The following is a 53343-nucleotide window of genomic DNA, read 5'->3' as shown; positions in this document are numbered from 1 at the left end:
CGGCCTGGGCGGTGGCGGCGGCCTGTTCATGGGCCGCCTGGTCGCGGCGCGCCTGTTCGGCGGCGGCGGTCTCGGCACGCTGGGCCTGGGCCTGGGTCGCCAGTTCGATGGCGCGGCGGTGAGCGCGCCTATTCCGACCGGCCCGCTCCGGCCCGTCCGGCGGGTCCCGCCGGTCGTCCGGCCGAGCCCGTCCGCTATTCGGCCCTGACCCCGCGCCCCGCGCCCGGCGCCGCCCGTCCGGGCCCGCGCACCGGCCCCGGGGGTCGCCCGACCCCGAACGCGCCACCGGCCGAGGCTAATGTCCTGCGCCCGGCTCGTGCGCCCGGCGGCGGCTTCGCCAAGCCGCTGAAGCCCGAGGACGATCGCGACAAGCGTTTCTCGGACGCCGGCAAGGCCGTCAGCCGCACGCGCGGCGAACCCAAGCGCCGCGAAGGCCGCCTGACCATCCAGTCGGTCGCCGGCGACGGCGACACCGCCGAGCGGATGCGCTCGCTGGCCTCGGTCCGCCGTGCCCGCGAACGCGAGAAGGAAAAGCGCAAGGGCGGCTCGACCGACGCGCCCAAGACCGCGCGTGAAGTCGTCATTCCCGACATCATCACCGTGCAGGAACTGTCCAACCGGATGGCCGTGCGCGGCGTCGACATCGTCAAATTCCTGATGCGTCAGGGCCTGATGATGAAGATCACCGACGTGATCGACACCGACACCGCCGAACTGGTGGCCGATGAATTCGGCATGACCGTTCGCCGCGTCTCGGAATCCGACGTCGAGACGGGCTTCCTGTCCGACGCGATCGACGACGAGGCGACCACGCCCCGCGCGCCGGTCGTGGCCATCATGGGCCACGTCGACCACGGCAAGACCAGCCTGCTGGACGCCCTGCGCACCACCGACGTCGCTTCGGGCGAGGCCGGCGGTATCACCCAGCATATCGGCGCCTATCAGGTCCGCCTGCCGAACGATGCCCGCGTCACCTTCCTCGACACGCCCGGCCACGCCGCCTTCTCGGCGATGCGGGCGCGCGGCGCCAATGTGACGGACATCGTGGTTCTGGTCGTGGCCGCCGACGACGGCGTCATGCCCCAGACGGTCGAGGCTATCCAGCACGCCAAGGCGGCCGGGGCCCCGATCATCGTGGCGGTGAACAAGGTCGACAAGCCCGGCGCCAACCCGCTGAAGGTCGTCAATGAACTGCTGCAGTACGAGGTCATCGCCGAAAGCCTGGGTGGCGACACCCAGATCATCGAGGTGTCGGCCAAGGAGCGGACCAACCTGAACGGTCTGATCGACGCCATTCTGGTGCAGGCCGAGGTCATGGACCTGAAGGCTGATCCCGAACGCTCCTCGGAAGGCGTGGTCATCGAGGCCAAGCTGGACAAGGGCCGCGGCCCGGTCGCGACCGTCCTGGTCAAGCGCGGCACGCTGAAGCGCGGCGACATCGTCGTGGCCGGTTCGGCCTGGGGCAAGGTTCGCGCCCTGCTGAACGAACGCAACGAACAGCTGACCGAAGCCGGTCCGTCGGTGCCGGTCGAGATTCTGGGTCTGGACGAAGCGCCCAGCCCCGGGGATCCGTTCGCCGTGGTCGAGAACGAGGCCCGCGCCCGCGAGCTGACCGAATACCGTGACCGCATCAAGCGCGAGAAGGCCACGGGCGGCATCAACCAGGTCAGCCTGGTCGACATGATGTCCAAGCTGCAGTCCAAGAAGGTCTCGGAACTGCCGGTCATCATCAAGGCCGACGTGCAGGGCTCCGCCGAGGCCATCGTCGGCTCGCTCGACAAGATGGGCAACGAGGAGGTCCGCGCGCGCACCGTCATGTCGGGCGCCGGCGGTATCACCGAGAGCGACGTCCAGCTGGCCAAGTCGGCCGGCGCGCCGATCCTGGGCTTCAACGTCCGTGCCTCGAAACAGGCCCGCGACCTGGCCGAGCGCGAGGGTGTCGAGATCCGCTACTATGCGATCATCTACGACCTGCTGGACGACATGAAGGGCGTGCTGTCCGGCATGCTGGCCCCGCTGCAACGCGAAACCTTCCTCGGCAACGCCGCCGTGCTGCAGGTCTTCGACATCTCCAAGACCGGCAAGATCGCCGGTTGCCGGGTGTCCGAGGGCGTCGTCCGCAAGGGTGCCAAGGTCCGGATCATCCGCGACGATGTGGTGGTTCTGGAACTGGGCACGCTCACGACGCTCAAACGCTTCAAGGACGAGGTCAACGAGGTCCCGTCGGGCCAGGAGTGCGGCATGCATTTCCAGGGCTTCCAGGACATCAAGGCCGGCGACTACATCGAGTGCTTCACGGTCGAAGAGATCAAGCGCACGCTCGACTAGGGCGCGTCGGATCGATGAAACCAAAGCGAAGGCGGCGCGTGAGCGCCGCCTTTTCGCCTTAACTGTCGGAGATCAGATCGCATGCGCCGTTTCCTGATCGCCGTCCTGACCCTGTCCGCCCTCACCCAGTTTGTCTGGGCCGGTCCGGCCTCGGCCGAGACGCGCTATCTCGCCTACAACGCCTCCGACCGGATCACCCAGGCCCTGACCCGGAGCATCACCCTGGAGGCAGAACGCGGGTTGTTCGGTGCCATCAGCGTGCGCCGGATCCTGTCTTTTTCCCGGGGTGGTTCGGCCGAGGTTCGTCGCGGCGGCCCTGACGCCGTAAGGCGCGCCCTTCCGGCCGGGTCTCCGGAAACGGCCGTCTATGCGATCGCGCCCGAGGGCGGTGGCCGGGCGCTGGGGCGCGCCCTCTGCCCCGGCTCGGACGAGACCTGGATGGTTCTGGGGCGCGTCAGGCTGGCCCGGCCGCTGACCGTCCACGCCGTGGGACGATGGCCGGACGGGACCTATCGGCACTGTGTGGAGCTGTCCTACGACTGGCGCGGCGAATGGACGGTTCCGCCGGCCGGCGGCGTCGCGGACGAACCGAACGCGCCTGTCGCGCGATAGCCGTTCACCTCTTCGTCCGGCCTCGCTAAGGTTGCGGCGATGCCTGCCGCCACCCTGCCTCGACAGACCGGACTGAAACGCCTCGCAGGCGGGCTGGCCTTCGTCTGTCTGGTGCTGTTCCTGCTGGCCATCGACAATCGCCAGGCCGTCGGGGCCTGGCGTGCCATCCGGGACGACGCTGCCCCCGCCGCCGGTCAGATGGCCGCCCAGGTCGCGGACTGGGCGGGGCGTCTGCCTGCCGGCACATCCGAGGGCCTGTCCGGTCTGAAGGCGGCGGTCCAGACCGAGCCCCGGACAGCGACGGCGGCCCCGACGGATGTGATCCTGACCGGTGAGTTCCAGCCTGCCGACGATGCAACACGAGAAGCCACGGGCAGCGTCGCCTTTGTCGGTGCCGAGGTCCGGTTCGAGACCGGCGAGGTCTTCCGCACCCGGCCGCTCAGGATCGCGGCCGCGCGCGAGGCTTTTGTCGCAGGGCAGACCTTTGCCGACAGGCTGGATGCGCCCGGTGATGCCCAGATCGAACTGCGCCGGATCGTGCCGACGGGGCGGCGGCCGGTTCCGGTTTCGACGCTCTGCGGAGGCGTGCAGCCCGGCGTGGTCGCCCTGCTGTATCGGGGCGACCGGGTCGATCTGATGGTGTTTCGGGTTCGGACGGTCGTGGGACCGGATGCGCCCGTCACGGCCCTGTGCGGCGTCTGGCGCTTCCGCGGGCGATGAAGCGCCGCCGGGACTCGTGGGGCCTGAAGCGTTTTGCGGCCGTCGCCATCCTCGCGACGATCGCGGCCCTGTGGACATGGACGGCGCCGGGGGACCCTGGGCGCTGGCCTGCCCGCGTCGACGCGGGCGGTGTCGAGGCCAGTGTCGAGGTCCATCTGCTGGACAACGGGTTCCACACCGACCTCGCGGTTCCCCGTCGGGCGCTTGAGGCGCGGCCCGGTCTACTGGCGGACGCCGTGCGCGGTCTGGCCCCGGGAGGCTGGGTCCTGATCGGTTGGGGCGACGCAAAATTCTACGTGGATCAGCGCCCGATGGAGAGCCGCCTTGCGGACGGACTCCGCGCCTTCTTCATGCCCGGCAACGCCTCGGTGATCATGCTGGACCCGGTCCGGAACGATCCGCGCACCGCCTACGCCCTCGAGAGCCGCCGCACTGTTCGACTTTCGGCGGCGGGCTTCGACGCCATGGCCGACCATATCGAGGGCTCGCTGGCGCTGAATGGCGGGAAGGCGCGGCTGGTGGTCGCGCGTCCCGGCGACGATGCGCGTTTCTTCGCCAGCCACGAACATTTCTGGATCGGGCATCTGTGCAATCACTGGAGCGCGGGGGTGCTGAACGCCGCGGGCCTGCCGGTGCGGCCGCTTCGGTCGGTGACATCGGCCGAGGTGATGGCCACGATTGACCGCGCCGAATTGGACACCGCGCGCTCACGGGACTAGACCCCGCCCTCTTTCAATTTCGCCGCGCCCGGAAGGTTTCGCTTTCCGAGCCGCTGCGACATCGCTTCCAGGCCGGGTCCGATCCCCGGCGGGCGACGAGGACAAGACGATGAGCAACCGCAAACCCAAAAAGCCCGCCGCCAAGGCCGGAACCGTCAGCCAGCGTCAGCTGCGCGCCTCGGAAATGATCCGCCACGCCCTGGTGGAGGTCATGCGCGAGAACGAAATCCGCGACGACGCCCTGACCGGCGTGTCGGTGACCGTCACCGAGGTGAGGCTGTCGCCGGACCTGAAGCACGCCACCTGTTTCGTCGAGCCGCTGGGTGCCGGCGTCGACACGGCGCCGGTCGCGGGCCATATCAACGCGATCGTCAAGGCGCTGAACGTCCACGCCAAATTCCTGCGCGGGGCCCTGGGGCGGCATATCGAGATGCGCTTCACCCCCGACCTGCGCTTCCGCCACGACGAAAGCTTCGCCGCCGCCGAACGCCTGAACCGGCTGCTGGACGACCCCCGCGTGCGCGCCGATGTCTATGTCTCGCCCTTTGAGGATGACGACGCGGACGACAGCGACAGGCCGGACGGCCCTCAGGCAGCGCAACACGCGACAGGGCCAAAGGACGAGTCCTGATGGGTCGCCGCAAGAAGGGCGAGATCGTCAACGGCTGGATCTGTCTCGACAAGCCGTTCAGCATGGGCTCGACCGAGGCGGTCTCCAAGGTGCGCCGGCTGTTCGACGCGCAGAAGGCGGGGCACGCCGGGACGCTGGATCCGCTGGCCAGCGGGATCCTGCCGATCGCGCTGGGCGAGGCGACCAAGACGGTGCCCTTCATGATGGAGGCGCAGAAGGTCTATCGCTTCACCATCAACTGGGGCGTTTCGACCGACAGCCTCGACCGCGAGGGCGAGATCACCGCCCGCTCGGACGTGCGGCCCGACGTCGAGGCCGTGCGCGCGGCGCTGCCGGCCTTTGTCGGCGAGATCGATCAGGTGCCGCCGCAGTTCAGCGCCATCAAGGTCGACGGCCAGCGGGCCTATGATCTGGCCCGCGAGGGTGCCGAGTTCGAGCTGGCCAGCCGCCGGGTGATGATCCACGAGGCGGCCGTCACCGATGCGCCGGACGCGGACCATGTCGAGATTACCATGCGGACCGGCAAGGGGGTCTATGTGCGCTCGCTGGCGCGCGACCTTGCGGCGCTGCTGGGGGCCGAGGGGCATGTTTCCGCCTTGCGACGCGAGCGGGTCGGGCCGTTCTCGACGGAAAACGCCGTCACGCTGGATTTCCTGACCGATCTGGTGCATAGGGACGCCGCCTCGGAAGGCTTGCTTCCCGTCGCGACCGCCCTGGACGACATCCCGGAGCTGGCCGTGACGGATCAGGACGCCTTCTCGCTTCGTCAGGGACGACCGATCGTTCTGCTCCCCCGACAGGTCGAAACGCTCAAAGGCCGCCTTCGGGACGGCTCCAGAACCGTTTCAGCCTTCCAGGGACAGACCCTCGTCGCTCTCGGTCAGTTGCGGGCCGGCCGGCTAGAACCCGACCGCGTTTTTAACCTCCTTTAGGAGCTCCCCCGATGTCGATTACTGCTGAACGCAAGAACGAAGTCATCGCCGATAACGCCCGCACCGCCGGCGACACCGGCTCGGCCGAGGTTCAGGTCGCGATCCTGTCGGAACGCATCGCCAACCTCACCGAACACTTCAAGACCCACAAGAAGGACAACCACTCGCGCCGCGGCCTGCTCAAGATGGTCTCGCAGCGTCGTCGCCTTCTGGACCACCTGTCGAAGGTCGATCGCGAGCGTTACACCGCCCTGATCGGCAAGCTGAACCTGCGCCGCTAAGCGCAGGGGTTGTGGAGGGGCCCGTTCGCGGGCCCTTTTTCTATTCCGCTCATCCCGGCAAATGCCGGGACCCAGATCACAGACTCGATCTTCCGAGGCTGGCGATCTCCATCTGGATCCCGGCCTTCGCCGGGATGCACGGTGAATACAAGGATGCGGAAGCATCCGCATGACGCGAGGGCCATACCGGTCCTCTTCTTCCCGGGCGGTTCGCGATGGCGCGGACGCCCATGGACCGAAGGACTGAACGCCCGACGCTCCACCCACTGATGGGACCCCGCGCGGAATCCGCCCGCGGGATACGAAAGACGAAACATGTTCGATATCAAACGCAAGACGATCGACTGGGCCGGCCGCCCGCTGACGCTGGAAACGGGCCGTATCGCCCGTCAGGCCGACGGCGCCGTTCTGGCCACCTACGGCGAGACCGTCGTCCTCGCCACCGTCGTCTACGGTCGCGCGCCCAAGCCGGGCCTGGATTTCTTCCCGCTGACCGTCAACTACCAGGAAAAGACCTTCGCCGCGGGCAAGATCCCCGGTGGCTATTTCAAGCGTGAAGGCCGTCCGACCGAGAAGGAGACGCTGGTCTCCCGCCTGATCGACCGCCCGATCCGCCCGCTGTTCGTCAAGGGTTTCAAGAACGAGACCCAGGTCGTCGTCACCGTGCTGCAGCACGACATGGAGAACGACCCCGACATCGTCGGCCTGGTCGCCGCCTCGGCCGCCCTGACGATCTCGGGCGTGCCCTTCATGGGCCCGATCGGCGCCGCGCGCGTCGGCTATATCGACGGCGAATACGTTCTGAACCCGACCCTGGACCAGCTGCCCGAGAGCCAGCTCGACCTCGTCGTCGCCGGCACCCAGGACGCCCTGATGATGGTCGAATCCGAAGCCAAGGAGCTGTCGGAAGAGATCATGCTGAACGCCCTGATGTTCGCGCATCGCGGCATGCAGCCGGTGATCGAGGCCATCATCGAAATGGCCGAACACGCCGCCAAGGAGCCGTTCGACTTCCAGGCCGAGGATCACTCGGCGGTCGTCACCGCGATCCAGAAGCTGGTCGGCAAGGACATCAAGTCGGCCTATACCCACGCCGGCAAATACGAGCGCCGCAACGGCGTCGACGTGGCCAAGAAGGCCGCCGCCGCCAAGCTGGTGAAGACCGACGAGAACCCGGACGGCGTCGATTCCGCCAAGTTCGGCGCGGCCTTCAAGGAATGCGAAGCCCACGTCCTGCGTCGCGACATCATCGACAACGGCCACCGCGTCGACGGTCGTGCGCTCGACAAGGTCCGCGACATCGTCTCGGAAGTCGGCGTCTTCCCGCGCACCCACGGTTCGGCCCTGTTCACCCGCGGTGAAACCCAGGCCATCGTGGTCGCCACCCTGGGCACCGGCGAGGACGAGCAGTACGTCGACGCCCTGTCGGGGACCTACAAGGAGAAATTCCTTCTCCACTATAACTTCCCTCCCTATTCGGTCGGCGAGACCGGACGTATGGGCGGCGCGGGCCGTCGGGAAATCGGTCACGGCAAGCTGGCCTGGCGGGCGATCCGCCCGATGCTGCCGAGCTCGGAAGACTTCCCCTACACCATCCGCATCGTGTCCGAGATCACCGAGTCCAACGGCTCGTCCTCGATGGCGTCGGTCTGCGGCGCCTCGCTGGCGCTGATGGACGCGGGCGTGCCGCTGAAGCGTCCCGTCTCGGGCATCGCCATGGGCCTGATCCTCGAGCCGTCGGGCGAGTTCGCCATCCTGTCCGACATCCTGGGTGACGAGGATCACCTCGGCGACATGGACTTCAAGGTGGCCGGCACGCGCGAGGGCATTACGTCCCTGCAGATGGACATCAAGGTCGCGGGCATCACCGAAGAGATCATGCGCAAGGCGATCGCCCAGGCTTCGGCCGGCCGTCTGCACATCCTCGACGAGATGGACAAGGCCATCGACGGCGCCCGCACCGAACTGGGTGAGTACGCGCCGAAGATCGAATCCATCAAGGTTCCGACCGACAAGATCCGCGACATCATCGGCACCGGCGGCAAGATCATCCGCGAGATCGTCGAAAAGACCGGCGCCAAGATCAACATCGACGACGACGGCACGGTCAAGATCGCCGCCTCGGACCAGGAAAAGATCGACGCCGCCAAGGCCTGGATCATGTCGATCGTGTCCGAGCCCGAGCCCGGCACCATCTACTCCGGCAAGGTCGTCAAGGTCGTCGACTTCGGCGCCTTCGTGAACTTCTTCGGGGCCAAGGACGGCCTGGTCCACGTGTCCCAGATCAGCCTGGAACGCGTCGCCAACCCGGCCGACGTCCTGAGCGAAGGCCAGGAGGTCAAGGTCAAATTCCTGGGCATGGACGATCGCGGCAAGACCAAGCTGTCGATGAAGGTCGTCGATCAGGAAACCGGTGAGGACATCACCGACAGGATCAACGCCGAGCGCGCCGAACGCGGTGAACCGGCCCTGTCGGACGACACCGGCGGCCGTCCCAAGCGTGAAGGCAGCGGTGGCGGCGATCGCGATCGCGGTCGCAGCCGTCGCTAGAACGCGGCGACAACGCTGAATGAAGGGGGCCCCGGTGGAAACACCGGGGCCTTTTTCAGACTCCGCCTGGACTGAAAATGGGGTCTGAATCGTCTGAATCGTCTGAAATCCTGCCCGGGGTTGCCCGTCACCGTGAGGGGGTGGGGCAGTCTGGCACGGCCGCCAGGTGCGGCGGGTTCAGGACGCTGGTGATGGGGGGAGGGTGTGCGGGATCAAGGGGTTGGGCGGGCGGAATAGTCTGGCTGGGGGTGGATGAAGCGGCGAATTGCCCCCGGAAAGTCGGCCCTCAGCCTTTCGCGCGAGGACGACGGCTGACGCCGCCGTGCGCTCAAGCCCTCTCTCAACGGGAGAGGGGCGTGACAGGGGCGCGAACCCTCGCCATTCTAGGGGTCCGGGAAGAGGGGGGCGTCATGGCGATCGAGGGTCGACGGGACTGGTTCTTTCCTGCGCTGGCGCTGGCGATTTCGCTGACGGCGTTCGCCGGGTTCGCCTTCACCTATCTGGGCCCGCTGGCCACGGGGACCTATGCCCCGGTGTCCTGGGCGGTTCATGCGCACGGGATCGTCTATCTGGTCTGGTGTGCCCTGCTGCCGGTGCAGGCGACGCTGGCCCGGCGGGCCTTCGCCGTGCACCGGGCGCTGGGGGCGGGCAGCCTGCTGCTGGTCGCGGCCATGGGCTTCACCGGCTTTCTGGTGGTCGGGGTCAAAGTGCAGCAAGCGCTGCTGGGCCAGGGCGCGCCCTTCTGGAAATCGTTCGGGGTGCCGATCGCGGCGGGTCTGGTGCTGTTCCTCGGCTTCTATATCGCGGCGCTGCTGAATCGCGGGCGGCCGGAGTGGCACAAACGGCTGATGATCAGCGCGGCCGCGACGGTGATCGCGGCGGGGACCTAACGGCTGTGGGTCGGGGCCTTCGGCTTCAACGACTGGGCCATGCCCGCCGCCATCGTCACGACCAAGCTGTTCATCGTGGCGGGGATGATCCACGATTTCGCGACCCGGCGTTCGGTGCATCCGGCCTGGTGGGTCGGGCTCGGGGTGTCGGTTACGGTCGAAGTCGCCAGCCTGATGGTTCCGGGCACACTGTTCGAACCGCCCATTGCCCGCGCCATTGCCAGCTTCGCCGACGTGTTCGGCTGGATGTACTGATTTCAGGACCCTTCTCCCATTGGGTGGAGGAGGCTCGCATGCGAGCCGACGACGGGTGGCCCGGAGGGCCGGATGAGGGTCGGGCGGTTGAAGCGGCGAAGCCGCCTCCGGACAGTCGACCCTCACCCTTTCGCGCCAGAACGACGGCTATGCCGCCGTGCGCTCAAGCCCTCTCAGATCGGGCGAGTGCGCGGCTGTTCGAGGGACACACGCACTGCACGATCTTTCCGTGCGAGGCGTGGAGGTGATGCCGCGGTTGGGGGTTAGGAGGCGTAAGCCTCAAGCCGCCATCAGAGGCAAATCCTTCCACTCCGCACTAGCAGGACGGACGTGAGAGGTGACTTGCGACAGGAGAGCAAGCGACTCCGAGGGCCAATCACTGAGGTTCTCGACAACCGCCTCTCGGGGCCACTCAGGCTGCGCCCGCTGGACGTCCGAAAACTTGGTATGCGCAAAGGCCACCGACGGCGGGGCGGGACTAATGATCTCAAACAGTGCGATCCGACCGTCACTGAGCTTCACACCAAAATCGAAGTCATACTGGCTGCTGCTTGCTCCGAGCACCGCGACTTTCGATTGGACCATCGGCGAGGAATAGGCACGTTCCAGCTTGTCTTTGACCACCTCGAACAGCGCTCGCTCACGGAGCCTCACCGACCGATCCAACATCTGGGTGGCCCAAGCACGTGAGGCCTCGGCAACCAACGCCATAGCGGTGACGAGATTCTGCGCGCCGACGTCGTCAGCGACGAAAGCATCGCCTTCAAAACGAATGCCGGACTGTTCTGCGATCGCCTCAGCCCGTCGGCGGTCACCGGGACGCATGTGGTGAACACCCTCATCCAGCACGGCTGAACGGCCCAAACCATCATCCGAGACGCGGAAGCCGCCGCTTCGATTAGGGGCTATCGCGAGGTTGATAACCTCACCACTCGGAAACAGTGTGGTTGTGGGTACGCGAATGAGGCCGTCGGCGAACCAAGGTTGCTGGCTACCAGTGATCGCGTCTCTCAGGACTTCGTATTGGTCTGACACTAGAAAAGTTCCGGCCGATGAGGCGGGGGCGGAATGCTCCCTACAATATTGCATCTCTCGAGGAAGAACATCATCGCTGCGTCGAAATCGGTCATAGCCGGTTCCACGCGATGTCCATCGTACCGCTCGCGAGGCTGCCGTTGGCGGGGCCAACGTCGGTTTAACTCCCAAGGATAGAAGCGTGTCACATCGGCAGGCAGTCGGCTCCCGCGGAGATCGCGGGGCAAATCGGTTCTCAGCGAGTTAATGTGCTCCGCCTTAGGCCTAAAGCTCAGTCTCTGAATTGGATCGCCAGCAGCCACCAGCACCAAGCTCGCGGATTGGCGCTGTGTTCGGATTGTAGCGTTGCCTCGAACTTCCAGCCCGCTGACGGCGACTTCGTCGAGCAATAGCGGCACTACCAACAGGGCGCGACCGCTGCTCGTCGGATCCTCACGCCAACTGGGCTGACCCCCAACAACTTTGGTTGAAGCGAGGAGGCGATCGATTTCATCGAGCGAAAGCATCTCCCAACATCACGTGGATTTTCGAGTCGCGTAAGCCCTAGATTGTTTGCCGCTCCCTAATGCACCCGCGCCTTCCCGATCTCCAGCCCCTCTGCCCCCGCTGACACCGCGATCACGCTCCCGTCCTCGATCTCGCCGGCCAGCAGTTTGCGGGCGATCGGGTCGACGAGGTCCTTCTGGATGACGCGCTTGAGGGGCCGCGCGCCGTAGACCGGGTCGTAGCCCTTGTCGGCCAGCCAGGCGGCGGCGCTGTCGTCCAGCGACAGGGTCAGGCGGCGGTCGGCGAGCAGCTTTTCGAAGCGGGAAAGCTGTATACGGACGATCCCCGACATCTGGTCGCGGCCGAGCCGGCGGAACAGGATGATCTCGTCGATGCGGTTGAGGAATTCGGGACGGAAATGGCCGCGGACCTGTTCCATGACATAGGGGCGGACGCTCTCGACGTCGTCGCCCTCACCCTGACCGGCCAGGGCTTCGGAGCCGAGGTTGCTGGTCATGATGATCAGGGTGTTCTTGAAGTCGATGACGCGGCCCTGGCCGTCGGTCAGGCGGCCGTCGTCCAGCACCTGGAGCAGGACGTTGAAGACGTCGGGGTGGGCCTTTTCGACCTCGTCGAACAGGATCACCTGATAAGGCCGTCTACGGACGGCTTCGGTCAGGGCCCCGCCCTCGTCATAGCCGACATAGCCGGGAGGGGCGCCGATCAGGCGGGAGACGCTGTGCTTCTCCATATATTCGGACATGTCCATGCGGGTGATGGCGGCCTCGTCGTCGAACAGGAAGGCGGCCAAGGCCTTGGTCAGTTCGGTCTTGCCGACGCCCGTGGGGCCGAGGAAGAGGAAGCTGCCCAGCGGACGGTTGGGGTCATTGAGGCCGGCGCGGGCGCGGCGCACGGCATCGGAGACGGCCTCGAGCGCGGCGTCCTGACCGACCACGCGACCGCGCAGGGCATCCTCCATCTTGAGCAGTTTCTCGCGCTCGCCCTCCAGCATCTTGTCGACCGGGACGCCGGTCCAGCGGCTGACGACCTGGGCGATCTGTTCGGCGTCGACGACCTCGGGCGTAAGAGGCCCCTTGCCGTCGGATTCGGCGGCCTCGGCCTCGGCCAGCTGTTTCTCGATCTGGGGGATCTGGCCATAGGCGATCTCTGACGCGCGGCCGAGGTCGCCGGCGCGCTGGACGGCGGCCAGTTCGGCGCGCAGGCGGTCGAGGGTTTCGCGCAGCTGCGCCCCCTGGCCGACCTTTTCCTTTTCCGACTTCCAGCGGGCGGTCAGGTCTTCGGACTGGCCCTCGAGATCGGCGATCTCGTCCTCAAGTTTCTCAAGACGCGCCACTGAAGCCTTGTCGGTCTCCTTCTTCAGGGCCTCGCGTTCTATCTTGAGCTGGACCGTGCGGCGGTCGATCTCGTCCAGGGCCTCGGGCTTGGAATCGACGGCCATGCGGACGCGGGAGCCCGCCTCGTCGATCAGGTCGATGGCCTTGTCGGGCAGGAAGCGGTCGGTGATGTAGCGGTTCGACAGGGTGGCGGCGGCGACGATGGCGCTGTCGGAAATCCGCACCCCGTGGTGGACCTCGTATTTTTCCTTCAGTCCACGGAGGATCGACACCGTGTCCTCGACCGAGGGCTCGTCGATGAAGACCGATTGGAAGCGCCGGGCCAGGGCCGCGTCCTTCTCGATGTATTTGCGGTACTCGTCGAGGGTGGTGGCGCCGACGCAGTGCAGCTCGCCGCGCGCGAGGGCGGGCTTGAGCAGGTTGGAGGCGTCCATGGCCCCGTCGCCCTTGCCGGCCCCGACCAGGGTGTGCATCTCGTCGATGAACAGGATGATGCCGCCCTCGGCCGCGGTGACCTCGGCCAGCACGGCCTTGAGCCGCTCCTCGAACTCGCCGCGGTATTTGGCGCCGGCGATCAGCGAGCCCATGTCGAGCGCCATGACGACCTTGTCGCGCAGGCTCTCGGGCACGTCGCCGTTGACGATGCGCAGGGCCAGACCCTCGACGATGGCGGTCTTGCCGACGCCGGGCTCGCCGATCAGGACGGGGTTGTTCTTGGTCCGGCGGGCGAGGACCTGGATGGTGCGGCGGATCTCCTCGTCGCGGCCGATGACCGGATCGATCTTGCCGTCGCGGGCGGCGAGGGTCAGGTCGCGGGCATAGCGTTTGAGGGCGTCATAGGCATCCTCGGCCCCGGCGCTGTCGGCGGTCTTGCCCTTGCGGACATCGGCGATGGCGGCGTCCAGCTTGTCGGGCGTGGCGCCGACGGATTTCAGCACTTCCGCGGCCACACCGCCTTCACGCGCGATGGCGGAGAGGATGCGTTCGGTGGTGACGAAGGCGTCGCCGGCCTTTTTCGAGGCGGCCTCGGCGGTCGAGAAGACGCGGGCGGTGTCGCCGTCCAGATAGAGCTGGCCCGAGCCGCCCGAGACCTGGGCGCGCTTCTTGAGGGCGGTCTCGGTGGCGGTCTCGGCGCGCGCGGCGTCGCCGCCGGCGGCGGTGATCAGGTTGCGGGCCAGGCCGTCGCGCTCTTCCAGCAGCACCTTGAGCAGGTGTTCGGGGGCGAACTGCTGGTGCCGCCGGGCGAGGGCCAGCGACTGGGCGGACTGGACGGCCTGTTTGGCGCGGTCGGAGTAGAGGTCGAGATTCACGGTGCATCCCCTGATGGCGGATCATGCCGACGCGCCCTCTGATGCAAGCAACGCGCCGTGCGGCTGCAGCTCAGGTGGGTGTGACCGAAACGCCACGCAAGGGGGCGGCTGGGGGGCCGACCGAAGCCGGCGGAATCATCCGCCGGTGGTCGGGGCCGTGAAGTCGAACTGCTCCGGCCGTCGCTGGCCACCCCCGAAATTCCAGGTCAGGCCGATGAAGGCCGCCCGACCGCCGAACACCTGGTCCGTGGTGTCGGTGAAGGTGGGGGTGGCGATGGTGGTCCTCGACCCGAAATCATCGAAGGCGTCGCGGACCGTCACATTGAGCGACCAGGAGGCGCTGAGCTTGCGGCGATAGCCGAGGTTGACCAGGGTCGACTGCTCCCGCGAGCCCTGGGCCAGAAGTTGCTCGCCGCCCCAGATGCCCGCCACCTGAAAGAAATCCTTCTGCGTCGGGGTCCAGTTCAGCGTCAGCCGGCCCGAGACGCTCTGGCCGGAGCTGTCGACGGTGCCGACCAGACCGGCGGCGTCGATCTCCTGCCGGAAGACGTTCAGACTGGCGTTGTAGCGCAGGGTCGGATGCAGGGCCCCGCTGGCCACCAGTTCCAGCCCCGTCGAGGTGTTGGCCCCGAGGTTTTCGGGCCGCGTCAGGAAGACGCCGCCGCCCAGATCGCTGGTGACCGGGGTAAAGGCGTCGCGCGTGTCTCGGTAATAGAGGGTGGCCTGGTAGAAGGTCTGCTGCTGGCGATAACCCCAGATCAGCTCCAGCGCGTCGGTCTCCTGCGGCAGCAGGGTGGCGTTGCCGGAGCGAAGGTTGAGGTTGTCCTGATAGGTCAGGAAGGGGTTCAGATCTCCGGGGCCGGGGCGCTGGATACGACGGCCATAGCTGGCGCGCAGGGTCTGGGCCTCGCTCAGTTGGTACGAGACGTTCAGGGTCGGATAGGCGCGGAAATAGTCCTGCGACGACTGGATGTTGGTGGTGACTTGGTCGAGCTCGAGATCCGCCTGTTCGAGGCGCAGGCCGAACTGGGCCGTGACCTTCGCGCCGAAGGGCCGCTCATAGGTGGCGTAGAGGGCGTGGACCGTCTGATCGACGTGAAACTCGTTGGACACCGTGGGGTCGGGGACCAGGGTCGTCGGCGAGGGGCCGCGCGCGAAGGCGTTGTCCAGTTCCAGTCCGATGGTCTGAAGCTCATAGCCGAGGCGCAGCCTGGCCCCGTTGGCCATCGGCCGCACATAGGCGCTGGTGAAGCCGATCTGGTCCTGGCGGGTCCGGTTGTCGACCAGTTCGTTGAACGGGGCGGCCACGGGGATCAGCTGGTCGGCGAAGGTCGCGAAGCCGAAGCTGAAGCGGTTGCGGTCGTAGCGAAGCTCGTTGGACCATTCATGGCCCTGGGTGTCGAAGCGGCGCAGGACGCGGGCCGTGGCTCCGGAGAACTGGCCCTGGAAGCCGCCGCCCGAGGCACGACGATAGGCCGAGGCGATCCCGCCCCCGGCCGCGTCGGCCGCGTACAGGTCGATGGCGTCGGCAAAGCTGTCGACATCGGTGTGGCGGGCCTCGCCGACCAGCTGGGTTTTGGCGTCCAGATTATGCTCGACCGCCAGGCGGACGAAGGCGCTGTCGGAATCGCCCTCGACATCTTGGGTCTGGCGGGCCTCGAGAAACTGGCCGGAGCCGGCGTCGAACCGCGTCCGCAGACGGGTGAGTTCCTGCAGGAAGGCGTCGTGGCGCAGGCCGACGTCGGCCGAGACGGTGGTGGGGCCGTTCACATGGGCGACGCTGCCGCCGAAATTATAGCGGCCGCTGTCGCCGATATTGGCGCGCAGCGAGCCGGTCGTGGTCTGTCCGGGACGAACGGTCGTCGGTTTGGAGATCAGGTTGATCACCCCGCCCGAGCCCTCGGGGCTGTAGGCGGCGGACGGGTTGGTCAGGATTTCGATACGGGCGTACTGGGAGGCGGGAATCTGCTGCACCAGCTGGCCCCGGCTGGGACCGTTGAACTGGCTGGCGGGCCGGCCGTCGACCAGGATGGTGACGTTGGAATCGCCGCGCAGGCTGACATTGCCGTCGGGATCGACTTCGACCGAGGGGATGTTGCGCAGGGCCTCGGCCAGGGTGCCGGTCGCAGCCTGCAGGTCATTGGCGAGGCTGTAGCTGGTGCCCTCGCTGGAGGTGCGGACATCATTGGGCCGGGCGGTGACGACCACGTCGCCGAGCGTGCTGGCCTCGGCGGGCTTTTCGGCACCCTCGGCCGGGGTCTGTTGCTGCGGGGCGGCCGTGGCCGGAGCCGGAGCCGGCGTCCTCGACTGCGGCGGGGCGGCAGGGGCGGGGGTTTGGGCGAAGGCTGCGCCCGACGAGGTCGCGAGGGCCGTGCCGACCAGCAGCAGGAAGCGGATGGAAGTCATGAGGTGCGCCCCCTGCGCGTGGTCGGGCGGTTCAGCCCGTCAAGTTTCCTTTCCATACCGGTCGCCCGGAGCCGGAGCGAGTTACATCTTCTTCATTACGCCGCCTTCAGAATCGGTCACGTTTCCGCCGCCAACTGGCGGTCGTCCCGCACGGGGACGACGGTGGGTGGCCGGGGGCCGTCTCTGGTCTTCCCGCCGGGCAGGCGATAGGTCGGGAGACTGACCTTCGTGGTCCCTGGAGCGCCCGCTTGATTCCCCACACAGCCTGGCCCGTCGATCCCGCCGTCATCGCCCCCTTTCTGCTGGCCGTGGCCCTGATCGAGCTGACGCCCGGGCCGAACATGGGCTGGCTGGCTCTGGTGTCGCTGGCGCGCGGGCGGCCGGCCGGATTTGCCGCGGTGGCGGGGGTGACGGTCGGGCTGGCGGCATGGATGCTGGCGGCCGCGTTCGGTCTGACGCAGGTGCTGCTGATCTGGCCGCCGCTGTTCCAGCTGATCCGCTGGGCGGGGGTGATCTTTCTGCTGTGGCTGGCGTGGGAGGCCTGGCGCGGCGACGGCGACCCGGCCGCCGCGGAGCGGGACGAGAGGCAGACGTTGCGGGGCCTGTTCCTGCGCGGAATGACGGGCAATCTGCTGAACCCCAAGGCGGCGGTCTTCTATGTCGCCCTGCTGCCGACCTTCATGCGCCCGGATCATGGATCGGTCCTGAAGCAGGCCCTGACCCTGGGTGGACTGCATCTGGGTGTGGCAGTGGCGGTTCACGCCCTGATCGTGCTGGGCGCGGCGAGGGTCAGCGGCGCGGTTCTGGCGCACGCCCGTGGGCGCGTCCTGCGCGGCATCATGGCCGGGGGCATTGTGGCGGTGGCCCTGTGGATGGCCTGGGAAACGCGGGCCTGAGTCGAGGGGTGAGGCGGCGATGGACAGGGTCCGCGCGGGCGGGCTAGCGTTCGCGCCCAACCCTGTCCGGAGTGCCTGCCATGTCCATCCGTCTGACCCGCCGATCGGCCCTGTTCGCCTCCGCAGGTCTGGGCGGCACCGCGGCGCTGCTGCCTTCGGTCGGCTGGGCGCAGGCGGCCAATGACAGCGCGACGCTGGCGGATCAGGTCGACGCCTATGTGAAACGGGTCATGGCGGGCTTCCCCGACCAGCCGGCGGTGTCGGTGGCACTGGTCAAGGACGGGCAGGCCGTGCTGACGCGCGGCTATGGGGTGCGGTCGGTCGGCGGGGCGGCCGTGGACGAACACACCCTGTTCGCCATCGCCTCGAACACCAAGGCGGTGACCTGCGCGGCGCTGGCCATCCTGATCGACGAGGGCAGGGTGAAGTGGGACGCGCCCGTGCGGACCTATCTGCCCGGCTTCTCGCTGTCCAAGCCCGAGCTGAACGACATGGTCACGGTGCGCGATCTGGTCAGCCACCGGATCGGCTTCGGCCTCGGCGCCGGCGACCTTCTGTTCTGGCCCAACAGCGACCGGACGCGGGCCGAGATCATGGCCGCCGTGCCGCATGTGCCGATCGAGGACACGTTCCGGACCACCTACCACTACTGCAATCTGATGTTTGTGGTGGCGGGCGAGGTGGTGGCGGCGGCCTCAGGGATGGCGTGGGAGGATTTCGTCCAGACACGGATTCTGGACCGGCTGGGCATGACCGAAACCCTGCCGCTGATGACCGGGGCCGACCCCGCGAAGTCGGCCCTGCCGCACGGCCGCGTCGGACCGCCGCTGCGGTATCAGGGGGCGATGCAGACCATCGGCCAGTCGATCCAGGAGGTCTGGAACTGGTCGTCGGCGGGGGCGGCCGGCGGTTTCGTCACCACGCCGGTCGACTGGGCCAAATGGATCGCGGTGCAGCTGGCGCGGGGCGAACTGCCGGACGGGTCACGGCTGTATTCAGAAGCCCGTGCCAACGAGATGTGGCGGCCCAACATCCTGATCTCCAACTCGGCCGGGCCGACGGCGGAACTGCCGGGGCGGGCCATCGCCTCGACCTATGCCACCGGCTGGCAGGTTCAGGACTATCGGGGCGAGCGGATGATCACCCACGGCGGCGGGGCTCCCGGCTATGTCTCCGGCACGGTGCTGATCCCCGGGCGCAATGCGGGTTTCTCCTATTTCACCAATGCCGAAGAGAGCTTCCTGACCCGGGCCCTGCGCAGTGGCATTACCGACATCGTCATGGGCAAGGCCGGATTCGACTGGGTCGCGGACGGGGTGCGGCTGAAGGCCGTGGGGGATGCGAAATCGATCGAGGCGGCGGCGGAGATCGATGCGAAACAGGCCGCGGGCGCGCCGCCGTCCCTGCCGCTGGCGGCCTATGCCGGGACATGGCGCGATCCCTGGTATGGTGACATCGTCATCGAAAGCCGCACGACCGGGCGGGGCCGCAACCGCAAGACCGGCCTGTGGCTGGCCTTCAGCCGCACCCCGGCGCTGGACGGGCCGGTCGAGGCCTATGACGGCGAGACGATGCGGACGCGGTTCACCGACAGGCGGGAAGAGGACCTGTTGATCACCTTCACCCTGGCGGCCGGGGCGCCGGTCTCGGCGACGATGAAGGCGCTGAGTCCGGACGCAGACTTCTCGTACGACTATCAGGACCTGAGGCTGACCAGGGTCTGAGACGTCAGCGCGCTCTCGGGTCCAGCAAGATGCCAGACACCGTCGCCGCCAGCAGGCGGGGGGCCAGCGGCAGGCGCGCGACCTTGCCGAGCGCATGGTCGCGGACCCAGGGCAGCAGGCGGCCGTCGGCCTGGTAGAAGGGCGTGAAGCCGAGCGACAGCGCCTGATACAGCCGGACATGCCAGCGCCGCGCGCGGGCATAGGCCGCAAGCGCATCGCCGAGGTCGCGATGCTGCGTCAGGGCGTTGGCGAGGGCCTGGGCGTCCAGAAGGCCCATGTTCACCCCCTGACCCAGCTGGGGGCTGGTCGAATGGGCGGCATCGCCCAGAACGGCCAGCCGGTCGTCGACCGGACGGGCCAGGGTGTGGTGGCCGTAGGCGGCCAGGGTCATCTGCTCGCGGTCGGTGATGGCGTCCATGACCGGTGCCAGTTCGGGCCACAGGCGCAGGCAGTGATCCTTCCAGGTGCCCAGACCCAGGGCGTACCAGTCGGGCCAGATCTCGGTCTTCAGGCTCCAGAAGAAGGTCGCCATGGGCGCAGCCGGCGCGCCGGGGAGGGTGCCGCAGGGCAGGACCCCCAGCATCCGCGTCGCCCCCAGATAGACCTGTTGCAGGGCGGTCGGATCGAACGGCGCGCCGGGCCAGGGAACGGTGGTCCAGAGCGCGCCCCAGGCGAGGTCGCGGCGTTCGGCCCCCAGACTCGTGGCGATGGGCGAGCGCGCGCCCGAGGCGTCGATGACGAGGTTGAAGGCGGCGCTGCGGCGACCGGCGCTGTCGACCAGATGGCCCGCGTCGGCGGCGACAATCTCACGCCCCGTTTCGAAGTCGACGCCGGCCTCGATACAGGCGTCGTGAAGGATGGCGAACATGGCGGCGCGGTGGATGCCGATGGCCTGCCGCGGCTGTTTGAGGTCGCTGTAGCGGACGTCCAGAACCACGCGGCCCCGACGCGCCTCGCGGCCGAAGATGTGATCGATGGGTTGGCCGCAGGCCTCGACGGCGAGCGTCAGGCCCAGCCGGTCGAGGACGTGCAGGCCGGTGGGCTGGAGCATGAAGCCGGCCCCGACGGGGCGGGGCGTCTCGAACCGCTCGTGGATCATGACGCGGCGACCCTGCCGGGCCAGCATCAGGGCGACCGCGAGGCCGGTGGGTCCGGCCCCGATCACGGCGATGTCGGTGGCGCGGGCGCGACGCGGCGGGGATGGAATGTCGAGCGACTGCTCCCGGGCGCGCCGTGTTTTCCGGACGTTCGGGACCTCCCGATCCGACGGAAGGTCTTTCTTGAGAGGCCGCGGTCGTCGGCCCTTCGGGACCTCCCGATCCGACGCGGCCTCTTCTTTCAGGAGCCGCGGTCGTCGGCCTTTCGGGATTTCTTGATCCATAGCCTGACCGCGGGCTGACCGAAGGTCCGACCGGGGACCGGTCGGGGTAACGGCCTTCTTCGCCCGGGGTTTGCGGGGTTTCGGAGGCGGCTTGTCCGTCACGCGGGGATGAGTTCGATCACGTCGAGATTGGACTCGGCCTGGGGCCAGGGCAGGACGAGGCGCCAGCGGCGGTCACCGATCCGCTCCAGCACGGCGATCAGGTCGCGGTCGGGGCGCTGGCCATAGGAGTTGGCGGCGGGCTCCTCGGCGAGGGCCAGTGAGCCGAGCATGACCATCTGGCGGTCATTCTCGGGGAACAGCAGGCCCGACGGGCGCTGACTGCCGGTCAGTTTGGAGAATTTCAGGCCGCGCGGGGTCTGTTCGATCCGGCAGCCGAACCAGCCGTAGACGACATAGCCGAGACCCTCTTCGCCGCCCTGGGAGCCGAGTTTGACGGTGCGGCAGCGATAGTCGCCCGGTGGCGGAGTCACCGGCGCGCGGCGGATGGCGGGGTCGATCAGGTCGCCGACGGCGCGCAGGTCGCCCGAGCCGGTCTGGCGGCGCGCCTGCTGCAGGGCCAGTGACCAGGCGGCATCGCGGCGGGCGTAGCGGTCACGGTCGGTCGAGGTGACGATGCCGCGCCAGTCGCGCAGGGTCGCGCTTGATACCGACGGCGGGGGCGGGGGCGGCGGGGCACTGGCGCAGGCGGTCAGGGTCAGCGCCGCAAGGGCAAGCAGGGCCGGGGATCGCGACAGGCGGGACATGGGCGCTCCGGTTCGGGTCGGGCGCTCTTTGGGCCAGTCCGCGAAGGCGGCGTCAAGCGCGCCTTCGCGGCTGGGGCGGATCAGTCCTCGGCGGGGGCCTCGACCTTGCGACGCGGGGCGCGGCGCTTGGGAGCCGGCGTTTCTTCGGCGGCAGCTTCGGCCAGTGCCGGGGCCGGAGTTGTCGGGGCCGGAGCCGTTGAACGGGTCAGGAAGCCGGGCAGGGCCGAGGGACCGTCTTCGGTCGCCACGCCGGCGTCGCGACGCGGGCGGCGCTCGGCGCGTTCGGCGCGCTCCGGGCGCTCGGCGCGGGCGGGACGTTCCGTGCGTTCGGTCGGTTCGACGCGGGCCTCGGCCGGCTCGTCGGCGGCCGGGACCGGTGCATCGCCGTCGGCCTGGGACTCGCTCCCTTCGCGGTCGAAGCGGGCCCCGCGCTCAAGCTGGCGGCGCTCCCAACGTTCGCGGCGGGTTTCGCGGCGGCTGCCGTCGGCATTGGTCGTGGCCTCGCCTTCGGGACGGGGCTCGCGAGGTTCGCGCGGTTCGCGGTCGGGGCGGGGCTGGTCGTCGCGGTCGCGCCATTCGCGGCGCGGCTGTTCCGACTGGCGGTCGTTGGGGCGGTCGCTCGGACGGTCGTTGAAGCGATCGTTCTGGCGCTCTTCGTTTTCGCGCTGGCGGGCCTCGATCAGGGCAACACGGTCGGCCTCGACCTTTTCGGCGGCCATGATGGCGGCGGCCTGGGCCCCGGTCTCGTCCTCGAAATCGATGTCGAAGCCCTGGCCGGCCAGCTCGCGCTGGGCGATCTCGCTGACCGGGCGCGAGGGCTGCAAGGCGCGCAGGACGCGGAAATAGTGTTCGGCGTGCTGGGTGTAGTTTTCGGCCAGGACGCGGTCGCCGGCGGCCGAGGCGTCGCGCGCCAGCTGCATGTAGCGCTCATAGACGGTCTGGGCGTTGCCGCGGACCTTGATGTTCTCGGGGCCCTGGGAGTCCCAGGACCGGTTCGGATTGGTGGCGTTGGCGTTGTTATTGCCCTGGCCGCCGCTCCCGGGCTTCCTGTTGCGTCCGCGCTGACGCTTCATGCCCTTGAAATCTCTCATCGGACGCTACCGTGCTTTGTTTGAGGGACGATCCCGGGCGGAGGGCCTCGGGTGCTGTCCGTTGGGTCGTTCCGCTTCGTTCCGGGGCCAATCCCCGCTGACGATGTGATCGGAAATACGTATCTCCCCGTGGTCCGCCCGGCCGATCTGGCCAGACCTTCACATGCCCTGAGCGCGCGTGGATGGGCCAGACGCGGACCAACGCGTGCGTTTTGGGTCGGAGACAGACGAAGACTTAGCGCGGGCCGGGCCGGTTTCCAAGGGGATTGTTTGGCGCACCTACATCTTCGGAATGGGGTTGGTCCGGGGGTCCGGGCCGTTGGTGACCACGCGGTCGCGGTCGGACAGGTCCTTGACGACGATGACGCCCTCGAAGCCCGCCGCCTCGAACAGGGCCTTGACCTGCGGGCCCTGGTCCCAGCCGATCTCGACGGCGAAGATCCCGTCGGGGCGCAGGATGCGGCGGATCTCGGGGGCCAGTTCGCGGTAGGCGGTCAGGCCGTCGGGGCCGCCGTCCAGCGCCAGATGCGGGTCATGCTCGCGGACCTCGGGGTCGAGGCCCGGGATGTCACCGGAGGGGATGTAGGGCGGGTTGGACACCACCAGGTCGAAGCTGTGGTCGCCGAAGCCGGCGGCCCATTCGGTACGCAGGAAGGTCGCGCGATTGTCGAGTTCGAGGTTGGTCGCATTTTCTTTCGCCACCGCCAGGGCCTCGAACGAGATGTCGGTGCCGACGCCGCGCGCCCCGGCCCGTTCGGCCAGGGTGGCCAGCAGGATGGCACCGGAGCCGGTGCCGAGGTCGATCATCTCGAAGACCTTGTGCGGCGGATAGGCCAGCATGACGACGTCGAGGATGGCCTCGGTGTCCGGGCGGGGGCTGAGGACGTCGGGGGTGACGTTCAGCATGATCTTCCAGAAGCCCTTCTTCCCCAGGATGCGTGACACGGGCTCGCGGCGCAGGCGGCGCGCGACAAAGCCGTCCAGCTGGACCTGCTGATCGTCGGTGAGGATGCGATAGGGGTCGGTCAGGATGTCGGTGCGGGACGCGCCGGTCGCCACCTCGAGCAGCAGGCGGGCGTCGATCGAGGGGCTGTCGATCCGGCCGGCCTTGAGGGTGGCGGTGGCGGCCTTCCAGGCGGCGACGAGTGTCGGGGCGGGGGTCTGTTCGGTCATGTCATCTCCAGGCGGTCGCCGACGCGGACGCGTCCGCCGGAAGCGATCGTTGCATACAGGCCGCACCAGCGGTGGCCATACTGTTCGAACAGCGCCGGGACCAGATCGAAATCGCGCGTGGCGGTGTGCGGATCGACGTGGGTGGCGGCACAGCGGACGATGGGTTTCACCCCGGTCAGACGCGCGGAACCGAGGGTCAGTTCGCGGTCGGTGCCGTCGTTCTCGATCCAGGCGGGCCAGCCCTCGATCCAGACGTTGGCGCGGAACCGCAGGGGATCGACCGGCCGCCCGACGCGGGCCTCGAAATCGCGCACGCTGGCGAGGTTGAGGATCGAGAGCCGGCCGAGCGGGTGATCCATGAACCGGTGGTCCAGCCCCTCGGCCGAGACCAGTTTCAGCGGGCCGGAAACCGCATCGCCCAGAACGCCGGCCAGCCAGGCCTCGAACGTGGCGCGGTCGGCGGGGTCGTCGACGGCGATCGCCAGCGCGGGGTGATGCCCGGCGGCAACGTGCAGGACGCGGGCGGCCTCGTCCCAGCGGGTGCGTACGCCGGCCACCTCGGCGGTCCGCATCAGGACCGTGAATTTCTGCTTGGGCAGGTGTTCCGGCGTGGCGCGGTCGAATCCGGAGGGGCCGTCCTCGACGGCGAACATCCGGTCGCCGGGGAACCAGCCGCCGGCCGGCAGGTCGACGGCCTCGAGGGGTTCGGGTGTGAAGCCCTTGACCGGATGTCGCCACAGGGCGGTGACGACGCCGGTCGGGGTTTGAATCGCGGGGGCGGGCATGGTCCAGTCCTGCCGGAGCGGTGATATCGGCGCAAGCCGCCGGAACGCCCGTACCGTGGAGCCGTTGACGCGACGATGCAGAAGCGATCGGGACAGACAGGCAGGCTCGGCCTGTGGGGGGCGCTGGGGGCCCTGGCGGGCGGACTGGCCGCCGGAGCCGGGGCGGCCCACCTGCTATACTCGCGCGGACACAAATTCGGGCTGGAGCTGCGCAAGGAGCGGCCCGAGCCCGCGCCCCCGCTTGCACCGACGCCGGAGGATTTCGAGGCGAAGGAGCCCGGACGCGGTCGTCTGGCGGAGCGGCCCGAACATATTCCGCACAAGGGATGGGTCGACATCTTCTGGCGGCTGGGGATGTCCTATTTCGGCGACCGGGTCGGCTTCGTGGCCGGCGGGGTGACCTTCTTCGTCATGCTGTCGCTGTTTCCGACGCTGGCGGCCTTCGTGACCGTCTATGGCCTGTTCGCCGATCCGGCGGACGCCTCGTCGCGACTGTATTTCCTGTACTCGGTCATGCCCTTAGACGTGGCGCAGTTCCTGTCAGGAGAACTGCAGCGGCTGGCCGAGAATTCGAACACGGCCCTGACCTTCACCCTGGTCTGGACCCTGGCCCTGTCGCTGTGGAGCGCCAACGGGGCGGTGAAGACGCTCTTCTACGGGCTGAACATCGCCTATCACGAGGTCGAGAAGCGCAATATCGTCACCTACAACCTGATGTGCATGGCCTTCACCGTGGCGGGGCTGGCCTCGATCCTGATGACCGCCGTGCTGGTGGTGGGTGTGCCGCTGGTGCTGGGGGTCTTCGGCTGGGCCGCCGAGTGGAGCCATCTGGCGCCGTTGCGCTGGCCGGTGCTGCTGCTGGTCTATGTCGCGGCCCTGACGATCATCTACCGGATGGGACCCTGCCGGCAGAAGGCGCGGTGGCGGTGGCTGACGCCGGGGGCGATCTTCGCGGCCGTGCTGAGCCTGATCCTGTCGCTGATCTTCAGCTGGTATCTGCAGACCTTTGTGCGGACGGCGTCCTACGGGCCGCTGGCGGCGATGATGGGTTTCCTGCTTTGGACCTGGCTGTCTGTGCAGATCATCATCATGGGGGCCGAGCTGAACGCGGAGATCGAGCACCAGACGGCGGTGGACACCACCACGGGCCATCCGGCGGCGATCGGCGAGCGCGGGGCGGTGGTGGCGGATACGGTGGGTCCCAAGCGCGGCTCGCCGGCGGCGCTGGCCTTCACGCTGAAGCACGCGGAGGCGTTGTCGGACCGGTTGCTGAAGCGGCGGATCAGGAAGCCCTGATCAGCCGAACTCGGCTTCCAGATCGGCGAGGCGCGCGGCCTGGTCCTCGGCGATCAGGGCGTTGAGCAGGGGGTCGATGTCGCCCTCGAGGATCTGCGGCAGGCTGTGCAGGGTCAGGCCGATGCGGTGGTCGGTCACGCGGCCTTGCGGGAAGTTGTAGGTGCGGATGCGTTCCGAGCGGTCGCCCGAGCCGACCTGTGACTTTCGCGCGTCCGAGCGGGCGTTGTCCTTCATCTGGCGCTGCATGTCGTAGAGGCGGACACGCAGGTTCTTCATCGCCTTGTCGCGGTTCACGTGCTGCGACTTTTCCGAGGATGTGACCACGATCCCCGAGGGGAAGTGGGTGATGCGAACGGCGGAATCGGTCTTGTTGACGTGCTGGCCGCCCGAGCCGGAGGCGCGGAAGGTGTCGATGCGGATGTCCTTGTCCTGGATGTCGATCTCGACGTCCTCGACCTCGGGCAGGACCGCGACCGTGGCCGCCGAGGTGTGGATGCGGCCCTGCGCCTCGGTCGAGGGCACGCGCTGGACGCGGTGGACGCCGCTCTCGAACTTCAGCCGGCCGAAGACGCCGTCGCCCGTCACCGTGGCGATGATTTCCTTGTAGCCGCCGGCGTCACCCTCGGTGGCCGAGTCCAGCTCGACCCGCCAGCCGCGCGTCGAGGCATAGCGGGAGTACATGCGGAACAGGTCGCCCGCGAAAAGGGCCGCCTCGTCGCCGCCGGTGCCGGCGCGGACTTCCAGCACGGCCGAGGCGTTCTCGTCGGCGTCGCGCGGGGCCAGCAGCAGGGCGACGTCGCGCTCCATGTCCGGCAGGGTGTCCTTGAGGGTCTGAAGCTCGTCGGCGGCCATGTCGGCCATTTCCGGATCGGCGGCCATGGCTTCAAGGTCGGCCATCTCGGCCCGGGTCTTCGCCAGGGCCATGACGGCGTCGGCGACCGGCTTCATCTCGGCGTGCTCTTTCGACAGGCGCACGATCTCCTGACCGTCGCTGGCCGCGCCCATGCGCGCCTCCACCTGGTGGAAGCGGTCGACTACCTGATCGAGCCGGGCCTGGGGCAGTCGCAAGGGCGGGAGTTCCTGAAGGCGGGGAAAGGGCCGCGAGGCTTACCCCAAGGCCGGGCCGCCTGTCGATGCGGGCGTGACGGGCTTGATCACGAACGGATGAATAGATCGTCAGGTCGCGGGGCCGGGCGCAACCTTGGCCGTCGCGCCACATTGCCCTTACGGGGCCGCGCGGTGGCGGCGGCGGATTTCGGGACCGAATGGAAACCTTCCTGCTCTTCCTTGTGGTCGGCGTGGTGGCGCAGTCGGTCGATGGAGCCTTGGGCATGGCCTATGGGGTGATCTCGTCGTCGGTGCTGCTGGCCTTCGGCGTGCCGCCCGCCATGGCCTCGGCCAGCGTGCACGGGGCCGAGGTCTTCACCACCGCCGCCTCGGCCGGCAGCCATGTGGCGCACCGCAATGTGGACTGGCGGCTGCTGGTGCCGCTGGCAATCGCGGGCGTGATCGGCGGCTGTCTCGGGGCCTATGTGCTGGCCGGGATCGACGGCGACGTCATCAAGCCCTTCATCATCGCCTATCTGGCCGGCATGGGGGTCTATATCCTGTGGCGTGCGGGACACGACATCGCGCCGCGCTACATCCGGTCGTGGATGGTGGCCCCCCTCGGGCTGGTCGGAGGCTTCCTCGACGCCATCGGTGGCGGCGGCTGGGGGCCGACGGTGTCCTCGACCCTGGTCGGGGCCGGACAGGAGCCGCGCCGGGCCATCGGCACGGTCAACACGGCCGAATTCTTTCTGACGGTGGCGATCAGCGCGACCTTTGTCTGGGCGCTGCTGTCGGGTCACTGGGCCGAGGCCGGGGCGCTGGAAAACCATGCCGCCGCCATCGGCGGGCTGGTCGTCGGCGGGCTGGTGGCGGCCCCGTTCGCGGGGGTCATCACCAAACGTGTGCCGCGCCGCATCCTGACCTATGCCGTGGGCGGACTGCTGCTGCTCGTGGCCGGGTTCCAGGGGCTGCAGCTGGCCGGGGTGTTTGCCTGAAACGAAAAAGGGCGGGACCGACGCTCGCCGGTCCCGCCCCTCATTTTGCGTCGGTGAAGACCTAGTTGGATCGGCTGGTCGCAGCTGCCGCAGCGGCGGCCCGACGCGAAGCCTCGGCCTGCTCGGCGTCCCAGCGCGCCTGTTCGGCGGGCGTGCGCAGGGTCACGATCAGCGGGTTCGGGGTCAGGTCGTTCATGGCCCCCGAGGAGGCGTCGACCACGCCACCGATGATTCCACCGAAGATGACATTGCCGGCCATGCCGGCCGCGCCGCCGCCCGAGACCCCGCTCTTGATGTCGTGGGTCTGGGTTGCATAGCCGTCCATCGAGACGGTGGCGCGGAACTCGTCCTTGCGGGGCATACGGAAGGTGCAGGGCGTGGCGTCGCACTGGAAGCCGTTCGACGTCGAAACACGGCCACCGGGCGGCGTGCTCTGAACAGTGAACTCCTGGCTTGAGCCACGGGTAATGGTCGCGCAGGCCGGAAGTGAGAGTGCGACGCCGACGAGCGCGAGCGCTCGCGCGCCAAGGCGCACGGAACGGTTGGAAATCATGGAAGCCCCCAAAGAAATACTGGTCCGCCCCCGGCGGACCTGCGACAGATTTGGCATCCCCGCTGATCACCGTCAATCACCGGCGCGTGATCACGCGTTTCAACCGGGCCGGGTTTCCGAAAAGCTGGGCCGGGCTTCCAGCGCTGCGTGCAGGGCCGTGAGCTGCGGACGCCCGGTGCGCCAGTCATAGCCCGGGTGACGGAAGCCGATCCAGGCCACGGCGACGCCGGCGGTGATGACTCCCATGTCGAGCCGGGCGGCGTCGGGACGGGCGGCCTCCAGCGCATCGAGGACGCGGCCCATGTTTTCGGTCCAGCGGGCCATCCACGACGGCGAGCGTTCGCCTTCGGGGCGGCGCAGTTCCAGCAGCAGCTTGACCCCCATCTCGAGCGCGGCGTTGGCCTGGGTCTCCATGCGACGGACCCGAAGCCGATCCGGGCCCGCGGGCGGCAGCAGGCGCGGCCCGGACCCGAGCGCGTCGAGGTATTCGCAGATTACCGGGCTGTCGCTGATCGGCAGCCCGTCGTCGGCGATCAGGGTGGGCACCTGAACGATCGGATTGGAGGCCAGCAGTTCGGGGGCATTGGCGTAGGGATCGACCGCGATCTCCTCGATCCGCTCGATCAGGCCCTTCTCGCGCGCGACGATCCGGCATTTGCGGGCAAAGGGCGACGGGTGGGTGATGTAGAGCTTCATGACGATCATCGACGTTCCAGCGAGACACCGGCGGGTGCGGACAGGGTGTCGAGGCGGGCACGGGCCGCGGCCTCACCCAGTCCGTAGGATTTCATGAAGTCGGTACTGGCCTGGACGATCAGGTCGAAATCGGGCTGGTCGGCGTTGGCCACGAGGCTGTGGTCGCCACCCTCGAACACCAGCAGCATCTTGTCGCCGGGGGCTGCGCGGTCGAACGGACTGCGGTGGGCGTGCCAGTCGGTGACATAGCCCTCGACCAGGTCGGCGTCGCCGGTGATCATCAGGGTCGGCGTCTTCAGTGCGGCATAGGTGTCGGGACCGATCACGCCCGCCAGGTCGCCGGCAGACGAGAAGGCGACGACCGCCTTGACGTCGGGGTCGCCCAGCGGACCCGCCACGGTGACGGCACCACCCTCGATCAGGGACATCAGCGAGCCGAAGGAGTGACCGGCGGCGATCAGGGGCTTTCCGGCATGGGTCTGACGCGCAAAGCCCCGCACCACGGCCAGGTCGACGATGCGGGTGGAGAAGGCGGCCTGTCCGTCATAGCTGGCGCGCGCGGGATGCCGCGCGGAGTCGACGTGCAGGGGCGCGACGACGGTGAAGCCCTCGTCGACCCACTGCGCCAGTATGCGGCGGTAACTGGCGGGGCTGCCGCCGAACCCGTGACTGAAAATGACCACGCCGCGTTCGTCGGCGGCCTGCCAGACGCTGACATCGATCTTGCGTCCGTCCGGGGCCGGAAGTTCGACGTGGCTCGCGGCGGCGACAAACGGGTTGGGCGCGGCGACGGCGGCGGGCGCGGCCTGGGCCAGGACGGGCGCGGCCGGGGCGAACGCCAGCAACAGGACGAGGGACAGCCGCGTGAAAAGGGGGCGGGAGGTCATGGCGGCTCTCGGGTCAGAGGGTCTGTCCTGCCTAGCGGATGCGGCGTCGGACGCCAACGGCTGACTATTCGGCGGGCTCGAGGACCTGACCTGCGGCTTCGAGCGCGCGCGCGGCGTCCAGTTCGGCGGCCTTTTGTTCAACCAGGTGGACGATCTCGTCGATCATCCCGTCATTGTGCTGTTTGTGGGCCATCTTGCCGTTCAGATAGACCATGCCCGAGCCCGCGCCGCCGCCGGTGAAGCCAACGTCCGTGTACAGAGCTTCGCCCGGTCCGTTGACGACGCAGCCGATGATCGACAGCGACATCGGTGTGGTCACATGGGCCAGCTTTTCCTCGAGGATGCCGACGGTCTCGATGACGTTGAAGCCCTGACGCGCGCAGGACGGGCAGGCGATGATATTGACCCCGCGGTGGCGCAGACCCAGCGATTTGAGGATGTCGAAGCCGACCTTGATCTCTTCAACCGGGTCAGCGGCCAGCGAGACGCGGATGGTGTCGCCGATGCCCGCCCAGAGCATGTTTCCCATGCCGATGGCGGACTTGATGGTGCCGGAACGCAGGGGGCCGGCCTCGGTGACGCCGAGATGCAGGGGGCAGTCGATGGCCTCGGCCAGCTGCTGATAGGCGGCCACGGTCAGGAAGGGGTCGGAGGCCTTCACCGAAATCTTGAACTCGTGGAAGTCGTGGTCCTGCAGGATGCGGGCGTGGTTCAGAGCGCTCTCGACCATGGCCTCGGGGCAGGGCTCGCCGTATTTCTCGAGCAGTTCGCGCTCCAGCGAGCCCGCGTTGACGCCGATGCGCATCGAGCAGCCGTGGTCCTTGGCGGCCTGGATGACCTCGCGGACGCGGTCGGGAGACCCGATATTGCCGGGATTGATGCGCAGGCAGGCGGCGCCCGCCCGGGCGGCCTCGATGCCGCGCTTGTAGTGGAAGTGGATGTCGGCGACGAGCGGGACCTTCGCCTCGCGGGCGATGGTGCGGAAGGCGGCGGTCGACTCCTCGTCCGGGCAGGACACGCGGACGATGTCGGCCCCGGCTTCCTCGAGCTGGCGGATCTGGTCAAGGGTCGCCGCCGCGTCCGAGGTCGGCGTATTGGTCATCGACTGCACGCTGATCGGCGCATCGCCGCCCACGGGCACCGAGCCGACCATGATCTGGCGGCATTTGCGGCGCTCGATGTGACGCCAGGGACGGATATGCGAATGGTCAGCGCTCATGAGGCCGCAACATAGGCCATCGATTGCGGCATGGCCACGACAGCGGCCCCGAGATTCAGCCGCCGGCGGTGGTGGTCATGGCGGCCTCGACGGTCGCGGCGCGTTCCTGGGCCTCGATCCCGGCGGCCTGGGTGCGGGCGGCGACCTCGATGGCGGCCTGACGCGCCAGGGCCTGGGCCCGGACGTTGAGCTGGGCGAGCGGCGTCTGTTCGGCTGTGAGCGTGCCGCCGTGCTCGCCGTTCAGATAGACGTCGAAATCCGCGAAGTCCGAGGACGCATCGACCATGGCGGTCAGGCCCACCGGCGCGCGCCAGGCGTCGCCCGCGGCCAGTTGTCGCGCGAACAAAACCCGGCCGTCGGCCATGCGGATGACCAGGCTGGCGGCCTTGCGAGCCTGGATCACCACCTGGGACGCACTGGCCGAGGCCCCGTAGATGGCGCCCCGCGGATTGAAGGCGCGTTGGACCGGCGAGGCCGCGGCGGCAGCGGCGAGGGCTTCGGCGGATGTCGGATCGACGCCGGTCAGCTGGGTTTCGAGGCCCGGCGTCACGTAAAGGGCGGGAATGGTCTGGTCGGGCGGAGCCGGTTGCGGCGCGGACAGACGCAGGGACTGGCCGGGCACGGCGCCCAGGGTCCAGCTTTCGGGGATGGCGGCGATATCGGATGGCTGGGGCGCGCGCATCAGGCTGACGCGCTGGAAGACGTTCCAGCCGACCACGGCCATGACCAGGGCCAGGCCGGCGGCGATCAGGCGCGGCGAATAGCGGCGGACGTCCTCGAAGGCGACGCCGACCGGAGCCTGAAGCGGCACCGACGGGTCGGGGGTCTCGCGCTTGAAGCGTTCGACCGCGAGCTGTTCGTCAAGGCCCAGGGCGTCGGCATAGGCGCGGACATAGCCGGTCGAAAAGACGCGGTTGGGCAGGGTCGAGAAATCGTTCTGTTCGAGCGCGGTCAGGTAGCGGGCGGGCACGCGGGTGACACTGGACAGCTCGGCGAGGGACCGGCCCGACTGTTCGCGGGCGATCCGCAGACCGTCGCCCAGAGTCGGAGCATCCGTGATGGACGGCACCACATCCTTCCAGTCGGGATGAGCCCGGAACTCGTCGGCCCCGTTCCCCGTATCCAGCGCCATTGAACCAGACCCCACACTCGGCGCGCCCGGGGTGTCCCCTTGCGCTACCGAACTCGAACTCCGGGGCTGTATCATATCGGGATGACAGTTCGGGCCTGCCCCCGCAGACCCCCCGGCTTCGGCTTGTGGATAACTCATTTGAGCTGACCGATCAACGATTTGTTAGGCGTACCGGCCGGGTTCGGCGCGGGACGATCAGATCGTGACGTTCAATTTCCGGGCCAGGGACTCCAGCTCACCCCGAACCGATCCGGCCGAGGAGCCGAGAAGATTGGCCATGCCCCTGCGTGCGGCGGTCAGATCCGCCGACAGGATCATCCGCTTGACCGGCCCGACGCCCTCGGCCGGGGCCGACAGCCGGGTGTAGCCGAGGGTCAGCAGGGCGAAGGCTTCCAGCGGCTTGCCGGCCAGTTCGCCACAGACCGAGACGGGCGTGCCGGTGTCGGTGCATTTCCGCTGGATTTCCGCCAGGGCGCGCAGGGCGGGCGGCGACAGCGGGTCGTAGCGGTCTGACACGAGCGGGTTCGTGCGGTCCGCGGCGAACATGTACTGGAACAGGTCATTGGTGCCGATCGAGACGAAATCCGTCAGCGGCAGCAGGGCGTCGAGGTGCCACAGCAGGCTGGGGCACTCGATCATGGCCCCGACGCGCAGCAGGGCCGGCAGGGCGCGGCCCCGGCGTTTGGCCCAGGCGCATTCGACGTCGACCAGTTCGCGCGCGGCGCGGAATTCGTCGACCGTGGCGATCATGGGGAACATGACGCGCAGCTCGCGCCCCGCGGCGGCGGTCAGAAGGGCGCGCAGCTGAAGCCGCAGCAGGCCCGGCCGGTCGAGGCCGAGGCGGATGGCGCGACGTCCCAGGGCGGGATTCTCTTCCCGCGCCGTTTCCAGATAGGGCAGGACCTTGTCGCCGCCGATGTCGAGGGTGCGGAAGGTGACGGGCCGGTCACCGGCGGTGTCCAGCACCAGCTTGTACAGCGCCGTCTGGCTGGTCAGCCGGGGCAGCTCTTCCGACACCATGAACTGGAACTCGGTGCGGAACAGACCGATGCCCTCGGCCCCGGTGGCGTCGAGATTCTCCAGATCCACGGCCAGGCCGGCATTGGTCAGGACGGTGATCCGGGTGCCGTCGAGGGTGACCGCGGGGACGTCGCGCAGCTTGGTGAACTCGGCCTGACGGGCGCTGCGGACCACCATCCGCGACTGGACGGCGGCCAGCATGTCGGGCCGGGGCCGCAGATAGGTCTCGCCGGTTTCGCCGTCGACGATGACCAGATCGCCCTCGGACAGGCGGTCGCGCAGGCCCATGAGGCGGCCGACGCAGGGGATCTGCAGGGCCCGGGCGACGATGGCGGCGTGGCTGGCCGCCGATCCCTCCTCGAGCAACAGCCCCTTCAGCTTGTGGCGCGGATACTCCAGCAGGTCGGCGGGGCCGAGGTTGCGGGCGACCAGAATGGCGTCGTCAGGCAGGTCGCGCTCGCCCGGCTTGTCGCCGGCGAGAACCCGCAGAAGCCGGTTCGCCAGATCCTCGAAATCGTGCAGCCGCTCCTTGATGTAGGGATCCCGCGCCTGGGCGAAGCGGGCGCGGTGCTCGTTGCGGACGCGGTCGACGGCGGCTTCGGCGGTCAGGCCCGTGCGGACGGCCTCTTCCAGCGACCGGTTCCAGCCGCGGTCGTCGGCGAACATGCGATAGGTTTCCAGCACCTCGAACGGCAGGCCGGCCAGCTTGCCCTGACCGCCGTCGAGCAGGGAATCGATATTGGCCTTGAGCCCGATCAGGGCCTCGCGCAGGCGGATTTCCTCGACCTGCTGGTTGTCGGCCAGCAGGTTTTCCGGCGGCACCGGGGCCTCGTGCAGGATGACGTGGCCATAGGCCAGGCCCTCGGCGAAGCGCTGGCCCTTCAGCGTTTCCGGCCGGTGGGGGGCGACCTCGATGTCGCGCAGCTCATCCTGGGCCAGCAGCTCGCCCGAGGCCACAGTCTCGGCCAGGACCATGGCGATGGTCTGGATGTCCTCGACTTCCTCGTCGTCATAGCGCCGCTCGGAGCGGTTCTGGACGACCAGCACGCCGATGGCCCGGCCGCCGCGCAGCAGCGGGGCCCCGAGGAAGGCGTGATAGGGGTCTTCCCCCGTTTCCGGGCGGTAGGCGAAGCTGGGGTGGGACGGGGCGTCCGACAGGCTGATGGGCGAGGCGCTGCGGGCGACCTCGCCGACCAGGCCCTCGCCGGGGCGCAGGCGGGTGGTGTGGACGGCCGCGGGGTTCAGGCCCTGGGTGGCGAACAGCTCAAGCTCGCCCGAGGCCCGACGCAGATAGATGGAACAGACCTCGGCGACCATCGACTGGGCGATGGTGCGCACGACCATGTCCAGCCGCTCCTGCGCCGGAGCCGCTCCGGCCATGGCCTCGCGGATCTGGCGAAGGAGGTTGCGCGGCCCCCTCGTCGTCAATCCGCCCACCGGCATGCCGTTTCCGCTCCTACAGCCGAACGCCGACGCGCGCGGCGACGGCTACGGTGACACCATACAGAACTACGGTCAGCGCGCACCCGGCGAGAAGGGCGGGCCAGAAACCGACGCCGCGCCGCAACAGGGCCGGGATCAGCAGGAACATGGGCAGGGAGGGGATCACATACCAGAAGGTCGCCTGGGCATGATCGGCCAGCCGGTTGACGTCGCGGGTGTCGCGCCAGAGCCAGATCATGCCGAGCACCGAGACCAGCGGCAGGGACGCGAACAATGCCCCCAGGGCGGCGTTGCGGCGGGCCGTCTCGGACACCAGTCCGACCAGCGCCCCGGACAACAGGGCCTTGATGACCCCGTACAGCATCAGACGGTTTCGAGACCGTAGGCCGCGTGCAGCGCACGGACGGCCAGTTCCGCATAGGCGGCGTCGATCAGCACGCTGATCTTGATCTCCGAGGTGGAGATGGCCTGGAATTTCACGCCCTTGTCGGCCAGGGCCCGGAACATGGTCTGGGCCACGCCGGCATGACTGCGCATGCCTACACCGACCACCGAGACCTTGGCCACATCCTCGTCGACGCGCAGCTCCTCGAAGCCGATCTCCTGCTGGGCGGCGCGCATCAGGTCGGCGGCGCGGGCGGCGTCCCGACGGCCCGTGGTGAAGGTCAGGTTGACCGCCCCCTCGCTGCGCGCCTGGCTCTGGACGATCATGTCGACATTGACGTTGGCCTCGGCCAGCCGGGTGAAGACATCGGCGGGGGCCTCGACCCGGTCGGACAGGCCCAGCAGGGTGATGCGGGCCTCGTCGCGGCTCATGGTGACGCCGGACACGATGCGTTTTTCCACGATTTCCTCCTCGTCGCAGATCAGGGTGCCGGCATGGACGGGCAGGGCGCCGTTCTCGTCGGGTTCGATGAAGCTGGATAGCACACGCAGCGGCACCTGTTTGGCCATGGCCAGTTCGACCGAGCGGGTCTGCAGCACCTTGGCCCCCAGCGAGGCCATCTCCAGCATTTCCTCGTAGGAAATCTTCTCGAGGCGGCGGGCGCGGCTCTCGATGCGGGGGTCGGTGGTGTAGACGCCGTCGACGTCGGTGTAGATGTCGCAAGGGCAGTTCAGGGCGGCGGCCACCGCCACGGCGGAGGTATCCGACCCGCCCCGGCCCAGGGTGGTAATACGGCCGCTGCGGCTGACGCCCTGGAAGCCGGGCACGACCGCGATCTCGCCCTTGTCCATGGCGGCCCCCAGAACCTCGCCGGGGACCTCGTCGATGCGGGCGCGGCCGTGGGCGTCGTCGGTCAGGATGGGGATCTGCCAGCCCATCCAGGTGCGGGCGTTCAGGCCCATGTTGCGCAGGGTCAGGGCCAGCAGGCCTGCCGTTACCTGTTCACCCGAGGCGACGACTACGTCGTATTCATCGTCGGAGAGCGCGACGCCCGCGCCCGGACGGCCGGCGCCGTCCGTCCAGGCGACGAGCTCATTGGTCTTGCCGGCCATGGCGGAGACGACGACGGCGACCTGTTTGCCGGTGGCGGCCTCGGCCGCGACGATCCGGGCCGCACGGCGGATGCGCTCGAGGTCGCCCATGGACGTGCCGCCGAACTTCATCACCAGGCGCGTCGTGCCTCGCCGCGTTTCGTCTGGCCGCGTCATCGTGGCGGATCGCCCCATCTTGCGTGAAAGGCCGCGCGGGTTCATCCCTCGGCCCATGGCCGCTTCTAACGACCCGGTATCGGCGCGCAAACCCCAAAGCCGTCGCGAACCCAGCGATCAGGCCGCCGGGCCGTCGATCGATCCCGCCGATGTGGCGCGCTTTTCCGCCCAGGCGGCGGAATGGTGGGACGCGCGCGGTCCGTTTGCGCCGCTGCACAAATTCAATCCGTCCCGACTGACCTTCGTTCGTGACCGGGCGGCCGAGCGGTTCGGGCGCGATCCCAGGGCGCGCGCGCCGTTCGCGGGCCTGACCCTGCTGGACGTCGGCTGCGGCGGCGGGCTGGTCGCCGAACCGATGCGCCGGATGGGGTTTGAGGTCACCGCCATCGACGCCTCGTCCGAGAACATCGGCACGGCCCGCGCCCATGCCGAACAGCAGGGGCTGGACATCGATTACCGCGCGGCGACCGTCGAACAGCTGGAGGCCGAGGCCGCCGGTCCCTTTGACGTGGTCCTGACCATGGAGGTGATCGAACATGTGGCCGATCCCGAGGCCTTCGTCCGCGCGTGTTCGCGGCTGGTGAAGCCGGGCGGCATGATGGTTGTGGCGACCCTGAACCGGACCCTGAAGTCGCTGGCGCTGGGCAAGGTCGCGGCGGAATATGTGCTGCGCTGGCTCCCCGCGGGCACGCACGACTGGAACCAGTTCCTGAAGCCGGACGAGATTCGGCTGATGCTGTCGCAGGAGCCGGTCGCGGTCACCGGGCCCTATGGCCTCGTCTACGATCCCTTCACGGACCGCTGGAACGAAAGTGACGACGCGGGCGTCAACTACATGATGATCGCCACGCGCGACTGAATGCCGTTCATCGGGGGTTCATCGACCTGACCTCGAAGTAACGGGACAGTGAAGCTTCACGGTGGGATGACAGGGCTGCCTTGCAGCGTCCTGAAACCGGAGCCCTTCCATGAAACGCCTTCTGATCCTCGCCGCCCTGTCCGCCAGCCTGATGACCTCGGCCTGCGTCACCGTCATCGATGCTAGCGACGACGCCGACATGGCCTGGCATGGCGAGAACGCCCAGCCGTTCGACGCCGCCCGCGACGCCTGCCGCGCCTCCACCGGCAGGGGCCTGCGCAGCGACGCCTTCCGCGCCTGTATGGCCAACAAGGGCTGGACCCGCAGCTAGGTTCAATCGACGCTCAGACTTCGGTACCCGCTCCCTCCCGCGTCCTTCCGGGGCTGGGACCGGCGTAGCCGGGACAAGAACCCGGAATCCAGGGGTCTGGATGCCGCCGCCCGCCCCACGCTCCCGTGCCGAGTCCAGTCACCTGGATTCCGGGTTCCGCTTTGCGGCCCCGGAAAGACGGTGTTGATGGACGATCAGCGGGTCTGCTGAACGGCGATTGAACCTAGACCGTCAGGTCACGGACCATGTAGCGGGCGTCGGGGCCGTAGCTGGCCAGTTTGGCCGTCATGGCGCGACTGTCGACCACAGCGAAGCCGCGCCTTTCCCAGAAGGGCGCGGCGTTGTTGACCGCGACAAGGGTCAGCGCCGGCCAGCCTGCCGCGCGGGCCTGATCCGCCAGCCGCTCGACAATGATTTGCGACCAGCCGCCGCCCCGGACGTCGGGGTGCAGGGCCAGATCGTGCAGATACAGAACCTCGGCGTCCGCCGGGATGGCCTCGATCAGCGTATTCAGCGCGGGGGCCGCCGCTGCCCGCCAGGGATAGGCGACCAGATAGCCGCGGGGCGGGCCGCCTTCGTCGGCGAGGACGAAACACCCGGACGGATTCAGTGCCAGCCGGTTCTCGAAACAGTCGCGACCCTCGAAATGATCGGGGAAGCCGATGACCGCGATGTCGGCGACGGCATCCAGATCGGCCTCCGCCATCAGCCGCCAGCGGAGGCCCGTCCGGCTCAGAGGGGGCAGCGGGTGTTCAGCGGGACCGCCCTGAAATTCCATTCCATGCTCCGGGCCTGCCCGCCGATTTCGCCCTCGATCCGGGCCTTGAGGGCGTCGCCGTCGCGTTCATAGATCACGCGGGTGGGAAAGTCGTTTTCGGCATTGGCGAAGACCACGCGGGTCGGGCCGGTCTCTGCCACGACGAAGACCGTCGGTGGCGCGCCACCGGGCTGGGCGACATAGGCGAAGCCCTGCGGCGTCGGGCCGATGTGCGAAAGTTCGAACGAGACCTGACCCCGCGCCACCGTGAGGGCATGGCCCGCCATCAAGCCCGCGCGCGGGTCGCTCCAGGTCTCGGAGACTTCGCGACCGTTGGCGCAGTCGAGCCAGTAGCCGGCGATCCATGACAGGTCAGGGGTCGCCGCGGGCGCTGTCTGTATCAGGGCGGCGGCGAGGGCGGCGGTCAGCATTGAGGTGTCCCCTTGGGTTCGGCGTCAGCGGCACCCTAGTGCGGCGACAGCGGGCCGGTCTTGTAGGATTGCGACGCGAGGCTGCGGGCCAGGCCGATCTGGTCCCGGGCCCATTCGGTGGCGGTGCAGCCAAGGAAGCGGCGAAAATCCCGGGCCATTTGCGGCTGGTCGAAATAGCCGGCCTCCAGGCCCGCTTCCAGCCAGCCGACGGCCGCCGGTCCTTCGGCGGCGTGATCGAAGACGCGGCGAAAGCGCAGGATCGAGCGCAGCATGCGCGGCGGGATGCCGACACGGTCGAGGAAGCGGCGCTGCAGGGCGCGTTGCTCACCGGCCGGGCGAGCCGGCGTCGGTGCGTCGGCTGTCGCAGCCTCGATCCCGGCGCGCACGACCGGGTCCAGGGACCAGCTGTTGCGCCGGCGCTGGTCTTCCAGCCAGCGGACCATGACCTCGACCTGTCCGGCCGGATCGCCGGCGGGCGGCCCGAGGCCCGCAAGCCGCGCCACCATGTCCAGCCGGCGGTCAGTCGCCTCGACGAGGGCGTGGCCCAGCCAGTCGCGCGCGCCGTCGGGTTCGAACCGGATCGCAACCAGTTCGACCGGCCCGGCCGGGCGCAGGGCCAGCGGTCGGGTCATCTGGCCGGCGAACAGGGCCTGTGGTTGAAGCCGGAAGACGCCGTCGTCGCCCTGTTCCTCATAGGGTGAGCCGATGTCGAGGATCAGTTCGGGGCAGCCGTCGGGGGCGATCCGCTGCACGGTCGGATTCGGATCCGGGGCGGCATAGGTCCAGATCGTACGGACGAAGGGGCGCAGGGACGCGGGCGGCTCGTGCTCCTGATAGCGCTCCCGCGCGGCCACCTCAGTTCAGCTTGTCCGGTGCCGGCGGGAGCGGGGGCAGGGGTGCGCAGGGGACGCCGTCGTCCTTGAGCTTCTTCACCTCGGCGGGCGTGGCCTCGCCATAGATCTCGCGCTTTTCGGACCGGCCCTCGTGGATGTCGCGGGCCTCGCGGGCGAAGGCGTCGCCGACATAGTCGAAATTCTGCTCGACATGACTGCGCACCTCCCGGGCCGCCTGCATCATCATGGTCTGCATCCTCGCCAGGTCGGGTTGGGAGGGAGCTTTCTTCGTACCCGCGACGGCCGGTGCCATGATCTGTTTGGACACGGCGTGCGAACCACAGAGGGGGCATTCCACCAGCCCCCGCGCCACCTGGTCGTCATAGTCGGTCGAGGTCCCGAACCAGGCCTCGAAGCCGTGTTCATGCTCGCATCTGAGGGCGTAGCGGATCATCTCGCGACCTGGATCGGTGTCGCGAAATCGCGATCGTGGGTCAGCTGGGGGATGGCGGCGCGGGCGCGGTCGACGGCGTCGAAATCCAGCGTCGCGAACAGGACGCCGGGTTCGTCGTGGTCCAGCCTGGCCGCGACCTCGCCCCACGGCGCGACCACCGTCGAGCGGCCCCAGGTGCGACGGCCGTCCTCATGCGTCCCGGCCTGGGCGGGGGCCAGGATCCAGCAGCCCGTCTCTATGGCGCGGGCGCGCAGCAGCGTCTCCCAGTGCGCCTCGCCGGTCGGCACGGTGAAGGCGGCGGGCACGGCGATCATGACCGCCCCCGCCCGGGCCAGGGCCCGGTACAGCTGCGGGAAGCGGATGTCGTAGCAGATGGTCAGGCCCAGCCGGCCCCATGGCGTTTCGGCCACGACCGCCTGTTCGCCCGGCCGGACCGAGGCGCTTTCGCGCCAGCGTTCGCCGGTCGGCAGGTCCACGTCGAAGACGTGCAGCTTGTCATAGGTCGCGGCGATTTCGCCCCGGTCGTCGATCAGCAGGGAGCGGTTGGCGGCGCGGTCATCGCCCGCATGGCCCGACCGGACGATGGCCGAGCCGATCAGCAGCCAGACGCCCAGTTCGCGGGCCAGGTCGCGCAGATTGCCGACCGCCTCATCCCGCTCCTGGGTGGTCAGGGCGGCCGCACGCCGGTCCTTGTCCCGGATCAGGAAATTGGTCGCTTCCGGGGTCAGGATCAGCCGGGCACCGCCGGCCGCCGCATCCCGGATCAGGGGCTCGACATGGGCGAAGGCGGCCGAAGGCGAGGCCGGGGTCCGGGTCTGGATCAGGGCGATCGGAAGCGTTGTCATCAGGCCTCGAGCAATGGGTCCAGCGCGCCCTTGCGGTCAAGGGCGTGCAACTCGTCGGAGCCGCCGATGTGTTTTCCGTCGATGAAGATCTGCGGGAAGGTCATCCGGCCGCCGGACTTCTGGATCATTTCCTGCTTTTTGGCCGGATCATTGGAGGCGACGATCTCGGCATAGTCCGCGCCCTTGCGATCCAGCAGGCCCATGGCGGCGATGCAGTAGGGGCAGCCGGGTTTGGTATAGATGACAACGTCGGACACGGGGGCGAATCTCCTGAAAGCGGTTGATGCCTACATAGGCAGTTCCCGGACGGTTCGCACCCGGGCGACGACGGCAAGGTCGACGGCGCGCGCGCCGGCCTCGATCAGGGCGCGGGCGCAGGCCTCGGCGGTGGCCCCGGTGGTCAACACATCATCGACCAGAAGGATGCGGCGTCCCTTGATGCGGCGGCGACCCTCCTCAGTGACGGAAAAGGCCTTGCCGACGTTCAGGCGGCGACCGCGGGCGGACTTGCCGCCCTGTGAGGTGGTGTGGGTCTGCCGGGTCAGGGCGTCGGGCAGATAGTCGAGACCGGCCTGACGGGCCAGCGGCCGGGCGATCTCGGCGGCCTGGTTGAAGCGCCGCGACAGCAGCCGGAAACGATGCAGCGGCACCGGGGCGACGGCGTCGGCCTCGGCCAGCAGCGGCGCGGCCGAGCGACTGACCCAGCGCGCGAACAGGGGCGCGAAGGGCTGTTGGTCACCGTGCTTGAATTTCAGGATCAGGCCGCGCGACGCCTCGTCATAGACGCAGGCCGCCCGGGCCCGGTCGAAGGCGTAGGGGCGCGCGATACAGGCGGCGCAGCGGGGCGCGGCAAAGGCCCCGCCGTCCATCTCAAACCCCGCGCCGCAGCCGTCGCAGACCGGGTCCTCGAGGAAGACCACGCGGCTCCAGGCGTCGGGCGTCAGGCCGGCGGAAGCCGTCGCCTCGGGGCTGTCCCAGGCCAGCGGCGGCAGCAGCAGGTCGGTCAGGCCGCGCCCCAGCGACCGCGCGCCGCGCGTGATCTGCAGGCCGCCCGCTTTCAATCGGTCGCGCCAGCCCCCATCCTGCAGGTTCATGAACGCCTCCTCCGGTCCACCCCGCATCTTCGACGTTCCGCGCCGTACGGCAAGGCTTGCGCGCAGCGAAAAGACGATCGCGCGTGCCGACTTCCTGCATGCGCGGGCCGCTGACAACGCCGTTGGCAGTCTGGAGGCCCTGCTGCGCGACTGGCCCGGGGTGCTGGATCTGTCGGCGCATCCGGGGGCCTTCGCGGGGGCCCTGAAGGGCAGCGCGGCCGCGGGACGGGTGGGGCCGGTGGTCGCGGCGGGCGACCTTGCCGCCCGCGCGGGCCCAGGAAACGATCCGCTGGACGTCGCCGACGCGTCGCAGGACCTGATCGTCTCGCTGATGAGCCTGCACTGGGCCAACGATCTGCCCGGCGCCCTGACGCAGATCCGCCGGGCGCTGAAGCCGGACGGGCTGTTTCTCGGCACGCTGCTGGGGGCCGGCACGCTGAAAGAGCTGCGCGCGGTGCTGACCGAGGCCGAGCTGGAGGCACGCGGCGGGGCCCAGGCGCGGGTCTCGCCCTTCGCCGACGGCTTCGACGGCGCGGCCCTGTTGCAGCGGGCGGGATTCGCCCTGCCGGTGGCGGATGTCGACCGGGTGACGGTGCGCTATCCCGATCTGCCGACGCTGGTGGGCGACCTGCGGGCCATGGGGGAGACAAATGTGCTGGCAGGGCCGCTACGTCCGCTGACGCGCGGCATCCTCGCCCGGGCAGCACAGCTCTATACCGAGCGGTACGGCGAGCCCGACGGCCGCATCCCGGCGACCTTCGAGATCGTGCATCTGGCGGGCTGGGCTCCGCACGAAAGCCAGCAGAAGCCGCTGGCGCGCGGCTCGGCGAAAATGCGGCTGGCGGATGCGCTGGGCGTCAGGGAACAGACGGGCGAGGAATAGGGGCGGTCAGCCGCCCATGGCCGCCCGCAGCCTGTCCATGGCAGCGTTGAAGACGCCGCTGCCCGTCGCGCCGAAGGCCTGCAGGGCCCCGAGGATGACGAGGAACATCAGGGCCAGGATCATGCCGTATTCGATCGCGGTGGCCCCGCTTTCGTCGCGCCGGAAGCGGGTCAGGAAGCGTCGCAGCATCGGCCCCCTCCTTTCGGCGGCTAGAGCAGGTCGCGCAGCCAGGCGACCAGCGGTTCGTCGGCCGGAGGCATAGGATAGTCGGCCATCTGGTTCGGCCGCACCCATTTCAGCGCCGCGTGCTCGCGATTCTGAACCACCCCCGACCAGCGTCGGCACAGGTACAGTGGCATCAACAGGTGAAATGAATCGTAAGCGTGGCTGGTAAACACGAAAGGCGACAGACAGGCCTCGGTCACGTCGATGCCGAGTTCCTCGTGCAGTTCGCGGATCAGGGCCTGTTCCGGCCGTTCGCCGGCCTCGACCTTGCCGCCGGGGAATTCCCACAGGCCGGCTAGTTGCTTGCCCTCGGGCCTCTGCGCGATCAGCACCCGGCCGTCCGCATCGATCAGGGCCACGGCGACGACGAGGACGGTGGGAAGTCCTTCGCTCACGACCGATAGTCGCCGTTGATCTCGATGTAGCGTTTGGTCAGGTCGCAGGTCCAGACGGTGGCCGAGGCGCGGCCGGAGCCGACGTCGACGGTGATGTCGATCTCGGCATTCTTCATATAGGCGCTCATTTTCGCCTCGTCGTAGGTCGGCGACGGGGCCCCGTCGACGGCGGCGACATGGGGGCCGAAGCGGATGCCGAGGCGGTCGCGGTCGACCGGCTCCTCGGTCTTGCCCACGGCCATGACGACGCGGCCCCAGTTGGCGTCCTCGCCGGCGAGGGCGGTTTTGACCAGGGGACTGTCGGCGATCGACTTGGCCAGCTTGCGGGCCGAGGCGGGGCTGGCCGCGCCGTCGACGGTGACGCGGACGAATTTGGTCGCGCCCTCGCCGTCGCGAACCAGCTGATGGGCGAGGTCGAGCATGACCCTGTCCAGGGCGGCCGAAAAGTCCTTGAGCCGGCGGTCGCCGACCCGGCCGATGCGCGGGGCGCCGCTCGCGCCCGTGGCGAACAGCAGGCAGGTGTCATTGGTGGAGGTGTCGCCGTCCACGGTGACGCTGTTGAAGGTCGTGCGGACGTGCAGGCCGAGCATGGCCCGCAACACATTGGGATGGATGTCGGCGTCGGTGACGATGAAGCCCAGCATGGTGGCCATGTCGGGGGCGATCATTCCGGAGCCCTTGGCGATCCCGGCGATGCGGACGGTATGGCCGTCGATCCGGCATTCGGCATAGGACCCCTTGGGGAAGGTGTCCGTGGTCATGATGCCCTGACCCGCGCGCGCCCACTGTTCGGTCGGGTGCAGGTCGGCGTCCAGCGCCGTCTCGATGTCCTTGAGGCGGGCCGTGATCTTGCGGTCGTCCAGCACCACGCCGATGACGCCGGTCGAGGCCAGCATGACGTCGCGCTGGCGGCAGCCGAAGCGTTTGGCGATCCCGGACGCCGTCCGGCGGGCCGCGTCGGCCCCGGCCTTGCCCGTGAAGGCGTTGGCGCAGCCCGCATTGACCACCAAAGCGCGGACGTCCGTACCGCCCTCGGGCCCGTCCAGTTGCCGCTTGCACCAGTCCACCGGGGCCGAGCCGATCTTGTGGCGGGTGAAGACGCCGGCGCAGGTGGTGCCGCGGGCGAAGCGGAACACGACCAGATCGTCGCGCTCATGCTTGTAGAAGCCGGCCCGGGCCGTGGCGATCTCGACCCCGCCGATCGGCGGAATGGTCGGAAAGGGCACGGCCAGCGGCGAAATCTCCAGACCCGGCTTGCCGGGCGCGGCGGGTGCCGCCGGTTTCGGCGCCGGTGTCGTGGCGCGTTTCAGGGCCGTGGCCAGCGGGTCCAGCGCCTTTTCGAGCGCCTGTTCCAGTTTCTGACCGGTCGAAGTGCGACCGGCCTCGGGCGAACGGCTCATGATTTTTTCGCCGCGGCGGGCGCGGGGGCAGGCGGAGCGGTCACGGGCGCGGCCGCGGGACGCGGAGCCGAGGCGGGTTCCTGGGATCGGGTGGGGTCGCCCTCCAGCAGGACATCGACCTTGGCCTTGCCGCGCAGCTGCTCCAGCAGCTGGCGCACCCCCTCATAGGTCAGATAGCGCACGATCTGGGGTCGGGCCTGCTCCAGCGTCGGCGGCGTCTCGCGACGGCGGTCCTCGACGCGCAGGACGGCCCAGCCGCCCTCGGTCTGGAATGGCCCAACGGTCGAACCGGCGGGTTTGCCGCGCAGGGCGTTGGCATAGGCCTCGGGCATGACGTCGAGGGTGCGATAGCCCAGGTCACCGCCGGAATAGCGGGTGGCGTCGTCGATCGAGCTCTCGGCAGCCACGGCCTCAAAGGCCGAGCCCTGGGCCAGGATGCCGATGACGGCGTCGGCCTCGGGCCGGCTGCGCGAGAGGATCAGACGGACGCGGACCTCTTCGGACGTCTGCGCCAGCCGTACCTGTTCCTGGTAGATGGTCTCGACCGCGCGGTCGGAAATCGTGCCGTTGACGACGGTCTCGACCAGCATATCGCCGAGAATGCGTTCGCGGGTCGCCTCGAGCCGGCGCTGCGCCAGGGCGGAGTTGTCCAGGCCGCGGCGGCCGGCCTCGGCGGCCAGCAATTTCTGGTCGATGACCTCGTCCAGCACGCGACGGAACAGGTCGGAGGTGACGTCCAGGGGCTCGCCCTCGCCGACCAGACCCTGGGCCACAGCCTCGCGCTTGACGTCCGAGGCCCAGATGGTCTGGTCCTGGACCCTGGCCACGGCGCGATCGCCGGGCTCGGGCGGTCGGTCCGAACCGGGACCCTTGCCGCAGGCCGCCACGCCGAGCGACAGCGCCAGGCAGGCGGCGATCAGGACACGGGTAGCAAGGGCGGGGGCGAAGGGGGTCGAAAGCCTCATCGGGGGCGCGCTCCGTCACGAGGCGGGAAAGGCCCTCGCGTTGACAGGGATAAGGCCGGTGCTTAAGTCCCGCCTGCGCCCAAGTCGAGGGGTTTTCGAACGTTCGCGCGGCCCTCGCGCGCGCCTGTGTCAGGCGCGCCGGGCCGACGACGCCGGGAACCCCAACGCAACGTCATCGCCGCTCCTTCGGCACCCTTCAGTACCAGAGCCCCTGTGGCTCGCCCGCCTTCGGATCATTCATGTTCGGCATCGCCAAGAAGATTTTCGGCTCCTCCAATGACCGAAAGGTCAAGGACTTCATGAGCCGGGTCCAGAAGATCAACGCGCTGGAGCCGAAATATGCGGCGCTGAGCGACGACGAGCTGCGGATGATGACGGAAACCTTCCGCGATCGGCTGGCGGGGGGCGAGACGCTCGACAAGGTCATGAATGAGGCCTTCGCCGTCGCGCGCGAGGCCTCCAAACGGGTGCTGGGCCAGCGGCAGTATGACGTCCAGCTGGCGGGCGGCATGATCCTGCACAACGGCGGTATCGCCGAGATGCGCACCGGCGAGGGCAAGACCCTGGTCGCCGTGGCGGCGGTGTATCTGAACGCCCTGTCCGGCAAGGGCGTGCACGTCATCACCGTCAACGACTATCTGGCCCGGCGCGACGCCGAATGGATGGGCCGCGTCTATCGCTTCCTCGGCATGGAGGTCGGCGTCATCGTCAACGGCCTGTCGTCGGGACAGCGGCAGGCGGCCTATGCGGCCGACATCACCTACGGCACCAACAACGAATTCGGCTTCGACTATCTGCGCGACAACCTGGTCTATGACCGCAAGGAGATGGTGCAGCGCCCGCACCATTTCGCCATCGTCGACGAGGTCGATTCCATCCTGATCGACGAAGCGCGCACGCCGCTGATCATTTCGGGCCCGACGGAAGACCGGTCGGACCTGTATCTGATCGTCGACGGCATCATCAAGGACCTGATCCAGGACAAGACGACCTTCGACCTCGACGAGAAACAGCGTCAGGCGCTGCTGACCGAGGAGGGCTCCGAGAAGATCGAACAGATCATGGAAGACCGCGAGCTGTTTGCTCCGGACACCACCGGCCTGTACGACGCCGCCAACATCACCCTGGTTCACCACATCAACCAGGCCCTGCGCGCCAACACCCTGTATCAAAAGGACAAGGACTACATCATCAAGGCCGGCGAGGTCATGCTGATCGATGAGTTCACCGGTCGGATGATGCAGGGCCGCCGCCTGTCCGAGGGTCTGCACCAGGCCATCGAGGCCAAGGAGGGCGTGAAGATCATGCCCGAGAACCAGACCCTGGCCTCGGTCACGATCCAGAACTATTTCCGCCTCTACGAAAAACTGTCCGGCATGACCGGCACGGCCGCGACCGAGGCCCAGGAATTCCTCGACATCTACAAGATGGACGTCCTGGAAGTGCCGACCAATCGCCCGGTCAAGCGCATCGACCACGATGACGAGATTTTCCGCACCGAGGCCGAGAAGAATCTGGCCATCGCCGGCCTGATCGCCGAGTGCCACCTGCGCGGCCAGCCCATCCTGGTCGGCACGGTGTCGATCGAGAAATCCGAGACCCTGTCCGAACTGCTGCGGACCTATGAGCACAAGGTCGAGACCGGCCGCACCCTGAAGCCGGCGTTTGTCGGCAAGGACAAGGAGGCGGCCAAGATCGGCGACGCTGCCTTCGACATCACTTACGAAGTCCAGCTGCGCGGCATTCCGCACAGCGTGCTGAACGCGCGCCAGCATGAGCAGGAAGCCTATATCGTTGCCGATGCCGGTCTGCCCGGCGTGGTGACCATCGCCACCAACATGGCCGGCCGCGGGACCGACATCCAGCTGGGCGGCAACCTGGAAATGCGGCTGCAGAAGTGGCGCCAGGAAAACCGCAACATGGCCGTCGAGGTCACGCCGGAGATGGAAGCCGCGGAAGAAGCCCGGCTGAAGGCCGACATCGCCGAGCAGAAGCAGATCTCGCTGGCCGCCGGCGGCCTGTTCGTGCTCGGCACCGAGCGCCACGAGAGCCGCCGTATCGACAACCAGCTGCGCGGCCGGACCGGTCGTCAGGGCGACCCGGGCACCTCGAAATTCTTCCTGTCCTGCGAGGACGACCTGCTGCGCATCTTCGCCGGCGACCGTCTGGACGCCATCATGCGCAGCTTCGGCGTGGCCGAGGGGGAGGCCATCAGCCACCCGTGGCTGAACCGCGCCGTCGAGACCGCCCAGAAGCGCGTCGAGACCCGCAACTACGATATCCGCAAGAACCTGCTGAAATACGACGACGTCGTGAACGACCAGCGCAAGGCCGTGTTCGAACAGCGCCAGGAGTTCATGGACTCCGAGGACCTGTCCGAGCTGGTGGGCGAATTCCGCAATGACGTGATCGCGGACCTGATCGAAAAACATATGCCGCCCAAGGCCTATGCCGAACAGTGGGACATGGACGGGCTGGACGAGAAGGTGCGTTCAACGCTGGGCCTGGAGCTGCCGCTGCATGACTGGGCGGCCGAGGAAGGCGTGTCCAACGAGGAGATCGAGGAGCGCGTGGTCGCCGCCGCCGACGCGCGCGCGGCCGAACGGATGGAGCAGATCGGAACCGAGCAGACGCGCGGCCTCGAGAAGCAGTTCCTGCTGCAGATGATCGACATGCAGTGGCGCGAGCATCTGGTCCATCTGGACCACCTGCGCGGCGTCATCGGCCTGCGTGGCTATGGCCAGCGCGATCCGCTGAACGAGTATAAGACCGAGGCCTTCAACCTGTTCGAGACGCTGCTCTATGAGCTGCGCCACAATGTGACCCGCTGGCTGATGACGGTCGAGTTCCGCTTCGACCAGCCGGCCCCGATGGAGATGCCCGAGTTCCAGGAAATCCACCTGAACCCCGGCACCGGCGAGAACGAGATGGCCAACCCGCTGGCCCAGAATCCCGAAGGCCAGCTGACGGGTGACGATCGCGCCCGCCTGCCCGTGGACCTGCTGCCTGCCGGCTGGGCCCGCACCCCGCGCAACTCGGACTGCCCGTGCGGCAGCGGCCGGAAGTTCAAACACTGCCACGGCTCGCTGATCTAGAGCGAAACCGGTCTTGATGGGCGCAGTCCATCAGGACCCGGATTTCGTTCCGGAGACTGATCCGCGGTGGACTTGCGTGGCAGGTCCTCCGGGGCGGACCTCAGGCAGCCTGGTTGACGGCCGGGGATATCCGGTGTTCCGGATAGGCTGTATGACGGGCGGACGCGTTCGCCAGCATGGAGGCCCGCGATGATTCTGGCGCTGTTGTTGGGTCTTGTCGCCGGGCCGGTGCCTCAGAGTGAACAGGCCTTGCTCCGTTCCTGCGAAATGACCGTTGAGGGCTGGATCTGCGTCTACCGCATCCCGCCGATCACCGCCGTCCCCGAGCCGGGATCGGTCGTCACGAACCGGACCCTGGAAATGGAAATGGCCGGCCCGCCGGCCGTAGCGGTGCCTGCGCCCGTCGTCGTCGATCCGGCCGCGGTGGAGGCCAACCGGCTGATGTTGCGATGTGCAGAGGCGTCCTGGCTGTCCCTTTGCACGCCCGGCGACCGCCGGCAGGCCCGCCTGCTCAAGGACGCCGCCGACCGTCGCGCCGCCTTGCAGCATGAGGTCGGCCGTCTGCTGGGCGAGCAGCAATGCGATGCGGCCGTCCGTACGGCCCTGCGCGCCGGTGATCTGGCCATGGCCCGTGAGGCGCGGGATTTCTGCCAGGTGGGGGCCGCCGGAGCGACCCCGCCGGTGAGCCAATAGAAATCCCGGCCGGACCAGGTCCAGCCGGGATTCGAACAGCGCGTTAACGGCGCAGATCAGTTGGCGGGCGGGCAGCCACCGCTGGCGCAACCGACATAGTGAATCTCGGGCGGCTCGACCGTCACCTCGGACGGCCGGACATGAACATCGGGCGCACGCAGATAGATCTGGGGGGCGGCGATGCGGATCGGCGGTGCGTCGACCCAGACCGGGGGGGCCTGGATATCAATCCGGCCTGACGGGACCAGGACCGGGCGGCCGTAGATGCGGATGCCGGGGCCGCCGGAATAGCTAACGCTCCACGGCTGTACCGGGCGGTAGAAGTCCGCCTCATGCTGGCAGGTGCAGGGATCGTTCGGCGTGTGAGCATGGTCGCGGCAATCTGCGGGAGGCGGCGGCGAGTCATAACGGCTGTGCTGCTGTGCGAGGGCCGGAGCCGGCAGCAGCAAAAGGGCACCGGCGGCGGCGACTACAGTGCGTTTGATCATTCTCATCCCCTTGAGAAAAGCCGGACCCCCGCCGGACTTTATGGATCATTGTTAGGTTGGGGTTAACCATATGACAAGGCTGACTCGCCTCTCAGGTGAGTTGCGAAACTGGCGTACCGGGCGGCCGCGTGCGACATCCGGATCATGTCGCACAAGACCCTCTTTTCCCGCGCCCTGTCGCTGGACCCGGAACGGCTGCATTTCGCCGCCCACAGCCATCATCTGTGGCCCGACGCCAGTTTTGACGCCCAGGTGCAGACCTGGGTCGAGGCCAACCGGTTCGCCGACCGGAAATGGGACCTGATCTTCGGCGAGGTGATCCCCAGGGCCCAGGCGCATGTGGCGCGCGAGCTGAACCTGCCCGATCCGGCCACGGTGGTGTTCGCGCCCAACACCCATGACCTGTTGTTGCGGATCGTCTCGGGCGTCGAGCGAAAACCCGTGCGTATCCTCTCGACCGACGGCGAGTTCCATTCGTTCCGGCGTCAGGCCGAGCGCTGGGAAGAGGCGGGCGAGGCGCTGATCACGCGCGTCGCGCTGGAACCGTTCGAGACCTTTGACGCGCGGTTCGTGGCAGCGGCGACCGCCGGCGGATTTGATCTGATCGTCATCAGCCAGGTCTTCTTCCGCACCGGCCAGGTGTTCGGCCGGGTCGCCGATCTGGCCGCCCTGGCGGACCCGGCGGGACCGTGGGTGGTGGTGGACGGCTATCACGGCTTCATGGCCACACCGACCGATCTGGGCGCGGTGGCGGACCGGATCTTCTATCTGGCCGGCGGCTATAAATACGCCATGTCGGGCGAGGGCGTCTGTTTCCTGCACGCCCCGGACGGCTATTGCCCGCGGCCGGTGATCACGGGCTGGTTCTCGGAGTTCGGCGAGCTTTCGGGCCCGCCGGGCGGGGTGCCGTACCGCAGCGACGGCGGCCGGTTCTGGGGTGCGACCTTCGACGTCTCGCCCCTGTACCGGTTCAATGCCGTGCGCGGGATGCTGGACGAAGCCGGACTGACCACCGCCGATGTCTCGGCCCACGCGCGCGGACTGATGGAGCGGTTCCAGTCCGCCGTGACCGGCGGCGAGGCCGGAAAACTGTCCGGGGCCGAACTGATCAATCCGTTGACGGACGATATCAGCCGGGCGCGCTTCCTGGCCTTCCGCGACGTCAAGGCCGCCGACTGGCGGGCCCGACTGCTCGACGCGGGTGTCTTCACCGATGTGCGCGACGACGTGATCCGCTTCGGCTTCGGCCTGTATCAGGATGAGGCCGACGTCGAGCGGCTGATCGAGACGTGCAGGCGGGTGCTTTAGCCCTCTCTACCGTGCACCCCGGCGAATGCCGGGGTCCAGATCACCGGCGCGATGGCTGGATCCGCCCGCTTGCCTGACCCGCAAGACGAGCGGCATGCCATCTGGATCCCGGCATTCGCCGGGATACACGGCGGTGAGGAACCCTCCTAGAAGAAGGTCGTGTCGTCGCTCTGTTTGGCTTCCGGGGCCTTGCGCGGGACCGGGGGTGTCGCTGTGGGAGGCGTGGCCGGCGCGGCCCCCGGGGCGGGTGCCGCTGCCGGAGCACCGCCGGGGGTGCCGGGCAGGCTGGGATAGGGCAGGCTCTCGGGGCTGCCGTCGCCGGGGTAGGCAGCCGGCGCGGCCGGATCGCCGGACGCGACACCGGGCGTCTCGATCCGGTCCGGCGCGCCGAGGTCGTCGCGGATGAAGGTCCATGACCGGCTGTCGGAACAGGCGCAGGCCTTCATGAACCCCTGCTGGTCGCGCCAGATGATCACCGGATAGCCGGTCTGCAGGCCGTTGTTCTTCAAATGGCCGGCCAGGCTGGCGACAAAGGTCCGCCCGGCATTGACCACGGCACCGCGCGCCAGATTGCCGTCTGCGGCGGGAATGCCCGCGGCGGTCCAGTTGCGCACCGGCGTGGCGGTCCAGCGCTGGTACAGGGTCCAGTCGCGCGTCAGCCACAGCTCGGCCACGGTGGCGCGTTCGGCGGCGGTCGACTGGGCCAGGCCCTCACGCTCGGGCCGGGCGAAGACGATTACACGGGCCTCGACGCCGGCGGCGCGCAGCTTGGGCACCTCCTCGCGCTCGTAGCGCTGCATGGCGGCCGAGTCGCGATAGCCGATGATATAGAGCGGCTCGCCACCCCCGCCGGCCGAAAGCCATGAGGATTCGTCGAGCAGACGCTGGATGGCGGCCTGGTCGCGGCTGACCGTCACCGGCTGGAAGCGGGCGTAATAGGCCCAGTAGGCCCAGTAGCCGACGCCGGCGAGGATCAGGCCGATAAGGGCCGCGAGGGCCGACCAGATAAAAAAGCGACGCATGGGGGAAGGCGCTCCAGCTTCACGGTTCGCAGAGGTTAACGCCTAGCACCGAATTGGGTTGTCGCGCACGCCTGTGAGGCGAGCGGTCAGTCGGAAGATCGCATGGCGGCGACCGACCAGCGGACGATGGTCTTGTCGGACTGTTCCGCCCCGAGCCGGTCATAGAACCTGCGGGCAGCGAGATTGTCGGTCTTGACCTCCCATCGGGCGGGAAGGTCGAGGCTGATGGCGAGTTCGGCGAACCGTCGCATCAGTGCCTCCCCGACGCCCCGGCCGCGGACAGAGTCGTCCACGAAGATGTCGTCCAGGTTGAGATAGTCGCCGCCGCGCCAGATCCCGTAGGGCCGCGTCCACGAGAGGTAGCCGACGTCCCGGCCGTCCATCACGGCCAGCAGGCACCCGGCCCGGGGGACCTCTCCGCCCAGCGCGCTTTCGAGACTGGCGGGTGTCGCCGCCAGCCAGGGCGTCTCGCCCTGATGCTCCGCCAGCCCGAGCATCAAGGCATGAATACGGGCGGCGTCGGCAGGCCCGGCGGATCGGATGGTCGGCGCCATCACCCCATCGTCGGGATGACGAAGCTGGAGTCCGCATGCTCCAGCTCGGAGTCGGGCCAGCGGGCAGTGATGGTCTTGACCTTGGTCCAGAACTTCACGCCTTCCATGCCGTGCTGGTTGGTGTCGCCGAAGGCCGAGCGCTTCCAGCCGCCGAAGGTGTGATAGGCGACCGGCACCGGGATCGGGACGTTGATCCCGACCATGCCGACATTGACCCGGGCGGCGAAGTCGCGGGCCGCGCGGCCGTTCTGGGTGAAGATGGCGACGCCGTTGCCGTACTGGTGCTTCGACGGCAGCGACAGGGCCTCCTCGAACGACGCGGCTCGCACGATCTGCAGCACCGGGCCGAAGATCTCTTCCTTGTAGGACTCCATCTCGGGCGTGACGTGGTCGAACAGCGACGGGCCGATGAAATAGCCGCGCTCGTGGCCCTGCAGCGAGAAGCCGCGGCCGTCGACGAC

52 protein-coding genes are annotated in these 53343 nt (G+C 68.5%); 20 read left to right on the top strand and 32 right to left on the bottom strand.

From position 1 onward, the window contains the following. The 10 genes from infB to ACP7AS_RS12270 form a co-directional block, all read left to right on the top strand. A partial coding sequence (gene infB, locus ACP7AS_RS12315; protein ID WP_426029155.1) for a translation initiation factor IF-2 occupies positions 1–2328 on the top strand: 2328 nt, incomplete at its 5' end. A gap of 81 nt (positions 2329–2409) precedes the next feature. Next, positions 2410–2940, top strand: coding sequence for a hypothetical protein (locus tag ACP7AS_RS12310; RefSeq protein WP_426029154.1), 531 nt, complete (start codon positions 2410–2412; stop codon positions 2938–2940). Positions 2941–2979: 39 nt separating this feature from the next. Further along, positions 2980–3660 carry a hypothetical protein gene (locus ACP7AS_RS12305; protein WP_426029153.1) on the top strand — a complete coding sequence of 227 codons (681 nt, stop codon included), beginning with the start codon at positions 2980–2982 and terminating at the stop codon, positions 3658–3660. Continuing rightward, positions 3657–4379 carry a DUF2459 domain-containing protein gene (locus ACP7AS_RS12300; RefSeq protein WP_426029152.1) on the top strand — a complete coding sequence of 241 codons (723 nt, stop codon included), beginning with the start codon at positions 3657–3659 and terminating at the stop codon, positions 4377–4379. The genes ACP7AS_RS12305 and ACP7AS_RS12300 overlap by 4 nt, the downstream gene beginning before the upstream one ends. 109 nt (positions 4380–4488) lie before the next feature. Then, positions 4489–5010 (top strand): 30S ribosome-binding factor RbfA, encoded by a 522-nt coding sequence (gene rbfA / locus ACP7AS_RS12295; RefSeq protein WP_426029151.1) that lies wholly within the window; start codon positions 4489–4491, stop codon positions 5008–5010. Next, positions 5010–5942 carry a tRNA pseudouridine(55) synthase TruB gene (truB, locus tag ACP7AS_RS12290; RefSeq protein ID WP_426029150.1) on the top strand — a complete coding sequence of 311 codons (933 nt, stop codon included), beginning with the start codon at positions 5010–5012 and terminating at the stop codon, positions 5940–5942. Before rbfA ends, truB begins: the two co-directional genes overlap by 1 nt. Positions 5943–5953: 11 nt before the next feature. Continuing rightward, positions 5954–6223, top strand: coding sequence for a 30S ribosomal protein S15 (gene rpsO, locus ACP7AS_RS12285; protein WP_055831653.1), 270 nt, complete (start codon positions 5954–5956; stop codon positions 6221–6223). Between the two features lie 315 nt (positions 6224–6538). Beyond that, positions 6539–8773 (top strand): polyribonucleotide nucleotidyltransferase, encoded by a 2235-nt coding sequence (gene pnp, locus ACP7AS_RS12280; protein WP_426029149.1) that lies wholly within the window; start codon positions 6539–6541, stop codon positions 8771–8773. A gap of 410 nt (positions 8774–9183) precedes the next feature. Beyond that, complete coding sequence (locus ACP7AS_RS12275; RefSeq protein ID WP_426029148.1) at positions 9184–9663, top strand: hypothetical protein; 480 nt, start codon at positions 9184–9186, stop codon at positions 9661–9663. Between the two features lie 39 nt (positions 9664–9702). Continuing rightward, positions 9703–9918, top strand: coding sequence for a hypothetical protein (locus ACP7AS_RS12270; RefSeq protein WP_426029147.1), 216 nt, complete (start codon positions 9703–9705; stop codon positions 9916–9918). A 279-nt stretch (positions 9919–10197) separates the two neighbouring features. Here ACP7AS_RS12270 and ACP7AS_RS12265 read toward each other — a convergent pair whose 3' ends face one another. The 3 genes from ACP7AS_RS12265 to ACP7AS_RS12255 all read right to left on the bottom strand — a co-directional run bounded on the left by ACP7AS_RS12265 (position 10198) and on the right by ACP7AS_RS12255 (position 16510). Next, positions 10198–10953, bottom strand: coding sequence for a hypothetical protein (locus tag ACP7AS_RS12265; protein WP_426029146.1), 756 nt, complete (start codon positions 10951–10953; stop codon positions 10198–10200). Between the two features lie 562 nt (positions 10954–11515). Then, positions 11516–14104 (bottom strand): ATP-dependent chaperone ClpB, encoded by a 2589-nt coding sequence (gene clpB, locus ACP7AS_RS12260; RefSeq protein WP_426029145.1) that lies wholly within the window; start codon positions 14102–14104, stop codon positions 11516–11518. Between the two features lie 135 nt (positions 14105–14239). Further along, on the bottom strand, positions 14240–16510 hold the full coding sequence (locus tag ACP7AS_RS12255) for a TonB-dependent receptor domain-containing protein (protein WP_426029144.1): 2271 nt from the start codon (positions 16508–16510) through the stop codon (positions 14240–14242). A 248-nt stretch (positions 16511–16758) separates the two neighbouring features. Here ACP7AS_RS12255 and ACP7AS_RS12250 point away from each other — a divergent pair, with 248 nt between their 5' ends. Both ACP7AS_RS12250 and ACP7AS_RS12245 read left to right on the top strand, forming a co-directional pair. Next, a complete protein-coding gene (locus ACP7AS_RS12250; RefSeq protein ID WP_426029143.1) occupies positions 16759–17406 on the top strand; it encodes a LysE family translocator in 648 nt (215 codons plus the stop codon). An 80-nt stretch (positions 17407–17486) separates the two neighbouring features. After that, positions 17487–19130 (top strand): serine hydrolase, encoded by a 1644-nt coding sequence (locus ACP7AS_RS12245; protein ID WP_426029142.1) that lies wholly within the window; start codon positions 17487–17489, stop codon positions 19128–19130. Between the two features lie 4 nt (positions 19131–19134). Here the strand turns inward: ACP7AS_RS12245 and ACP7AS_RS12240 are convergent, their stop codons facing one another. The 5 genes from ACP7AS_RS12240 to ACP7AS_RS12220 all read right to left on the bottom strand — a co-directional run bounded on the left by ACP7AS_RS12240 (position 19135) and on the right by ACP7AS_RS12220 (position 24306). Next, complete coding sequence (locus tag ACP7AS_RS12240) at positions 19135–20295, bottom strand: FAD-dependent oxidoreductase (RefSeq protein ID WP_426029141.1); 1161 nt, start codon at positions 20293–20295, stop codon at positions 19135–19137. Positions 20296–20609: 314 nt separating this feature from the next. Beyond that, positions 20610–21257, bottom strand: a complete 648-nt coding sequence (locus ACP7AS_RS12235) for a DUF4893 domain-containing protein (RefSeq protein ID WP_426029140.1) — start codon at positions 21255–21257, stop codon at positions 20610–20612. Between the two features lie 80 nt (positions 21258–21337). After that, the gene (locus ACP7AS_RS12230; RefSeq protein ID WP_426029139.1) at positions 21338–22348 is read right to left on the bottom strand and encodes a DUF4167 domain-containing protein; all 1011 of its coding nucleotides are present in this window, start codon (positions 22346–22348) and stop codon (positions 21338–21340) included. Positions 22349–22627: 279 nt separating this feature from the next. Next, positions 22628–23521, bottom strand: coding sequence for a peptide chain release factor N(5)-glutamine methyltransferase (gene prmC, locus ACP7AS_RS12225; protein WP_426029138.1), 894 nt, complete (start codon positions 23519–23521; stop codon positions 22628–22630). Beyond that, the gene (locus tag ACP7AS_RS12220; RefSeq protein WP_426029137.1) at positions 23518–24306 is read right to left on the bottom strand and encodes an MOSC domain-containing protein; all 789 of its coding nucleotides are present in this window, start codon (positions 24304–24306) and stop codon (positions 23518–23520) included. The genes prmC and ACP7AS_RS12220 overlap by 4 nt, the downstream gene beginning before the upstream one ends. A gap of 75 nt (positions 24307–24381) precedes the next feature. On the opposite strand from ACP7AS_RS12220, the gene ACP7AS_RS12215 reads away from it, so the two are divergent. Continuing rightward, the gene (locus ACP7AS_RS12215) at positions 24382–25602 is read left to right on the top strand and encodes a YihY/virulence factor BrkB family protein (protein WP_426029136.1); all 1221 of its coding nucleotides are present in this window, start codon (positions 24382–24384) and stop codon (positions 25600–25602) included. Here the strand turns inward: ACP7AS_RS12215 and prfA are convergent, their stop codons facing one another. After that, positions 25603–26670 carry a peptide chain release factor 1 gene (gene prfA, locus ACP7AS_RS12210; RefSeq protein WP_426029135.1) on the bottom strand — a complete coding sequence of 356 codons (1068 nt, stop codon included), beginning with the start codon at positions 26668–26670 and terminating at the stop codon, positions 25603–25605. A gap of 197 nt (positions 26671–26867) precedes the next feature. Between prfA and ACP7AS_RS12205 the strand changes: the two genes are divergently transcribed. Continuing rightward, positions 26868–27647: a sulfite exporter TauE/SafE family protein gene (locus ACP7AS_RS12205; RefSeq protein ID WP_426029134.1), complete on the top strand. Its 780-nt coding sequence runs from the start codon at positions 26868–26870 to the stop codon at positions 27645–27647. Positions 27648–27708: 61 nt separating this feature from the next. On the opposite strand, the gene ACP7AS_RS12200 is transcribed toward ACP7AS_RS12205, so the two are convergent. The 8 genes from ACP7AS_RS12200 to ACP7AS_RS12165 form a co-directional block, all read right to left on the bottom strand. Beyond that, positions 27709–28200, bottom strand: a complete 492-nt coding sequence (locus tag ACP7AS_RS12200) for a translation initiation factor 2 (protein ID WP_426029133.1) — start codon at positions 28198–28200, stop codon at positions 27709–27711. A 99-nt stretch (positions 28201–28299) separates the two neighbouring features. After that, a complete protein-coding gene (locus ACP7AS_RS12195) occupies positions 28300–28905 on the bottom strand; it encodes a glutathione S-transferase family protein (protein WP_426029132.1) in 606 nt (201 codons plus the stop codon). Then, positions 28902–29783, bottom strand: coding sequence for an alpha/beta hydrolase family protein (locus ACP7AS_RS12190; RefSeq protein WP_426029131.1), 882 nt, complete (start codon positions 29781–29783; stop codon positions 28902–28904). The genes ACP7AS_RS12195 and ACP7AS_RS12190 overlap by 4 nt, the downstream gene beginning before the upstream one ends. Positions 29784–29847: 64 nt before the next feature. Beyond that, complete coding sequence (gene ispG, locus ACP7AS_RS12185; protein WP_426029130.1) at positions 29848–31002, bottom strand: flavodoxin-dependent (E)-4-hydroxy-3-methylbut-2-enyl-diphosphate synthase; 1155 nt, start codon at positions 31000–31002, stop codon at positions 29848–29850. A gap of 55 nt (positions 31003–31057) precedes the next feature. Beyond that, positions 31058–32134, bottom strand: a complete 1077-nt coding sequence (locus tag ACP7AS_RS12180; protein WP_426029129.1) for a helix-turn-helix domain-containing protein — start codon at positions 32132–32134, stop codon at positions 31058–31060. Positions 32135–32329: 195 nt separating this feature from the next. Next, positions 32330–34597, bottom strand: coding sequence for a phosphoenolpyruvate--protein phosphotransferase (gene ptsP / locus ACP7AS_RS12175; protein WP_426029128.1), 2268 nt, complete (start codon positions 34595–34597; stop codon positions 32330–32332). Between the two features lie 13 nt (positions 34598–34610). Next, a complete protein-coding gene (locus ACP7AS_RS12170; protein WP_426029127.1) occupies positions 34611–34961 on the bottom strand; it encodes a DUF3147 family protein in 351 nt (116 codons plus the stop codon). After that, positions 34961–36250 (bottom strand): aspartate kinase, encoded by a 1290-nt coding sequence (locus ACP7AS_RS12165; protein ID WP_426029126.1) that lies wholly within the window; start codon positions 36248–36250, stop codon positions 34961–34963. The genes ACP7AS_RS12170 and ACP7AS_RS12165 overlap by 1 nt, the downstream gene beginning before the upstream one ends. A gap of 55 nt (positions 36251–36305) precedes the next feature. Between ACP7AS_RS12165 and ubiG the strand changes: the two genes are divergently transcribed. Both ubiG and ACP7AS_RS12155 read left to right on the top strand, forming a co-directional pair. Then, positions 36306–37109, top strand: a complete 804-nt coding sequence (gene ubiG, locus ACP7AS_RS12160; protein WP_426029125.1) for a bifunctional 2-polyprenyl-6-hydroxyphenol methylase/3-demethylubiquinol 3-O-methyltransferase UbiG — start codon at positions 36306–36308, stop codon at positions 37107–37109. 109 nt (positions 37110–37218) lie between these two features. Then, positions 37219–37440: a hypothetical protein gene (locus tag ACP7AS_RS12155; protein WP_426029124.1), complete on the top strand. Its 222-nt coding sequence runs from the start codon at positions 37219–37221 to the stop codon at positions 37438–37440. A gap of 223 nt (positions 37441–37663) precedes the next feature. On the opposite strand, the gene ACP7AS_RS12150 is transcribed toward ACP7AS_RS12155, so the two are convergent. Genes ACP7AS_RS12150 through ACP7AS_RS12120 form a run of 7 tightly spaced genes read right to left on the bottom strand, consistent with a single transcriptional unit; the run spans position 37664 to position 41854 of the window. Continuing rightward, complete coding sequence (locus tag ACP7AS_RS12150; protein ID WP_426029123.1) at positions 37664–38218, bottom strand: GNAT family N-acetyltransferase; 555 nt, start codon at positions 38216–38218, stop codon at positions 37664–37666. Then, on the bottom strand, positions 38173–38628 hold the full coding sequence (locus tag ACP7AS_RS12145) for a DUF6265 family protein (protein WP_426029122.1): 456 nt from the start codon (positions 38626–38628) through the stop codon (positions 38173–38175). Before ACP7AS_RS12145 ends, ACP7AS_RS12150 begins: the two co-directional genes overlap by 46 nt. A 35-nt stretch (positions 38629–38663) precedes the next feature. Further along, positions 38664–39482 (bottom strand): AraC family transcriptional regulator, encoded by an 819-nt coding sequence (locus ACP7AS_RS12140; protein WP_426029121.1) that lies wholly within the window; start codon positions 39480–39482, stop codon positions 38664–38666. A 1-nt stretch (position 39483) separates the two neighbouring features. Further along, complete coding sequence (locus ACP7AS_RS12135) at positions 39484–39915, bottom strand: DUF1178 family protein (RefSeq protein ID WP_426029120.1); 432 nt, start codon at positions 39913–39915, stop codon at positions 39484–39486. After that, positions 39912–40760 carry a carbon-nitrogen hydrolase family protein gene (locus ACP7AS_RS12130; protein WP_426029119.1) on the bottom strand — a complete coding sequence of 283 codons (849 nt, stop codon included), beginning with the start codon at positions 40758–40760 and terminating at the stop codon, positions 39912–39914. The genes ACP7AS_RS12135 and ACP7AS_RS12130 overlap by 4 nt, the downstream gene beginning before the upstream one ends. Continuing rightward, the gene (grxC, locus tag ACP7AS_RS12125; protein ID WP_426029118.1) at positions 40760–41017 is read right to left on the bottom strand and encodes a glutaredoxin 3; all 258 of its coding nucleotides are present in this window, start codon (positions 41015–41017) and stop codon (positions 40760–40762) included. The genes ACP7AS_RS12130 and grxC overlap by 1 nt, the downstream gene beginning before the upstream one ends. Positions 41018–41047: 30 nt before the next feature. Continuing rightward, complete coding sequence (locus tag ACP7AS_RS12120; protein WP_426029117.1) at positions 41048–41854, bottom strand: ComF family protein; 807 nt, start codon at positions 41852–41854, stop codon at positions 41048–41050. Here ACP7AS_RS12120 and ACP7AS_RS12115 point away from each other — a divergent pair. Continuing rightward, positions 41853–42737, top strand: a complete 885-nt coding sequence (locus tag ACP7AS_RS12115) for a methyltransferase domain-containing protein (RefSeq protein ID WP_426029116.1) — start codon at positions 41853–41855, stop codon at positions 42735–42737. The genes ACP7AS_RS12120 and ACP7AS_RS12115 overlap by 2 nt on opposite strands. Before the next feature lie 6 nt (positions 42738–42743). Here the strand turns inward: ACP7AS_RS12115 and ACP7AS_RS12110 are convergent, their stop codons facing one another. Genes ACP7AS_RS12110 through ACP7AS_RS12095 form a run of 4 tightly spaced genes read right to left on the bottom strand, consistent with a single transcriptional unit; the run spans position 42744 to position 45722 of the window. Continuing rightward, positions 42744–42926, bottom strand: coding sequence for a Flp family type IVb pilin (locus tag ACP7AS_RS12110; protein ID WP_426029115.1), 183 nt, complete (start codon positions 42924–42926; stop codon positions 42744–42746). A 20-nt stretch (positions 42927–42946) separates the two neighbouring features. Further along, positions 42947–43357, bottom strand: coding sequence for a (deoxy)nucleoside triphosphate pyrophosphohydrolase (locus ACP7AS_RS12105; protein ID WP_426029114.1), 411 nt, complete (start codon positions 43355–43357; stop codon positions 42947–42949). Next, entirely contained in the window at positions 43354–44757 is a 1404-nt protein-coding gene (argJ, locus tag ACP7AS_RS12100) for a bifunctional glutamate N-acetyltransferase/amino-acid acetyltransferase ArgJ (protein ID WP_426029113.1), read from the bottom strand. Before argJ ends, ACP7AS_RS12105 begins: the two co-directional genes overlap by 4 nt. Beyond that, positions 44754–45722 (bottom strand): peptidylprolyl isomerase, encoded by a 969-nt coding sequence (locus tag ACP7AS_RS12095; RefSeq protein WP_426029112.1) that lies wholly within the window; start codon positions 45720–45722, stop codon positions 44754–44756. Before ACP7AS_RS12095 ends, argJ begins: the two co-directional genes overlap by 4 nt. 239 nt (positions 45723–45961) lie before the next feature. Between ACP7AS_RS12095 and secA the strand changes: the two genes are divergently transcribed. Both secA and ACP7AS_RS12085 read left to right on the top strand, forming a co-directional pair. Further along, positions 45962–48817, top strand: a complete 2856-nt coding sequence (gene secA / locus ACP7AS_RS12090) for a preprotein translocase subunit SecA (RefSeq protein WP_426029111.1) — start codon at positions 45962–45964, stop codon at positions 48815–48817. A gap of 189 nt (positions 48818–49006) precedes the next feature. Next, positions 49007–49510: a hypothetical protein gene (locus tag ACP7AS_RS12085; RefSeq protein ID WP_426029110.1), complete on the top strand. Its 504-nt coding sequence runs from the start codon at positions 49007–49009 to the stop codon at positions 49508–49510. A gap of 56 nt (positions 49511–49566) precedes the next feature. On the opposite strand, the gene ACP7AS_RS12080 is transcribed toward ACP7AS_RS12085, so the two are convergent. Next, the gene (locus tag ACP7AS_RS12080; protein WP_426029109.1) at positions 49567–49998 is read right to left on the bottom strand and encodes a hypothetical protein; all 432 of its coding nucleotides are present in this window, start codon (positions 49996–49998) and stop codon (positions 49567–49569) included. Positions 49999–50142: 144 nt separating this feature from the next. On the opposite strand from ACP7AS_RS12080, the gene ACP7AS_RS12075 reads away from it, so the two are divergent. After that, the gene (locus ACP7AS_RS12075) at positions 50143–51306 is read left to right on the top strand and encodes an aminotransferase class V-fold PLP-dependent enzyme (protein WP_426029108.1); all 1164 of its coding nucleotides are present in this window, start codon (positions 50143–50145) and stop codon (positions 51304–51306) included. A gap of 146 nt (positions 51307–51452) precedes the next feature. Here ACP7AS_RS12075 and ACP7AS_RS12070 read toward each other — a convergent pair whose 3' ends face one another. The 3 genes from ACP7AS_RS12070 to ACP7AS_RS12060 all read right to left on the bottom strand — a co-directional run. After that, positions 51453–52328, bottom strand: a complete 876-nt coding sequence (locus ACP7AS_RS12070; protein WP_426029107.1) for a hypothetical protein — start codon at positions 52326–52328, stop codon at positions 51453–51455. An 86-nt stretch (positions 52329–52414) separates the two neighbouring features. Then, on the bottom strand, positions 52415–52882 hold the full coding sequence (locus ACP7AS_RS12065; RefSeq protein WP_426029106.1) for a GNAT family N-acetyltransferase: 468 nt from the start codon (positions 52880–52882) through the stop codon (positions 52415–52417). Next, on the bottom strand, positions 52882–53343 hold a 462-nt coding region (locus tag ACP7AS_RS12060), incomplete at its 5' end, for an aldehyde dehydrogenase family protein (protein WP_426029105.1). The genes ACP7AS_RS12065 and ACP7AS_RS12060, both read right to left, overlap by 1 nt.

Source organism: Brevundimonas sp. TWP2-3-4b2 (genome assembly GCF_049897345.1).
In the GTDB taxonomy this organism is placed as follows: domain Bacteria; phylum Pseudomonadota; class Alphaproteobacteria; order Caulobacterales; family Caulobacteraceae; genus Brevundimonas.
The sequence above is the reverse complement of the archived record's forward strand: the minus strand, read 5'-3'. Positions and strand labels throughout refer to the sequence as shown.

What these genes read in the sequence shown, in the direction of transcription:
- ACP7AS_RS12310 (WP_426029154.1), top strand. Translation starts at nt 2,410, where the DNA reads ATGCGCCGTTTCCTGATCGCCGTCCTGACCCTGTCCGCCCTCACCCAG.
- ACP7AS_RS12305 (WP_426029153.1), top strand. Translation starts at nt 2,980, where the DNA reads ATGCCTGCCGCCACCCTGCCTCGACAGACCGGACTGAAACGCCTCGCA.
- ACP7AS_RS12300 (WP_426029152.1), top strand. Translation starts at nt 3,657, where the DNA reads ATGAAGCGCCGCCGGGACTCGTGGGGCCTGAAGCGTTTTGCGGCCGTC.
- rbfA (WP_426029151.1), top strand. Translation starts at nt 4,489, where the DNA reads ATGAGCAACCGCAAACCCAAAAAGCCCGCCGCCAAGGCCGGAACCGTC.
- truB (WP_426029150.1), top strand. Translation starts at nt 5,010, where the DNA reads ATGGGTCGCCGCAAGAAGGGCGAGATCGTCAACGGCTGGATCTGTCTC.
- rpsO (WP_055831653.1), top strand. Translation starts at nt 5,954, where the DNA reads ATGTCGATTACTGCTGAACGCAAGAACGAAGTCATCGCCGATAACGCC.
- pnp (WP_426029149.1), top strand. Translation starts at nt 6,539, where the DNA reads ATGTTCGATATCAAACGCAAGACGATCGACTGGGCCGGCCGCCCGCTG.
- ACP7AS_RS12275 (WP_426029148.1), top strand. Translation starts at nt 9,184, where the DNA reads ATGGCGATCGAGGGTCGACGGGACTGGTTCTTTCCTGCGCTGGCGCTG.
- ACP7AS_RS12270 (WP_426029147.1), top strand. Translation starts at nt 9,703, where the DNA reads ATGCCCGCCGCCATCGTCACGACCAAGCTGTTCATCGTGGCGGGGATG.
- ACP7AS_RS12255 (WP_426029144.1), bottom strand. Translation starts at nt 16,510, where the DNA reads ATGACTTCCATCCGCTTCCTGCTGCTGGTCGGCACGGCCCTCGCGACC.
- ACP7AS_RS12245 (WP_426029142.1), top strand. Translation starts at nt 17,487, where the DNA reads ATGTCCATCCGTCTGACCCGCCGATCGGCCCTGTTCGCCTCCGCAGGT.
- ACP7AS_RS12235 (WP_426029140.1), bottom strand. Translation starts at nt 21,257, where the DNA reads ATGTCCCGCCTGTCGCGATCCCCGGCCCTGCTTGCCCTTGCGGCGCTG.
- ACP7AS_RS12230 (WP_426029139.1), bottom strand. Translation starts at nt 22,348, where the DNA reads ATGAGAGATTTCAAGGGCATGAAGCGTCAGCGCGGACGCAACAGGAAG.
- prmC (WP_426029138.1), bottom strand. Translation starts at nt 23,521, where the DNA reads ATGACCGAACAGACCCCCGCCCCGACACTCGTCGCCGCCTGGAAGGCC.
- ACP7AS_RS12220 (WP_426029137.1), bottom strand. Translation starts at nt 24,306, where the DNA reads ATGCCCGCCCCCGCGATTCAAACCCCGACCGGCGTCGTCACCGCCCTG.
- ACP7AS_RS12215 (WP_426029136.1), top strand. Translation starts at nt 24,382, where the DNA reads ATGCAGAAGCGATCGGGACAGACAGGCAGGCTCGGCCTGTGGGGGGCG.
- ACP7AS_RS12205 (WP_426029134.1), top strand. Translation starts at nt 26,868, where the DNA reads ATGGAAACCTTCCTGCTCTTCCTTGTGGTCGGCGTGGTGGCGCAGTCG.
- ACP7AS_RS12200 (WP_426029133.1), bottom strand. Translation starts at nt 28,200, where the DNA reads ATGATTTCCAACCGTTCCGTGCGCCTTGGCGCGCGAGCGCTCGCGCTC.
- ACP7AS_RS12195 (WP_426029132.1), bottom strand. Translation starts at nt 28,905, where the DNA reads ATGATCGTCATGAAGCTCTACATCACCCACCCGTCGCCCTTTGCCCGC.
- ACP7AS_RS12190 (WP_426029131.1), bottom strand. Translation starts at nt 29,783, where the DNA reads ATGACCTCCCGCCCCCTTTTCACGCGGCTGTCCCTCGTCCTGTTGCTG.
- ispG (WP_426029130.1), bottom strand. Translation starts at nt 31,002, where the DNA reads ATGAGCGCTGACCATTCGCATATCCGTCCCTGGCGTCACATCGAGCGC.
- ACP7AS_RS12180 (WP_426029129.1), bottom strand. Translation starts at nt 32,134, where the DNA reads ATGGCGCTGGATACGGGGAACGGGGCCGACGAGTTCCGGGCTCATCCC.
- ptsP (WP_426029128.1), bottom strand. Translation starts at nt 34,597, where the DNA reads ATGCCGGTGGGCGGATTGACGACGAGGGGGCCGCGCAACCTCCTTCGC.
- ACP7AS_RS12170 (WP_426029127.1), bottom strand. Translation starts at nt 34,961, where the DNA reads ATGCTGTACGGGGTCATCAAGGCCCTGTTGTCCGGGGCGCTGGTCGGA.
- ACP7AS_RS12165 (WP_426029126.1), bottom strand. Translation starts at nt 36,250, where the DNA reads ATGACGCGGCCAGACGAAACGCGGCGAGGCACGACGCGCCTGGTGATG.
- ubiG (WP_426029125.1), top strand. Translation starts at nt 36,306, where the DNA reads ATGGCCGCTTCTAACGACCCGGTATCGGCGCGCAAACCCCAAAGCCGT.
- ACP7AS_RS12155 (WP_426029124.1), top strand. Translation starts at nt 37,219, where the DNA reads ATGAAACGCCTTCTGATCCTCGCCGCCCTGTCCGCCAGCCTGATGACC.
- ACP7AS_RS12150 (WP_426029123.1), bottom strand. Translation starts at nt 38,218, where the DNA reads ATGGAATTTCAGGGCGGTCCCGCTGAACACCCGCTGCCCCCTCTGAGC.
- ACP7AS_RS12145 (WP_426029122.1), bottom strand. Translation starts at nt 38,628, where the DNA reads ATGCTGACCGCCGCCCTCGCCGCCGCCCTGATACAGACAGCGCCCGCG.
- ACP7AS_RS12135 (WP_426029120.1), bottom strand. Translation starts at nt 39,915, where the DNA reads ATGATCCGCTACGCCCTCAGATGCGAGCATGAACACGGCTTCGAGGCC.
- ACP7AS_RS12130 (WP_426029119.1), bottom strand. Translation starts at nt 40,760, where the DNA reads ATGACAACGCTTCCGATCGCCCTGATCCAGACCCGGACCCCGGCCTCG.
- ACP7AS_RS12115 (WP_426029116.1), top strand. Translation starts at nt 41,853, where the DNA reads ATGAACGCCTCCTCCGGTCCACCCCGCATCTTCGACGTTCCGCGCCGT.
- ACP7AS_RS12120 (WP_426029117.1), bottom strand. Translation starts at nt 41,854, where the DNA reads ATGAACCTGCAGGATGGGGGCTGGCGCGACCGATTGAAAGCGGGCGGC.
- ACP7AS_RS12110 (WP_426029115.1), bottom strand. Translation starts at nt 42,926, where the DNA reads ATGCTGCGACGCTTCCTGACCCGCTTCCGGCGCGACGAAAGCGGGGCC.
- argJ (WP_426029113.1), bottom strand. Translation starts at nt 44,757, where the DNA reads ATGAGCCGTTCGCCCGAGGCCGGTCGCACTTCGACCGGTCAGAAACTG.
- ACP7AS_RS12095 (WP_426029112.1), bottom strand. Translation starts at nt 45,722, where the DNA reads ATGAGGCTTTCGACCCCCTTCGCCCCCGCCCTTGCTACCCGTGTCCTG.
- secA (WP_426029111.1), top strand. Translation starts at nt 45,962, where the DNA reads ATGTTCGGCATCGCCAAGAAGATTTTCGGCTCCTCCAATGACCGAAAG.
- ACP7AS_RS12085 (WP_426029110.1), top strand. Translation starts at nt 49,007, where the DNA reads ATGATTCTGGCGCTGTTGTTGGGTCTTGTCGCCGGGCCGGTGCCTCAG.
- ACP7AS_RS12080 (WP_426029109.1), bottom strand. Translation starts at nt 49,998, where the DNA reads ATGATCAAACGCACTGTAGTCGCCGCCGCCGGTGCCCTTTTGCTGCTG.
- ACP7AS_RS12075 (WP_426029108.1), top strand. Translation starts at nt 50,143, where the DNA reads ATGTCGCACAAGACCCTCTTTTCCCGCGCCCTGTCGCTGGACCCGGAA.
- ACP7AS_RS12070 (WP_426029107.1), bottom strand. Translation starts at nt 52,328, where the DNA reads ATGCGTCGCTTTTTTATCTGGTCGGCCCTCGCGGCCCTTATCGGCCTG.
- ACP7AS_RS12065 (WP_426029106.1), bottom strand. Translation starts at nt 52,882, where the DNA reads ATGGCGCCGACCATCCGATCCGCCGGGCCTGCCGACGCCGCCCGTATT.